This is a genomic window from Acidimicrobiia bacterium, assembly GCA_029210695.1.
Lineage (GTDB): Bacteria > Actinomycetota > Acidimicrobiia > Spongiisociales > JAHEDJ01 > JAHEDJ01.
In genome coordinates, this window is the sequence record JARGFH010000001.1 from 57,672 (window position 1) to 115,342 (window position 57,671).

The following is a 57,671-nucleotide window of genomic DNA, read 5'->3' on the forward strand; positions in this document are numbered from 1 at the left end:
AGGAGCGAAGGATCAGCCGAACGAACATCGTTCGGGTCGAAACTCGGATAGTTCACCATGGCGAGAACCTCACCGGTCGTAGGATCCAGGACCACGATCGTGCATCGCATGGCGTCCGTACGGGCGACGGTTTCCTGGCACGCCTGGGAGGCGGCGAACTGAATGTCGAGATCGATGGTCGAGACGAGGTCGGACCCGGGAACGGCCGGCACGACGTCGCTGGTAGCAAAGGGAATCGGAGTCCCCCCGATGGCGCGCTCCCACTCCGCATAGCCGGGAGTACCCGACAGGGCACTCTCGTAGTAGTACTCCAAACCCTCTAGACCTTCATTGTCCCATCCGACGAACCCGACAATAGAGGCGGTGAACTGGCCGGCCGGGTACACGCGCTTCGGTTCGTTGACGAAATACAGACCGGGAAGCTCCAACTCCTTGAGCCGATTGGCATCGACCGGTTCCAGCTGACGGAGCAGGGTCACCCAACCCGTTTCCTTTGATTCGAGGCGGGTCTTGAGTTCGTCTCTGTCGCCTCCCACGGCCGCCGCCACCAGGGATGCCGCAACCGTGACGTCGTCGATCTCCGCCAGATTGGCAGAAACCGTCACTCCGTCGATTGTGACCGCCAGTAGTTGTCCCTGGCGATCGAAGATCGTTCCACGTGCTGCAGCTAGATCCTGCCTGATCGTCCGCTGGGCGCGACTCCGCTCTTCATAGACGGTTCCGTTGACGACCTGAATCTGGAAGAGACGAACTCCCAGGCCGCTCCAGGCGATCAGCAGAACTACCCCGACCGCGACGAGCCGGAGGTCGGCGCGAACGAATCGCCTGCGGGCGCGTGTGCGCCCGCTCACGCCTATTCCTCCGGCCGAACCCGGCGGGCGACCTCAAACGGGTCACCAACAAGGTATCGGCACCCAGCGCCAGGTCCGACCGTCATGGTGATGCACTCAATATCGATTTGATCTCGGTCCACCGGTCATCATCTCGGCCTGCGACGACGACGCCGGGAGCCATCACGGTGCGAATGTCGGCCGGATCCGGATACACCAAGCCCAATTCCTCTGCCATCGGCTGAATCCGTTCTGGTGAACGCAGCCTGGCGACTTCGAGCCGGAGCTGGTCGAACCGGCCCTGCTCGGCCACAATCCCCTGCCGAAGCTCTTCGAGCTCGAAGGCCGAGCGGTCGAGAGCAGTGTTGGCAATGATCAGGCCGAAGAACACGGCAACCGCCAGGGTCGCCATCAACATCCACCCCCATGCTTTCGGACGGGCGAACCGCTTCCCCTGGATGATCCGAAGCCGGGCCGCTTGGGAAGTAACCCTGACAGGACGAGCGGTCATGCTGCCACCTTTTCTGCAGCTCGTACCCTGGCGCTGCGCGCCCGCGGGTTGATCGCGACTTCTTCCTCCGTCGGACGCAGCGGCTTGCGGGTGAGAAGCCGCAGCGTCGGGGTTCTCTCACATCGACACTCCGGGATTTCCGGCGGACAAACGCATCCCTGGGCACGCTCGCCGAATGTGCGCTTCACGATGCGGTCCTCGAGTGAGTGGTACGACATGACCACACAGCGACCGCCGGGGGCCAGTCGGTCGAGTGCGGCTGTCAGCGCCGTCTCGATCTCGGTGAGTTCGTCATTGGCTGCGATCCGAATCGCCTGGAAGGAGCGCCGGGCGGGATGCCCACCCGTGCGTCTCGTGGCCGCCGGGATGGCGTTGCGGACGATTTCTGCCAGTTGCGCGGTATCGGCGACGGGCCGGGCGGCGACGATGGCAGCTGCGATCCGGGCGGCGAACCGCTCCTCGCCGTACATCTGGATGATCCTGCGGAGATCCTCCCGAGACCATTCGTTGACGATCTCCGCGGCAGAGGCCGGGCTGTCCGGTCCCATTCGCATGTCGAGCGGACCAGCCTCCCGGTAGGAGAAACCTCTCACCGGCGTGTCCAGTTGATGACCGGAGACACCGAGGTCGAACAACACGCCGTCGACGGTTTCGATCGAGAGCTCATCGAGCAACACCGCGATCTCAGAAAATGCGCGCTGGTACACCCGCGCTCCGGCGGGCACAGGACGGGAGGTCGCAGCTTCATCACGATCGATTCCGATGATCTCGAGATCGGGATATGCGGCAAGCAGAGCGCGAGTATGGCCGCCACCACCGTAGGTGGCATCTACCAACAGCCCGCCGTCGATTTGCTCGAACAACTCCACGATCTCCCTCGTCATGACCGGTTGGTGGTACGTCCGTTTCGGGTCTTGATCCATGGCCAGCCCCCCGGGCGCTGGCACCAAAGGAAGCGGGCGGAGAAAGGGGCCTTCCGTTGGTAACCGGGGGGCTGGCGATGGACCAGACGGTCCGGCCGGCCGATCAAGCTCGTTGGTCGGGGAAGTCCTCCTCAATGTGGGCAAACATCTGATCGGCTTCTACCGAAACCTGGCGCCACCGCTCGGCATCCCAGATCTCGATCCGCTCGGCGACTCCGACAACGGCGAGATCCTTCTCGAGGGCGGCAAACGAACGAAAGTTCTGCGGAATGGTGATCCGGCCCTGAGCATCGAGACTCTGAGGCTCGGAACCGGTGAAGAACGACCTCTTGAAGGCTCGAGTACGGCTGTTGGTGTCGGGAAGTCGCTTCATGCGTTCCGCTTCTTCCTTCCAATCGCCCGTGGGCCAGATGAAGACACACTCGTCCTGACCCTTGGTGAGGACACAGCCGTCCTTTTCAAGCGCCTTGCGGAAGCGGGCGGGCAACACGACCCGGCCCTTTCCGTCCATTGTGTGCTGATACTCACCGACGAACACTCCACACTCGCCCTCGTAGTCACCGGCCTGGTTCTCCTGTTCGACCCACTTTGCCCCATTCCCCCCCACTTGTCAACCCTTTCGTGCCACTTTCTCACCAAATGCCCCCAAATGTGCCCTGGACACCCCACAAGGAGCCCGACCCGTCTGGCAGGCGCGGCGGGGATCAGCCCCAGGAACGGCGTTCTGCCGGTATGGTGGCGCCGACCGACAAAGGGAGCATTCGATGAAAGTTCTGATCGCCACCGACGGCACCCTCGATCCGATCGCGGCGGCGGAGGCGTCGGCGCGCCTCGCCGGCCAGGATGGCGAAGTCACCGTCTTTACAGTCGTTGAAATACCCAGGAGACTGCTGACCGATCTCCGCGAGGTCTATGGGGAGTCATCGACCCCGCCGCCGATCTTCGACCTGTCGATCGAGACGGCCGGTCACCCAACCCCCCGCCCCCACCTCAGCTCGGACTGGCCCGGCGACGACACCTTCATCCGCCGCTACGTCGATGACCAGAAGACCAGCCGGACGGAGCCTCTCGTGGCTGCGCTGGCCGACCGCGGTATCACTACACACCCGATCGCCGTTGAGAGCGAGGACCCGGTGGCTGAGATACTGAAGATGTCGGCCGACGGCAACTACGACGTCATCTGCGTTGGTTCCCGCGGTCAGGGTCGATTCGACGGGTTCCTGGGCTCGACTTCGACAAAGATCATCCGCAGAGCTCCGCGGGCGGTTTTGACCATCCGTTCCTGACTCGCAACACGACGCCACACTATGGCCGTCGTTTTATCCGAATAACTCTCTTGTAACTACACGTTTGTAGTTCAAAGAGTTTGGCGAGAAAACCCTCAATAGAGGTCAGAATGCTCCCGAAGTCTGAGTTAAGTACAAATGCTCAGCAAAAGGGAGACGCGACGCATGGTGCGGAAAGTTATGCTCTTGGCAGCAGTATTGCTGCTCATAATGACCGGAGTAGCGTCCGCGCGTCCCGGCGCAGTCAATCTGGCCGGTTTGCAGGATTCCGCCGCGGAAGACGAAGCCGGCACTGCCCTACCGGTCGAATCGCTGCTACTGGGGGAACGCTATTCCAACGGCCTCTTCGATCTGGAGGTTCAGGATGCGTTCGCCGTCGACTCACCTCTCTACCCCGGATACGACGAGGTTCGCCTCTCCGTGGCGTTCCGGCACAACACAGATGTATCGTGGCTGCCGTCCGCCTACGCGTTCACAGGCGAGTACGGATACCCGGTCCTCCAACTCGTGGACGGCGCCGGTGAGGTGCACGATATTCCGACCAACGTGTTGCCACTTCGGGTCGATGTTGTCGACGAGGAGTCAGACACCACGACGACGGTGCAGTTGGGCGAGTTCAGCTACCAGGTAGGCGGTTATGCATTGACGATGCAACCGCGCGGAGTCCCCGCTCGCTGGACGGTCGGCTTCCGTGTGCCTTCGGTGTCCGACTTCGACCTCATCGTCCAAGCGTCGTTCGGCGGACTGGTCGTAGCCGAGTGGGATCTCGAATCCAATGCAGTCCGGCCGACCGGCTGGGATCGACCGGAAGGATTCGACTTTGCCGAGCTCGGCGATGCCATCGTCTGGGGTGACTCACTTCTCGTCGAACCGAAAGCCGTTGCGACGGCCGTTTGCGCCGATCCCCGGTTCGGACATGTGACCGTCGATGCTTCGGTGCTGCTCGGTGTCTCCAGCATCGTCAACGAAGACACCCTCTGGCCCGCAGTCGAGTATCCAGAAATGGTGGCGATCGCCATCTGGGACGACGGCACCTCGGCCAGGTACTCGGACGGGTCGGCTGCGTTCTACGACGACGACAGCGACGACATGCTCTTTGACCGTTTCGTTCTTCCGTACGGCGAGCACGTTGTGATTCCCCCGCAAACGGACCACGATCGGTTCATGGAGTTCCTGGCACCGCGGGACTCACGGTTCTCCGATGTGACCGGGAACCCGGTCGCGCTCGTCCTCTACCCACCGGATGGCCCGGCGGTGTGGGTCGACCTCGTCACCGACCCGTCGGGAAGCATCAACGAGTTCGATTGCGCAGTTCCGAGCTTCCACCTGTTCTCGGTGGATAGGCAGGGCACCGCCCCCGAGCCTCCCCCGCCAACACTCGATCCGGACACGATCTTCGACGCATAGCCGGGGCTGGTCCGAGCGGTCGACCTCAGGCCGATACACCCAAGAACTGCAGCCAGTGCGGGTCCACCGAAGGGCCCGCACTTGCGTAGACCCATCCGAACCGCCACGGCGGTTTCGGCGACCGGGAGAGGTTGAGCCCGATCTCGTGAGGCAACCGATCCGCCTTGCGCAGATTGCAGCGCCGGCAACTTGCCACCACGTTCTCCCATTCATGCGCACCTCCCCGCGAGCGAGGCAACACATGGTCGATGCTCTCAGCAGGGGCGTCGCAGTACTGACACAGGTGCCCGTCGCGAGCGAGTATCGCTCGCCTGGTCGGTGGAACTCGCCGGTGATGCGGAACCTTCACGTACCGGATGAGCCGCACCACGGATGGGACCTCTATCGACCTCCGCTCCGAGCGCAGGCAATTCTCGCCGGACGCTACGACGGAGGCCTTGTTGTTCAAGACGAGCACAACGGCCCGCCGTGCACTGACAACAGAGACGGGTTCATAGGTACTGTTCAACACGAGTGCACTGGGCACCCGGACCTCCTGCAAAAGATGCATCAGAATACCAGCGAGGGAAGGCTGACCCGGAACCTCTTCTTTGAGTCCTTGACCTCACTGATTGTGAGAGCTTGACTACCGGTGAAACCCAGACCGGAGACCGCTTGAACGTTGTCGGATACATACGCGAGCCTTCGAACGCTGAATCGGGAGACACGATGTTTGCCCAGTCTGAGCGCGTTCGGCGATGGGTGGCGCGCAACGGGTACCACCTGGTGGCGCTCTTTCAGGACACCGCCGGCACCCGAAGGAACCTCGACGGTCTACGGGCGTTGATCGGCATCGCCTCGCGCGGGCAAGCTGATCTCGTGGTTCTTCCCGGCCTGGCCGCGCTGTCCCCGGACAAGGTCATCCAAGAACTGATGCTCCGGAAGCTTCGCTCCCACGGGCTGGCGGTGGCCTCAACGGAAGAACCGGATCACGCCGATCTCTCCGAACCGGCGGTCGATCCCGCCCGAATGCTGATCCGCGATGTATTGCAGCGCGCCGACGAGTTCAACGATCTCCTGACCTCGACCGAAGCTGCGCCGACCCTGAAGGTGGCCCGGCCCGTGCCCGTCCCCCGACCGGATCGTTCAGAGGCGGACGCCGACGTGCTCATCGAATTCGTAGAGATCATCAACGCGGCCAACGCCTCATAGATCGCAATCGGCAAGCTGCCACGTGCCCGTTGTCTAATCGGTGAGCGCAGCCCAGACTGCCCGGCCAAATGCGAACTCCCAGCCGACCGTCACAAAGGCTGCGCCGACTGCCAGGTCTCCGGCTCCCCTATCGAGCACGACGGTGATGATTTCCCGACTCCCCTCGGAGGCTCGATGGATTGCCACGACTGATGGCGCTACTCCCTCATCGTCAATGAGTTCGGAAACGGCCCCGACGATGGCATCGCGCAACGAACGCCTCGAAGTTTGCCCCACCGTCGAAACGGTGCGATCACGATCGTCGCGAGCAGTTACCTTGACACTCCGACGGTCCTCCTCAACGGCGAGCGCGACCAGGTGGCGAACCTGATTGGGCCGGTACTCCTGCCCGGCGTCAGGATCGGCCGGTGCGGCGCTGAGCCCATCCGACGGAGGTGCCGGGGCGACGACTGGTTCTGACTCTGTTCGCTCAGGCGCCAGTCGCGACTTGAGCCCGTGATTCGCCAGGATTTGTTGAACCGATTCCCCCACCCTGCGGCGATCTGCTCCCGGTTCGACCTGCAATCGAACCGATGGTGGGCCGTCCTCCACGATTTCCACATGTGCATCGGCGATGCCTTCTATCGCCACCAGTTCGTCGTGAAGGATTGTCACATCATCACCCGCCGCCATCGACGCCATCGTAGGTATGCAAGGAGGTCTTCGCCTTTCAGATGAGCATCGGTGTCGCCGTAGGCAGTTCCCATTCTCCATGACAGGTACTGCCGATCTGGAATCGGTAGAAATGGGAATTGCGCCCACCAGCGTCTCGGAGCGAGCGCGAACACGGAACGCGCCGCTTCCGGCCACAGACCGGGGTGGCGCATCAGCGCACGTATTGAGGAAAACAGTCGCCCCATCCCGCCGACAGTATATGGCATATCACCCGGCGCATCTCCCCTGTTTTCCAGGCTTTGATAACCTGTGTTGCCACAAGCTGGAGGAGAGGTCAACCCGTGACGACGATTGAGACAGTGGAACGGGAGCAGGTCGCCTGGTTCGCGCATCAGTTCGCCGAGATCGGTAGCAACATCGAGCGGGTCATCCAGGGCAAACGACCGGTGATCGACCTGGTGGTCACCTGTCTGATCGCCGAGGGGCACACCCTGATCGAGGATGTGCCGGGAGTCGGCAAGACCCTGCTGGCCAAATCCCTAGCCCGATCGATTGAGAGCGAGTTCCAGCGGATTCAATTCACGCCCGATCTCCTCCCCTCCGACATCACCGGGGTATCGGTGTGGAACCGCGGCTCGAGCGAGTTCGAGTTCAAGCCCGGCGCAATCTTCGCCAACATCGTCGTCGGTGACGAAATCAACCGGGCCAGCCCGAAGACCCAGGCTGCACTCCTCGAGGCGATGGAGGAGCGACAGGTGACGGTCGACGGCACCACCCGGCACCTCCCCCCACCATTCATGGTGGTCGCAACACAGAATCCGCTCGAGCACGAGGGGACCTACCCGCTTCCTGAAGCTCAACTCGATCGATTCATGATGCGCCTCACGATCGGGTATCCGAGCCGGGAAAAGGGCCTGGAAATGCTCGATGCCCACGGCATAATCTCGATGTTCGAGTCCATCACACCGGTGCTCAGCGCCGCCGACATCACCAAGATGATCGGCGTGGCGCGGCAGGTACACGTGGCGCCCGCCGTCAAGGGGTACATCATCGATGTGGTCGAGGCGACGAGACACCACGACGAAGTGCTCCTCGGAGCCTCCCCCCGCTCCGCGTTATTCCTTCAACGCGTCACTCGAGCCAAAGCGGCCAGTGAGGGGCGGGACTTCGTCAGTCCAGACGATGTCAAGGCCGTGGTCGAACCCGTCCTCGCCCACCGGATGGCTCTGCGGCCGGAGGCCCAAATGCGCGGGACGTCGATCCGAGAAGTGCTGACGACGGTTCTCCAAAAGCTCCCGGTCCCGGGAACCCGGACCAGCAGCTGATGTTGACGGATCGAGGCTGGGCCGCGCTTGGAGCGAGCCTGGCACTCGTCGTCTTGTGGATCGCGCTCGGTGAGATCGAACTCCTCGCCACCGGCCTGTTCCTGACCAGCGCAGCGGTGGCCGCCTGGCTGTTCACGCGGATGAGTGAACCATCGGTACGGGTCATCCGGCACCTGCGCCCGACGCTGGTCCGTGAGGGTGATCAGGCACTCGTGCGCACAGCAGTGACGAATACCGGACGCTGGTCGATCTTCAACCCGACCATCGAAGATGAGGTTCTGGAACTCGGATCTGCCCGCTTTGCGGCGGCCCGCATCAAACCCGGATCGACCGCCACCGGCACGTACCAGATCCTCTGCCGGCCCAGAGGGATCTATCAGGTCGGGCCTACCCGGATCACCCTCAGCGATCCCCTCCGATTCGCACAGCGGACGATTGAGACCGGCGAGGCCGACCGGCTCGTCGTCTACCCGACCATAGAGCCGCTCGATGATTTCCCAGTCGTACGGGGCCGCGACCCATCCATGCACGCGGTCCGACCCGAGTTCTCCCATCGCGGTGGCGAGGATTTCTTCACCCTGCGGGAATACCGCACCGGCGACGACCTCCGGCGGGTTCACTGGCCGAGTTCCGCCAAGCGCGACGAGCTCATGATTCGCCAACTCGAGACACCATGGCAGTCGCGGGCGCTGGTTGTGCTCGACGCACGAGAGGAGTGCTACGAGAGTCCTGCAGACTTCGAAAAGGCGGTTCGCGGCGCGGCATCGGTGGTTCGACATCTTTTCGCTTCCGGGTTCGACACCGATCTGTGGACGGGGACAACCCAGGCCTCGAGCCGGGACCCGGATCCGTTCCCCAGGGCGATGGAAGCGCTGGCCGCCGTCAAGCTTCAGCGCGGTCTTGATATCCGCACGGTGCTCGGCGCCCTCCGGCAGACAGGTGATGGTGGGGTCTTGATCTTTGTGGGAGGACGGCCGGACGCCGACTTCTACACGGCACAACAGATGCTGGCCAGAGATTACCCGGCCACGATTCTGCTATCCGTCAGTTCTGAACCATCCGCCAGCCTGATCGATTTCCAGCGCGCTGGTGTAGTCACCATCTCCGTTCCGGCCGACGGATCATGGTCGACTGCCTGGCTCGAGGCTACGAGGAATACATGGTCTACCGTCTCAGCGCGCTAGGGATCGCAGGCGCCGTAGTCCTCTGCTTGCTGAGGCTGCAACGCCTCCTCCGGCCGACCGAATCAGCAGCTTCATGGCAGATCATCCTGATCGCAGCAGTGATCCTCGGTGCCGTGATCACCTGGGTGGCCCGTTCATACCGGATTGGACGGCTCGGAACGATCGGCCTGAACGCAGGCGGCATGCTGCTCTCGGTCCTCCGCATCGGAGCCCCCGACACCCTCACCTTCGGCATCATCCCGACGAGCGCAACGATCAGCGAGCTGACTGAGGAGTTCTCGTTCGCGCTCCAGCTCCTGCGCTTCGGCAACGCTCCCGTGGTCCCCGTTGTGGGCTTGATCGTGATCCTGGCACTCGTGTTCTGGGCATTCGGCATGCTGGCCGTGTGGGGGCTCACGTCCGGGCACCCCTGGATCGGGGCGATTCCGCCGCTCATGTTCTACCTGCAGCTCTCCACGATCGACCGGGCTCCTTCGAGCCTCCCCTGGACACTCGCCTTCCTGGTGCTCATCGCCCTCACGATCGCCGGTGTGGCGGGCGAGGATCGGTTGAAGGGAGCAGGCCGGTTGCGGGGCGCAGACGGCCTGACCGTTCCACAGAGCGCCTGGGCCGTTCCCGTCGGGTTGCTCGTGGCGCTCGGAGCCGTCACGCTCTTCGGGACCGGCGCCGCGGCCGATCGGGTGCCCGAGAGTGGGGTACTGGAGTGGCGGAGTCGATCGGGCCTGGGCGATGGCATCTACGGAGGGGTTTCTTACAACCTCTACACGGGAATCGTCCAGGACTCATTGCTCTCCCTTTCGGACGAGCCGGTCTTCGTCGCCCGGGTCTCCGATTCAGGTGTGGACCGGCGCGATCGGTACTGGCGGCTCGTGACCCTCGACGCCTTCGACGGTGAGAACTGGTATCTGACCAATCGTGGAAGCCGGTCACCCGATAGCGGCGAAACATGGGAGGGCGATGGCTATGCGTTCCGCGGACCGACCGTCACCGTCGACCAGGTGATCCAGATTCGCTCGCTGAAGATGAACTACCTGCCCGCCATGTACGCCCCGAGTGGGCTCACGTCCGAAACTGCGATCGTCACACAAAGCCTCCGTGTTCGCAACGACGCCTCGATTCGCTTCGACGCGTTGACCTTCGAGGGACTCACCTATCGCGTCCGCTCAGAAGTACCGCAACCCGACCTCGACGTGCTGGCGACCACGGACGGACGGCTCTCCCCCATCTTCGACACGGCACGCTATGCGGGGGCTTTCTCCGGACAAGCTTCGACGCTGTCGGTCCAACCTGAACCCGAAGACCTCGAAGACTTCCTGGAACTCCCGACCGACCTCGACGTCCGGTTGCTGGCACTGGCCCGCGACGAGACTCTCGACGCAACGGGGGACTTCGAGAAGGCCCTATTCCTAGAGCAGTTCCTCCGCAACACCGGTCCGGGTGGCTTCACCTACTCCGTCGACATCGAACCGGGTCATTCTGCTGAGAATCTCGCCGACTGGTTGACCGATCCAGAGAGTCCCAGCTACCGCACGGGATACTGCGAGCAGTTCGCAACGTCGATGGGAGTGCTGGCCCGCGTCCTCGATATTCCCAGCCGGGTCGTTATTGGTTTCACACCGGGCGATGTGCAGGAGGACGGCCTGATCGTGGTCCGCCAGCGCAATGCGCACTCGTGGGTTGAGTTGTGGATGGAAGGGCAGGGTTGGGTTCGGTTCGATCCAACGCCGCGCGGGGCAGGAGACAATCCGTCGACGGTAGAGAGCCTGGTCCAGTTCGACCCGGCTCTCTACGTACCTGAGCCCGAGGCATTCACGGAGGACGTCGTCCTCGATGAGTTCGGCAATCCAATCCCGTTCGGGCCCGGCCGTGATGAACTCCTCGAGAACCCTGATGACATCCTCTCGCAGAACGCTCCGTTCGTCGGCTCGGGCGACGCTGCCCTTGCGGCAGGTGTCCCCTGGCCGCAGGTCATCCTGGCCGTCGCCGCATTCGTGCTCAGCCTGATTCCCGCTGCCAAATGGATCAGGAGGAAGCTGCGGCTTCGCAGACTTCGCACCGGCGACATCTCGGCGGCCTGGGATGAGATCGTCGACCGGTTGACCGATCTCCGGTACGACGTATCCGAGTGGAAGACCCCCGCCGAGATCGCCGCCACTACGGAGCCATCACTCACAGCTCTGGCGGCGGTCTACGGCGAGACGGTGTACGGACCCCCGCGCAAGCTGCGGAGACGGCAGATCGAAATTGGCACGGCGTCATTCGAGTCGACTGAGTCGGTGCTGCGCCACCGGCATTCGCGATGGCAGTTGACCCGGTCGTGGTTCACGCTGCAATCGCTGCGCAACAAACGCTGAGCATCCAGGGTCGGAGCTTTCAGGACATCCTGGTGTCTTCGATTGGTCCGGCTATTGCCCGGACGCCTCTGAGGCTACGTCCTCTTCGACCAGGCGAAGGATCTCGAGGAAGTGGTCCCGGTCGAGTTCGAAACGGCTGACATCCTCTTCGACCTCCCGCGTGATCAGGTCGATTGCCACGAAGAAGGCCATCTGTCCATCGCGCAACGCGTCGAGCAGTTCACCGTCATCCGAGGTGATCTTGAAGATCGACGTGCCGTCCGTGACGAGCTTGACCTCGGCCAGATGGGTTTCCATATCCGCATTGCGCCGCAGGTAGTCCCACGCACGCCGGACCCGTTGCACCGACATCCCGTTGTCGAGCAGACTCCGCACGACGCGCAACGCGACCAGGTCGCGGAACGAGTAGAGCCGTCGCACACCCGGCCGGCCGCCGGTCGCCTGGATTGAGGGCCGCACCAGATTGACGCGGTCCCAGTAGCGCAGTTGATGGGGCGTGCAGCCTGTCAGTTTCGAGGCCTGCTGCGCCGTATATCCCTCGTTCAATCCTCACTCCCCGAAAGCCCGTTGGCGGACGATGCCGCCGCGATTCAATCCTCAAACCGACGCAGATGCGCTTCCTCGACGGCCCACGCTCCCGGTGCGCCGGGGGCGTCACTCTAGCGACTCAGGACCGAGGTCGGAACCGTCCGTTGTTCCGGAATTTCGCAGTCCATGAGTTCCATCGCCCGGGCCCGTCCTCCACGCCGCCGGGATCGAGGTCACGGCGCCGATAACCACGCAGCACGGCTGTAGTCGAAATCACGATCAGCAGGAATCCGAACAGAGCAATGAACGTGTTGTAACGAAAGGTGGCCAGCAAGACGACAACACCCAGAACAACTCCGGCAATGGCCAGTCGGGACGACCAGCGGTTCAAGCCGCGACCCGAGATGTTCCGGACCGCGTGGGCGAGGTCCGGATCTTCCTCGTAAAACTGGCGTTCTATCTCCGCCAGTATCTGCTGCTCTCGATCGTCTAATGGCATATGGCTTCCGTTGGGTTCACACCCGTCGTGTGATCATTATACGTTGGAGCGTACCTAAGAGTCTCACCCTTCGTCGTGATCCGGGCGGGTCAATCTGGCGGGCTTCAGCGCCTCCGCCCCGAATCGATCGCGAACCTCGGAGACGGCCCCGGCCAGGTCGTCCCATTCCCCCGGCCGGTCTGTGGCGAGCTGATGCGGCGCACCACCCTCCTCGAGCATGGAAAGGCCGATGCCGATCAGCCGGACGGGACGCTCTCCAATTTCCGATCGTTCCAGGAGTTGGCCCGCCATCCGGTAGATGTCCCGCCCGACATTCGTCGGCCACGGGAGCGTGCGGCTGCGGGTGATCGTCGAGAAATCCGAGAAGCGAACCTTCAAGGTCACGGTTCGCCCGGCAAGTCCGGCACGCCGCAACCGCTCTGCAACCCGCTCAGCCTGTCTCAGTAACTCGGCCCCGATCAAATCCAGACCTTCGATGTCCGTGTCGTAAGTCTCCTCCACCGAAATCGACTTCGCTTCGCCTCCGCCGGCAACCGGTCGATCATCGATTCCACGGGCGAGTTGGTAAAGGTGCCGGCCGAGGGTTGCACCGATTCTGCGTTCGAGCGTGCCGACCGGGATTCCTGCCAGATCACCGATCGTCTTCACACCGAGACGCTCGAGCTGGGCATACGTGGCTTCCCCAACTCCCCACAGGCGCCTCACCGGCAGCGGGTGAAGGAACTCATCAATCGCATCGGCGGGCACCAGCCGCACGCCGTCGGGCTTTGCGTCCTGAGACGCCAGCTTGGCGAGCAGTTTGTTCACCGCGATACCGGCCGAAGATGGAAGATCCAGCTCGTTGCGGATAACCCGGCGAATCTTCCCGGCGACGGACGCGGCGTCGTCGAAGTGGCGTCGCAGTCCGGAAACATCGAGAAAGGCTTCGTCAATCGAGATACCTTCGACTTGCGGGGTGAAGCGGTGAATGATCTCGAAGACGAGTTCGCTCTGCTTTCGATACTCGGCATGATCTGGAGGGACGATGATGAGCCCCCGGCAGATTCGCTTGGCTCTGGCGACGGGCATTGCCGACCGCACGGAGAAGGCGCGCGCCTCGTATGAAGCTGAGGCAACGACGCCTCGCGGGCCGGTTCCGCCCACGACGACCGGCACACCCCGCAGAGACGGATCACGCAGGCGCTCCACCTCGACGAAAAAGGCGTCTATGTCGAGGTGAATGATCGGCTCTTGGAAACCGTCGTCGGAGGCCACACGGTGACGATAGAGAGGACGGTACGCCATGACGAGCCATCTCCAATCCTCGGGCATTTACACTCGTCGCCATGGCATCATTGGTCCACCTGGCACGCCACGGCGAAGTCGACAACCCGAAGCATCTGGTCTACGCGGATTTGCCGGGGTTTGGTCTGAGCGACCTCGGCAGACTGCAAGCAAAGCAGGCAGCCCGCTACCTATCGTCCCGCCCGATCGTGGCCGTATGGTCCTCACCGCTCGAGCGAGCGATCGAAACTGCCCAGTACATCGCGGCCCGCCACCAACTCCCGGTTCGTGTCGACGAGCAGTTGACCGAGTGGCACCTGTCCTCACGGTGGTCCGGCATCCGATGGGACGACCTCCCGACCAGGCTGCCGGGCGAACTCGAGGCATACCTCGATCATCCCTGGGATCTGGACTTCACACCAGAGACTCTGGCGGACCTGGCCGAACGAGTGGCTGAGGCGGCTCGTCGCCTCGCAGAACGCCACCGAGAGGGCGATGTCGTCGTGGTCGCCCATCAGGACCCGATCCAGGCCGGCCGCCTTCGCCTAACCGGGGCGGATCTTCGCAGGCAGCAAGACGCCAAGCCCGGCCATGCATCGGTCGTTTCTCTCCGGCCGGGAACTCCGTGGAGCGAACTCAGCGCATGGGAGCCCGAGGCAGCCTCCTCCTGGCCGCCGACTCCTGATCGAGCGTAGGTCGCTAAGTGCGGCCGCCGAGCGCGGAGAGAAGCGCCTGGTCGGTTTCGAACGCCAGCGGCGGAAGATCGTCCATGGCGAAGTAGCCAACCTCATCGGCATCATCGCCTGCCTGGAGTCGACCGCCGGTGATCGTTCCGGCAAACCAAATGCCGACGGTCAGCTTGGCCGGATCGTGGAAGTTCGATGCCACGAAGACCGGTTCACCGACGTCGACTACGAGCCCGGTTTCCTCCTCCATCTCGCGGCGCGCCGCCTGGCGGACGTCTTCGCCGTAGTCGACATATCCCGCAGGGATCGCCCAGAACCCGGACCGCGTTGAGCCGGGTGCTCGCCGGATAAGGAGTACCCGTCCCGCTCCGTCTCGAACCAGGACCGCGGCGCCGACGCCGGGGTTGCGCCAGTGGACGAATCCGCAATCGGGACAGACGCGGCGGTCGCGCCCCCCGAGGCTGCGAACGGTGAGCCGGGAGGCGCACATCGGGCAGAACGTGAACTCACCGGGCCAGTGGGTCGCCATGGGCGTCGATGGTAGGCATGGCAATCAACGAGTACGCGTCATAATGGACTGGTGGATCGACCCCCGACCTTCGCACCTGTCGCATTGCTGGCCGCCGCAGCAGCCTGGACATTGACGCTCGCCTTCGGGGAGCCGACGATCGGGAGTAGCGCGGCGGCGGTAGCAGCCATCGATCTGTTGTTGGTGACGGTGACGGCCATCGTCGGCATCGTCGTAGCCAGGGCCAGGTGGGCACGCCGGTATGCCCTGGTCATCATCTGTTTCATGGGAGCCATGGCATTGACCATGCAGATCTCGAACAACTGGATCGTTGCTCTGGCGCTGACCGGTCTGGCGGTCGTTGCCGTTACCGGCCCCTCACTCGACGGGTACCTACCGGAGCGCAGCGTCGCCGGTCCGCCGCCCAAGGCCGTTGCGCTCCCCCTCCTGCTCCTTCTGTTCCCCGGAGTGGCTGCGTTTGCCTCCGGCTCGCCTGTGTCGGTCGCCGCCTGGTTGGTGATCGGCGGGACCCCCGTAGTCGCCTGGGCGTACGGAAAGGCGTATGTTGCCGGACTCTGGGCGGCGCGAGTCGCAGTTCCCATCGCGGCGATGGCGATGATGTGGTCGCTCGACCCCTGGTCGATGGTGCTTCTGAGCGCCGCCGTAGCAGGCGAGTTCTGGCTGGCCTGGAGTGGCGAGGCGGCTCTGGCGATCGATGTTTCCGACCAGATCCGTCTGGCGCGCTCGATCCCGATTCCACCAGAACTGACGCCGCCGGAGGTCCTGGCCGCAGCCGGAGTAGACGAACATGGGATGCGGCTGCCGGATCCGGCATCGGAATCAAGCGAAGAAGAGGGTGGCGAGTAGATGCGTCGGTATCCCAATCCATGGGTGTTTGGACCCGCAACGGTCGGATTGATCATTGCCGCCTGGCTCGGCTACTTCATCGCCAAGTTGAGCGGCAGCGGCCCCAGCGCCGCCGTCGCCTTCGCAGCCGTGGCCGGACTGGTCGCAGCCGTCGGTGTGGCCGTTGTTGCGGTACTGGCCATCCGATCGTTCGACGAGTGGAAGACCGCCCAAGAACAAGGACTGCCGGCACCCGAAGTCGGTTGCGAGGTCCCGCCCACCGAGTGAGTTTTCTCCGCAATACTGTGGACCACCACGCACCATTGCATTGCGGAGAAAATCGTTCAGATGTTCTGCGCAATACTGTGGACCACCACGCACCATTGCATTGCGGAGAAAGTCCGTTTGTGGGGTCAGTCTCCGGGAGCCGAGAAGATGAGCGCCACGTTGTGACCTCCGAAGCCGAATGAGTTGCTCATCGCGTGGCGAATCGTCATTGGTCGTTCAACGTTCGGCACATAGTCCAGATCGCATTCGGGGTCCGGGTCATCCTGGTTGATCGTTGGCGGGGCGATACCGTCGCGGATCGCCAGGACGCTCACCATTGCTTCGAGGGCGCCGGCGCCTCCCAACAGGTGGCCGGTCATGGATTTGGTCGATGAGACGGCGACGCCGGCGGCCGCCTCCTCGCCGAGGGCGATCTTGATGGCGCTCGTTTCGGTGCGATCGTTGGCGGCCGTCGACGTGCCGTGCGCGTTGATGTAGTCGATATCCGATCCCTGCAGTCCGGCATCTTTGAGCGCCATCTCCATGGCCCTGGCTTGTCCGGCGCCGCCGGGTCGAGGCAGCGTCACGTGGTAGGCATCCGACGACATCCCGTAACCGGTCACCTCGGCGTAGATCGTGGCTCGGCGGGCGATGGCATGCTCACGTTCCTCGAGGATGAGGGTTGCCGCTCCCTCTCCCATCACGAAACCATCCCGTCCTGCGTCGAATGGTCGGCTGGCCCGGGCCGGTTCGTCGTTTCGAGTCGACAGAGCCTTAGAGGAGTTGAAGGCGGCCACTGCAAACTCGACAATCACAGCCTCAGAACCGCCGGCCACCATCACATCGACGATGCCCCTGCGGATCATCTCGGCTGCATCTCCGATCGCATTGGCCGAGGCCGCACAGGCGGTGACGGTGCAGTTCGTCGGCCCCTGGAGGTTGAAGGCGATCGAGGCGTACCCCGCCGCCATGTTGGGGATCAGCTTCGTGATCGTGAGCGGATTGACCCTCGCCGCTCCCCGTTCACGCAACGTATCGAGCCCCTCGATAAACGAGTGCATCCCTCCGAGTCCGGCACCCACGATGGCCCCAACCCCGGCGGCGGCCCGGTCGTCTCCCCGGTAGTCGAGGCCGGCGTCGTCGAGAGCCTGCGACGTCGCCGCCACGAAGAATTGCGTGTAACGATCGAGCCGACGCGCTTCCTTGTGCTCGAGGTACTCGAGCGGGTCGAAGTTTCCTACCTCAGCCGCGATCTTGGTGGCCGTGTCTGAGGCGTCGAAGGCAGTGATCCGATCCACTCCCGAGACTCCGGCGCGGGCGGCTGCCCACGACGAATCCACATCGAGGCCGAGCGGATTGACCGTACCCAGCCCCGTCACAACGACCCTGCGATCGTGCCGTTTCACGATCCCCCCTCAGCCGGCCAGCTTGGCCACCACGAGTTCAACAGCCTGGCGCACGGTGGCGAGGTTCTCTGCCTCTTCATCGGGAATCGTGACGTCGAACTCGTCCTCCAGCGCCATGAGCAGCTCAACGACTCCTAGCGAATCGACCTCGAGGTCTTCTTCGAATCTGGCGTCCGGGTTGATTTTTGCCTCGTCCAGTCCCAGCTCGCTCACGAGTAGTTGCGTGAACTTCGCCTCGATCTCTGCTCTCTCCATGGTTCCTCCTCTAGATCGTCAGGCCACCGTCGACGACGATGACTTGTCCTGTTATGAACCCCGCTTGTTCTCCGGCCAGGTACCCGACCGCGGCTGCCACGTCTTCGGGTCGCCCGAGCCTACCGACTGAGGTCGCCGATACGGCGGCTTCAAGAGCGGCCTCTCCGAGTGACGCCGTCATGTCGGACTCGATGAACCCGGGAGCGACAACGTTGGCGGTAATGCCACGTCCGCCCACCTCTTTGGCGACGGATTTGGTGAAACCGATGATGGCAGCCTTGCTCGCTGCGTAGTTGGCCTGGCCTGGGTTTCCCGCCAATCCGGAGACCGACCCGATGGAAATGATCCGGCCCCATCGATTCTTGAGCATCCCACGCATCGCGGCCTTCGTGCACAGGAACACAGACCGGAGGTTGACCTCCATGACCCGATCCCAGTCGTCGGATCCCATCCTGGCCAGCAGACCGTCGCGGGTGACCCCGGCGTTGTTGACGAGAACCTCGACGGGGCCCATCGCTGCACCGATCTTCTCGAAGAGGTCGGCAACGGCTTCTGTGTTCGAGACATCTGCCTGAACCGCGATCGCCTCTCCCCCTCCGGATCGGATCTCCTCTGCCACCGCCTCCGCCGATTCTCCGCTGGTCGAGTAATTGACCACCACCCGGCAGCCGTCGGCGGCCAGTCCGAGCGCGATGGCCCGGCCGATACCCCGCGACCCTCCGGTAACGAGCGCGACCCTGTTCACTTCGGCTCCAATCCGAAGAAATCGAAGTTCGCCTGCAGTAGCTCCAGTGTGGTCCGATCGGCCGGCGGGAAGTCAACGTCACTGGTGCCGAGAGGTTCGGTGCGCGCTCCCCACCGCAGCACAGCAGCCGCCCAGCTCAAGCCGCCCCCGAATGCGGCAAAGACGATATTCGCTCCTGGACGAATCCTGCCCTGCTCGAGTGCTTCGGTCAGCGCAATCGGAATCGTCGCTGCCGAGGTGTTGCCGTAGTCGCCGATGTTCATGAAAACCCGCTCCGGTGGGAGCTTGAGTTTGCGAGCAGTGGCATCGATGATCCGCTGGTTTGCCTGATGCGGGATGAGAATGTCGACGGCTTCGAAGGCGATTCCCGCTTTCTCAACAACCCGAACTGAGGCGCCTCCCATCATCGTGACTGCCCGCCTGAAGACTTCCGGCCCATCCATGCGAACGCCGACCTCGGAAGGCACGTCGGCCACCCGATCGCCTCTGGTTCCGTAGCCGGGTATGCAGAGGGACTCGGAGGCTTCTCCATCCATACCGAGCTCACTCGACAGCAGCCCTTCGTCACCATCGGTGGGCTCGAGCACTACCGCACCGGCACCATCACCGAAGAGCACCGAAGTGGTCCTGTCTGTGAAATCCATGTAGTAGTGGAGCTTCTCGGCCCCAATCACTAGAACCCGCTTATGTGTTCCTCCGCGGATCATGTTGGCTCCGAAGACGAGCGAGTAGATGAAGCCGGAGCAGGCGGCGTTGAGATCGACGGCTCCTGCGTTCTTTGCGCCGAGCTTCGCCTGCACGTACGCAGCCGCGCTGGGAATGAGCGTATCGGGGCTGCAGGTCGCCACGATGATGAGGTCGACATCGTCCGGCTCGAGTCCTGCCGCCGCCAGCGCACGGTGAGCGGCGATGGTCGCCATGTCAGAGGTCTCCACGTGGCTGATTCGACGTTCCTTGATCCCGGTGCGTGAAGTGATCCACTCATCGGAAGTATCCATGAAGGATTCGAGGTCTTCATTGGAAAGCACTGATGGGGGTAGCGCCTTGCCCCATCCGGTAATTGTGGCGTTTGTCATGGGCCTTCCTCCTCGTCCCCCTCGAGTTTCCCGATCGCTTCTTCGATGCTGATCAGATCGTTCACAACCAGGACGTCGGCGCCGGGAACCGTGCGCCGGGCCATGCCGGCGGTCACATCACCGGGTCCAACGTGTACGAACGTCCGGATCCCCTGTTCGGCGATCCCGTCGAGCGTATCCGAGAACCGTACAGGAGCAACTACTTGACGGGCGAGTAGCTCGGGAATTTCAGCGACCGCCACGGGAGCAGCATCGACGTTCGACCAGACGGGGAACTCCGGCCGTTCCGGCACCACGGTCGCAAGTCCGGCGGCAAGTTCAGCCTGGGCTGAGGCCATGAACGGCGAGTGAAACGCCCCGGCCACCTTGAGGGGCACCACCCGACGCAGTCCGAGTGTCCGGCCTTCATTCTGAAGCCATTCGATATCGGCGGCGCCGCCGGCAACCACCACCTGGCCCGGTGCGTTGAGATTGGCTACCCACAGCCGCCCCCCTGCTTGCCGCCTCGAGGAAGCCACTTCCCCGGCCAGCTCGGCTGTTGCCCCGATGAGGGCCGCCATGGAGGAAGGTTCAGCATCGGCCGCCGACGCCATCGCCGTTCCGCGCAAGGCGACGATCCGCAGGGCGGTGGCGAAGTCGAAGGCTCCGGCTGCAGCAAGGGCCGTATATTCGCCCAGTGAATGCCCGGCGGCGGCGGCGGGCCGGGTTCTGAGCCGGCGGGCCAACTCGTCCCACAGAGCGAAGGCAATCGCAAAAAGGGCAGGCTGGGCGCGCTCGGTCCGGGTCAGTTCCTCCTCGGGTCCGTCGAGGCACATGTCGCGGAGACTCCAGCCGAGAGTTTCATCGGCCTGGTCGATAAGGAGATCGGGTCGAGCATCGAACAGATCGGCACCCATGCCGACGAACTGACTGCCCTGCCCGGGGAAAAGAACCGCGTACGACATTGCGGTTTTCGACTGTAGGCGTGCCGGGAACGTTACGGACGGCGCCGATGGGTAGTTTCTTCAGCCCTAGAGGCTCCCCAACACGTCCAGCACCCGCCCTACGTCTCGCGAATCCACGTCCCGGTGCGTCACGAAGCGGAGCGAGTTCTTTGAGATCGAACCGACCAACACCCCGGCCTCTGCCAGGCGCGTCTGGAGCTCTCCGGCCCCGACCGGCAGGCCCTCGCCGTGGACCACCACCATGTTGGTTTGAACCTGCTCCGGCGAAACCGCTTCCGGGAAACGGGCGCCGACCCCCTCCCCCAGCTGCTGCGCCAGGAGATGATCATCACCAAGCCGGCCGCGCGATTCGAGAGCCAGGGCTGCCGCGGCCGCGATCACGCCCACCTGTCTCATCCCTCCACCCAGGCGCTTCCGGAGGAAGCGGGCTTCGAGGATCACATCGGCTGGACCGCACAGGATGGAGCCGATCGGCGCCCCAAGCCCCTTGCTGAAACAGAACTGAACGGTGTCGGCCTGGGCCGCATACTCATGAGCACCGATCCCGGTCGCCGCCACCGCATTCCAGAGACGCGCCCCATCGAGATGTATCCGCAACCCGGCAGCCCGTGCCACGGCAGAGGTTTCTCTCATCAGGTCGAACGGAACCACCGTTCCGCCCGACCAGTTGTGGGTGTTCTCCCAGGCCAGCATCGCGATCCGGGGAAAGTGGTAGCCGCTCTGTTCGATGGCGGCCGCGACATCAGAGGGCTTGATTTCTCCCGAGCCGTTTGCCACCGTTCGGAATTGAAGGCCGCCGATGGCGGCCGCCGCCCCCATTTCGTAGTTGCGTACGTGGGCGGTCTCGACGCAGAGCACCTCATCGCCGGGACGGGCCTGGGTCACCAGGCCGAGCAGGTTCCCCATCGACCCGGAAGGCACGAATACGGCGGCGTCCTTGCCGACGAGTGCGGCAGCCTCCTCCTCCAACGCGTTGCCGGTTGGATCCTCGCCGTACACATCATCACCGACGTCGGCCGCCGCCATCGCTTGCCGCATCGCGGCGGTCGGACGTGTCACGGTGTCCGAACGGAAGTCGGCAATGCCATCGGGAAATGCCACGTGAACGCTCCTTCATCTGGTTCCCTCACAGCGTAGATCCTTGGGGTCGGGCCGCGAACGGTCCACAATGGCGGCGTGCGGCGTCATCTCCTCATTGCTTTCAGCCTTCTCATTGCTGCCCTCGGCCCGGCCGCCCTCGGATCGACCGCGGTCGATCGAGCGCTTGACCTAGCCGAACTGCGTCTCGAGCGCCCGGCGCTCGAAGCTTTGGTAGAGAGCGCCCGCGCCGATTTCGAGGTACACAGCGCTGGCTTCGAGTTGAGTCGCGAGGAGCTCGACGCCGTGCTCGCCGAACAGATCGTTGCACTCGACCAGCTCGAGGAGGTGGAAGGCGATCTGCGCGCCGCTCGCTCCAGGTTCGATGATGGCATCGAGCAGTTGTACATTCGCGGCGGGACGGCGGCATTGACCGTCGTGATGTTCTTCGACGATCCGACTGAGGCCGGCATCGCCACCCACTACCTCGAAGCTCTCAATGACTCCGAAACCGATTCATTGGGCGACATCGAGGAACTGCTCCCCGTCATGGATGAGCTCAAGTACACCGCCTTCGACGCGGTCGAGCTGGCCGAAGCCGATTATGCCGAGCGGGAGAGAGCGTTTCTTCTGGCGGCCGGACACCTCGCTGAGCTCGAATCGGAGCTGGCACGGCTCGACGTGCGTGTTGATCGTCTTACGACGGAGTGGCGCGAATATCGCTTGGGACTAGTTGAGGACGTCCTCCAGGCCACCGGCGCCACCGGCGTTCTGGCCGAGGTCACGGCCGAGCAGGGAGCGCTACGCGCGTCGTTGCCACTCGGACCGACAGTCGGCATCCCGCCGGGCCTCGAATCCACCGGCCGAGTCCTCTCCGGAGTTGCCTCGTGGTACGGGCCGGGTTTCCACGGACGGCGGGCCTCGAGCGGAGCCATCTTCGATGAACGCGACTTCACCGTCGCCCACAAGACGCTCGCACACGGGACGTTGCTCCTGGTCACCTTCGGCGACAAGCAGGCCGTCGTCATGGTCAACGATCGGGGGCCGTTCATCGAGGGCCGCTCGTTCGACCTGTCGAAGGCCGCCGCCCAGTACCTGGGTGTCGGCCTCAACCGGATCAAGGCGGAGGTCCTCGTAGCTGCTCCCTAATCCCGGCAGCAGCGGGGCGACGCTAACCTGCGCACACTTCCTTTTCCCTACCCGTGAGTTTTTCATGATCAAAATCCCTATTCTGACGTCCGACGAACTACGCATCCCCGAGCGCTATTCACTGCTCTACGAGCTCGCCTTCAACCTCTGGTGGACATGGGATCCGGTTGGTCAGGATCTCTGGCGAACCGTCCATCCGGGTTTGTGGACGGAATACCACAATCCGATCGATTTGCTGCGTGCCCTGGACCCCGATATCTGGGCGGCGCTCGACGAATCTGAGACCTTCCACGACCTGTACACCGAGGCAACGCGCCGCTTCGAGGAGTACATGAACGACCAGGACACCTGGTGGACCAGGGAGCATGAGAAGGCGCTGCCGTCGGGGCCGATCGCCTATCTGTGCGCCGAATACGGTATCCACCAATCGCTTCCGATCTATTCCGGCGGGCTCGGCGTCCTGGCCGGCGATCACACGAAGGCGGCATCAGATCTGGGTCTTCCGTTCGTCGGCACGGGTTTGCTCTATCGCCGCGGGTACTTCCGTCAGGAAATCGATGCCACCGGAGATCAGCAGCACATGCATCCTCACCTCGACGTCCGCCAGCTGCCGGTTCGCCAGGTCGCAGGGCCGACCGGCGGCCAGCTCAAGGTCGCAGTCGATTTCCCCGGCCGCCAAGTCCAGGCGGTCGTCTGGCTGCTCCAGGTCGGGGTGGTACCGATCCTGCTGCTCGATACCGACATCCCCGAGAACGACCCGGCGGACCGGCCGATCACCCACACCCTCTACGTGCGTGGTCGGGAGATGCGCTTCTGCCAGGAGATGGTCCTCGGCATCGGGTCGGTCAAGGCGCTGGCCTCGCTCGGGATCGAACCGTCGGCCTGGCACGTCAATGAGGGCCATGCGGCCATGTCGATTCTCGAGCGGCTAAAGGACACGGTTGCGGAAGGTCACAGCCTCGCGGAAGCCGAGGAACTCGTGCGCTCGAACACGGCTTTCACGCTGCACACTCCGGTGCCGGCCGGGAACGAAGTCTTCGATTTCTCGCTCGTCGAGCGGTATTTCGGCTACTGGCCGGGCCTGGTCGGTTGCGACCTCGGCTATCTGGCCAGGCTCGGTGCCTCTCAGGAAGGAGAGGATGGACGTTTCGACCTCGGTGCCATGGCCATCAAGATGGCCTCGACGGTGAACGGCGTCAGCCAGCGCCACGCGGGCATCGTCAACGACGGCTGGGGCCACCTGTTGCGTACCCCTGCCATCGGCGTTACCAACGGCGTGCATACCCCGGGCTGGATCAGCCGGGACCTCGACCGGCTCCTCACTCGCCATATCAGCGTCAACTGGCGGCACAAGCTGGTCGACGACCCGGGGGCGTTCGACGCTATTCGCAAGATCGACGACGCAGAACTCTGGGCAGCCCACCTCAGCCAGAAGCGGCTGTTGACCCGTTTTGCCCGCGGTCGGATTCGCGGGCAGTTCGCCCGGCATGGAGCGTCACCGAACGAACTGCGCTCGATCGAGACCATGTTTCCCAGCGATCGACTCACGATCGGCTTTGCCCGCCGCTTCGCCGGTTACAAACGGTCCACCCTCATGTTCCACAACAAGCCGTGGCTCCAGGCCATCCTGACCAATCCGGACCGCCCGGTGCAGATCGTGTTTGCCGGCAAGGCACATCCTGCGGACCAATGGGGAAGCGGACTTCTACAGGAAGTTCACGAGCTGGCCAACACTCCCGAGTTCAAAGGCCACCTCTATGTCCTCGAGGACTACAGCCTCCGGATGGCCCAGTTCCTCGTTCAGGGTGTCGACGTGTGGTTGAACAACCCGCGCCCGCCGGAGGAGGCGAGCGGCACGTCCGGCATGAAGGCCGCCCTCAACGGTGCCATCAACGTGTCAACGCCGGACGGCTGGTGGATCGAAGGCCACAACGGCTCGAACGGCTGGGTCTTCGGAAGCGAGCACGGAAACGGCGACCACGCCGCCCAGGACGGCGAAGACGCCGTGGCGCTCTATCACACCCTCCAGGATCAGGTGATACCCACGTTCTTCGACCGTGACGACAAGGGCGTCCCCCACGCCTGGGTGGCGATGATGAAGGAATCGATCATCTCCGTGATCAACGACTTCTCCACTGCGCGAATGGTGTCCGAGTATGCAGAAAGGGTGTATTTGCCGCTGGTGGGTCACTAGTCGCAGGTCAATAGTCGCGGGTTGCTAGTGGTCCGTCGCGGATTTGGTGACTTGGTCTCCTGCCGGACGATCCCCGCTGTGGCAGGGTTCGTGGCACTGCCTACCCCGGTCATCAAATAGCAGACAGACCACTAGTTGCGAGTCGCTTGTTTCCTGCGCCAGCACGTCGGCAGTGGTGGCACCCGGGAGGGCGAATACGGGGCCGGTCAAATCGCCCGCCTGATCGCTGATCCAGCGAAAGACGGCCCCCGGTAGATCCACCTGCTCAGAGACGGTCGAGCGCTTTCCGGAGCCCGCGAACTGCCTGAGCGATCCGGTGTTCGTTTTCGACGAGGGCGAACCGGACGTACCCCTCCCCCGATGCTCCGAACCCAACGCCGGGGCTGACCGCCACCTTGGCACGTTGCAGAAGGTCGATTGCAAAGTCGACCGAGCCCAGCTCACGGTAGGGGTCGGGAATCGGGGCCCAAACGAACATGGTTCCCTTCGGTGCTTCGGCTTTCCATCCGGCGCGATTGAGTCCATCGATGAGGACGTCGCGCCTGCGCTTGTAGATCGCGTTCACCTCGGAGACAAAACCGTCACCTTCATTGAGGGCAATGATCGAGGCGATCTGGATGGGCTGGAACGTGCCGTAGTCGAGGTAGGACTTGAGCTTCGCCAGAGCCGCCACCATCTCGGCGTTCCCAACGACGAAACCGACCCGCCACCCTGCCATCGAATGACCTTTGGTCATTGTGTAGAGTTCGACGCCGACGTCCTTGCCGCCCGGGACCTGAAGCAGACTCGGTGGCGAATAGCCGTCGAAAGCCACATCGGCGTATGCGAAATCGTTGACGACGAATACGCCGTATTCCTTGGCAAAGGCGACGAGTCTGACGAAAAAGTCCTCGTCGACGCACATGGTGGTGGGGTTATGAGGGAACGAGACGAGGATCACCCGCGGCCGCGGCCAGGAGTCGTGAAAGGTCGCCTCCATCCGATCGAAGAAATCCTCATCGGCGGAGACCGGCACTTTACGGACCTCGGCCCCGGCCAGAAGCGGGGCGTAGATGTGGATCGGGTAGCTCGGCTCCGGTACGAGTGCAACATCACCCGGCTGCACGAGCGCCCACATGAGGTGCGATAGGCCCTCTTTGGCGCCGATCGTGTTGATGACTTCCGTCTCGGGATCGAGTTCGATGCCGAACCGTCGCTGGTAGCGGTCTGCAACGGCTTTGCGGAGATTCGGTATGCCCCTCGACTGCGAATAGCGGTGGTTGCGAGGATTCTGGGCGGCTTCGATCAGTTTCTGGACCACCACCGGGTTCGTCGGAATATCGGGATTGCCGAATCCGAGGTCAATGATGTCCTCACCCGCCCGTCGTGCCTCACGTTTGAGGCCGTCAACCTTGGCGAAGACGTACGGCGGCAGGCTGTGTATGCGGCGAAATTCCACTAGTAGTCCCTCCTGACCGCAGCGTACCAACGGTTCGGTGCGATGTCGGGATTCCCATCCTGGTCAGGCATGAGCGAGCCGTTCGAGCGCTACGTCGATCGGCACGGTCGTCATGCCGATCTCGTCGCTCATGCGGCGTGCCTCTTCGATGAGTGCCCGACGCTCAGGATGATCTGCGGGTAGGAGCAGGGCACCTGCAACGAGCAGGACAACTGCGTTCGGCGGCGAGCTCCAGTGTTCGGACCAACGGCGCCCTTGTTCTCGCAAAGGCTCTAGTTCACCCGCTTCCAGGCGATCGAGAGCGTCGAACTCCTCTCGGAATGCTCGCACCCAGGTGTCGGCAGGCAGTTCAGACAACCTATCCCGATACTCGGCGATCAGCTCCGGGTCACCGGAAGTCAGCGCGCAGTTGCGGGCGTAGTAGATGATGATGCCGTGCGCGTAGGGGAACCCACGCGACAACTCGAGTGCCTCGTCGAGACCGTCGCGGAACCGGCCTTCTGCCCAGGCGATTGTCATCGATGCCCTCTGGATGGCCTGGAGAAGCTGCGGATCGTCCAGGTCGCCGATCAGTTCCCTCGCCTTGGCCAACTCTTCTTTCGCGAGAGCAACGTCGCCTTGGTTGGCCGAGGCCGATGACCGATACACGTAGTGGTGTGACCACCAGTCGGCGGGGGCATCCGCGAAGACGGGGTCTTCGGTGATGGTCGCCGGTGCGTTGAAGTCGCCCATGTAGATCCGGTAGGACGCCCAGTTTCCCGCGAAGAATTGGAGGTGGGACTTGTCTCCGAGACGCCGCGCTTCCTGGTAGCCGGCCTCAGTGGCTGCGATGCTCTCTTGCGGGTCCGGTGATCCATATCCGATGTTGGCGAGTGCGCGGAGTTTCGTGCCGACGAGACCGTTTACCTCGGCGATCTTGAGTGCCTCGCGGAGCAGCGCCATGGACTCGCGCGGTCGCCCTTGGTTCGAGAGGGCAGTTCCCCTCGTGATCATCGATTGTGCGGCAACCTCGTCGAGATCGAGCAGGTCGGCAGCCCGCATGGCCACCAGAGCCGTCGCCGCCGCGTCGCCTTCGCCGGCCAGCATCTGTCCCCGCGCCAGGGCCATGTAGGCCCTGGTCAGTCCCTCGTCGCCTTCAGGGTCCGGGTGGTCGGCCAGGTAGGGCGCCAGGACTTCAACCGCGCGTTTGGAACGGTTACTCACGTTGTAGGCCGTACCGAGCAGGCTCATTGCTCGCGCCTCCGTGCTTTGGTCGCCGAGTTCCTGGGCGGCTTCGATGGAGCGCCGCGCATAGGCCTCGCACTCCTCGTACCGAGCGAGATGCTCGGCTGCAGCTGCGGCTCGCTCGAGGAACGGCAGTAGATCGCCAGGTCCGGTGAAGAACTCTTCCGCCTGCTTCGCCAGGCCGAGGCACTGGTCCCAGGCGTTGAGATCATCAGCTCTGTCGATTGCGTCGAGTAGGGCAGCCTTCGCTCGATCACCAAGTCTCTCAGCATCTTTCGAGTCGGGAGTAGCCCGGAGGGTCTCAACGAGATGGAACGCCACCAGCCCTGCCAGCTCATCATCCTCCAGAGAGGCGAAGAAGTCGGCGACCTTGAGGTGACGTGCACGACGGACTTCTCGTGAAATGCGGGCGTGGGCAACCTCCCGGATGAGGCCCTGCACGAACCGATACTGACCGCGCTCAGGTGAACGGGGGTCGCGGACAATTTCCAGCAACTCGTGTCGGACCAGAGGTTCGAGTCCGGACTCGAGGTCCTCTTTGGTCTGATCGGTTAGGAACGCCAGGCCTTCCAGACTGAATGAATGACCCATTACGGCTGCGTCCTGCAGCAGGAACCGATGAGCTTCGGCTAGTCGATCGAGGCGAGCTCCGATCACCGCACTCACAGACTCGGGCACAGCGAGGTCGGTGAGATCGCTGGTGATCTCGAACGTACCGTCGCTTTGCTGGGAGATGACGCCTTGTCCGAGCAGCATGCGGACGAATTCAACTGCGTACATGGGAACGCCGCCCGACCGTTCGACCACCCCGACGAGTGTCTCCTCTGGGATGCCGGGAACGAGCCCGGAGACGAGCGCCCCCATATCATCATCGCTGAGTGGGCTGAGATTGAGGGAAATGAAACCCCGCTTGCCGGCGCCCCAGGTCGGCCGTCGATCGAGCAGATCTGCTCGCGCCAACGTGATCACGAAGATGGGATGGTCTCGAGACCAATCGGTCATCTCTTCAACGAAGTCCAGCAGAGCCGGGTCGGCCCAGTGGAGATCCTCGAATACGAGAACCGTCGTTCCCTTGGCGGCAATCCGTTCGAATAGGAGCCGGTAGGCGGCTGCCTGCTCGCTGCCTTCACCGACGTTGCCATCGCGCAGGCCTAGCAAGGCTTCAATGTGGGGCTCGACCCACCGCTGCTCATCCGGGTCGGGGATGTAGGCGTCGACCATCTCCCGGAGTCGGGTGCGCGATGTGGCGGGATCGTCAGATTCTGCGATGCGGGCGCGGTGCCGGACCATCTCACCCACGGCCCAGAAGGCGAGGTTGTCCCCGTAGGCGGGCGAACGACCCTGGTGCCAGTAGATATCGTGGATGAGACCGTCGATGTACTTCTGGAACTCCCAAACGAGGCGGCTCTTGCCGATCCCCGCCTGGCCGATCACCGAGATGAGGCGGGCCCGCTGCTCGCGCTCGGCGGCATGGAGCTGGTCTTTGAGCATGCGCAACTCGGGATCGCGGCCTGTAAATGGCGGCTCCAGGCCGTCGTTTCGGAGTGCACCACCGACTTGGGCGACGATCCGCAAAGCTTTCCAGGCGGGAACCGGCAGCTCTTTGCCCTTCATGTCGAGCGAACCGATGTCTGCGAACTGAATCGAGTCGCCTGCTGCCCGGTACGTGGTCTCCCCTACGTACACCGTGCCGGGCTCGGCCGATCCTTGCAGCCGGGCGGCTGTGTTGACGAGGTCGCCAATCACCATGCCTTCGGAATTCGTGTCCGACCGCACCGAAGCTTCGCCGGTCAGCACCCCCGCCCTGGCCGCCATTTCGGGAACGCCGGCGTCGGCTCCGAGCTTGGCCACCATGTCGACCAGCTCCATGCCGGCACGAACGGCCCGTTCGGCATCATCCTCGTTGGTGGCGACGGCGCCCCAGGCGGCCATGACGGCATCACCGATGAACTTCTCGACCACCCCGCCGAAACGTTCGATGATCTCTCTGCTCCGGTCGAAGTAGTCGGAAAGGAATGAACGGACGTCCTCGGCGTCCCGGCCCTCGGAGAACGTTGTGTAATTGACCAGGTCGACGAAGAGGACCGAGACGATCCGGCGCTCGAGATTGGTATCGGGCCCGGCGGAGGGGGTCGCGGCCGGAGCCGGTGAACCACCTGCCAGCACCGTGCCGCATTCACCGCAGAACCGATTGCCGGGCGGGTTCTCGGCGCCACAGTTCGAGCAAGCTGCCGCCAGGCTGTTGCCACAATTGCCGCAGAACTTCTGACGGGCCGGGTTCTCGTGTCCGCAAGTGGGGCAATGCATGGTCAGGCCCTCATCATCCCCTCAGTCACGCAATTTCTCCCCTCGAGTGTTCCACAAGATACGCGACGCGCCGGCGTTATGCACCGACCACGCCCGGAACCCGGCTCGCTGGAGTCGGCCCCGACGATGGATCGCGTGTCCATCGGGCAGGGTTCAGGACTTGATTCTGCGTGGTAGCCCGATGCGCACAGGTACTCCGGATGCGTAGTGCACCGGGGCGCACGACGATTCGGCTGGCTGGTGCAGGAACGTGGCATCGTCCCACCGCTGCAGCATGACGGCCCGCCGCACGGGACTGGAAGTGGTGAGGGGATAGTCGTTGGCCGTGATCATCTCTCAATATTCGGAATCGTGACCGCAGCTTCAGTTCAGGCGGCCTGAGGCCGCACGTCGCGTAACCTAGCCAGCATCCGGGCGGTTTCGGCCACCGTGGCGAACTGAGCCTGAGTTATCGTGCCAACCGGAGTTGACCCTTCCCAGACCACGACAAGCGGCGCAGTCCCTATCTTGTGCAGCAGTCCCGCCGCCGGCTCGTCAGCCTGAACTGCCGGGTACTCGTCCACCAGTCGGGCAACCGAGCGCACAGACGTCGTCCAACGATCACCGGCCTCCACTGCAGCCAGGGCATCGACCGTCACCACCCCGCCGACCGATCCGTCCGGGTCGCCGACCAGATAGAACGGGCGGATCTGCCAGGTCGCATATCTGTCGATGAACGCACCTACGGAGAGCCAATCTCCTTCTACCGGTTCGGCCGCCGTCATGATGTCACGTGCGGTGACGGCTCCCAGGTCCTTGTTCAGCGACGCGAACTGGATTTCGGCCGTCGCCGCGTTTCTCAGGAACCAGCCGATCAACGCTGTCCACAACCCGCCGAATCCGCCGAATACGAGTTGGACCAGGCCCAGTGCGATTAGCGCGGACCCGAAGGTGCGACCCACCTTGCCGGCGGTTTGCGTTGCCCGTCCCCTATCCCCATGGCGCTTCCACAGCCAGGCGTGCAGGAGACGACCCCCGTCGAGGGGCGCGCCGGGAGTCAAGTTGAAGACCGCCAATACGATATTGATGAGACCTGCCCATCCAACGATGGCCGCGGGAAGTCCGGTCAGCACGGTGGCGATGCCGTAGAGGCCGGCGCCGAGCAGCACACTGATGCCCGGACCAACCCCGGCGATCTCTGCTTCGGCACGGGGGGTTTCAGCCTCGCCCTCGAGCTGGGCGACTCCGCCGAAAGCCCACAGGCTGATGCGTTCGACTTCGACTCCGTGACGGCGAGCCACGACGGCATGGCCGAGCTCGTGGAGCAATACGCTGCCGAGCAGAGCAGCGGCCGCGATCACCCCTCCCACCAGATAGACGGCATCACTCCGGCCGGGAACTGCGGCAGGCAAGAAGCCTCCTGAAGCGGAGAGCGTGATGAGGAAGGCGATCACCAGCACGCTCCAGTTGATTTCGATTCTGACACCGGCCAGGCGGCCGAGACTGAGATTGTTTCTCATGGGATGACTCCTTTCGGGGTCGGGCGACCGGGCAGTCGCCGGGAGGTGTTGTGAAATCAGGCGGTAGTAGGACAGGGCTCGAGGAAATCGGACAAAGCCTCTTCCTTGGCCGGGTCGAGAGGTCCACTGGATCGCCAGAGGATGCCGCCCGCTCGATCGATGAGCAACGTATGAATCGTCGAATCGTCTTCGATACCAAGTGACGCAAGGAACTCGATCTTGTCGATGTAGAGCGTGATCGTGTGTTCACGGATGGTCCGGTCGGGAATTCCGGAGCGCATTCCGCTGTCGATGAACCACTGCGAAAGCCGGCCCCTGGATTCGATGACCGGCAACTCGTAGGCAACCAGATTGGAGTGACGGGCCTGAAGCCGTCTTGCCAAAGGCATCCAGGTATCGACCAACGTCTGATGGTCTCGCCGGAAAGCCAGTATGACGAGGTTCTTCTCGCCTTCTAGTGGTCCGTCGCGGATTTGGTGACTTGGTCTCCTGCCGGACGATCCCCGCTGTGGCAGGGTTCGTGGCACTGCCTACCCCGGTCATCAAATAGCAGACAGACCACTAGGCCCCCCGGAAGGGTGACAGACCTGCGTTCGAGATTCGATCCGGCAACAGTCGGGAAGTGCATAACTCCTCCATGAGACTCTTCAACTTGTCTACGGAGCCCGCCACCGGTTCGGATGAATGAGTCTCTCGGCCGACTCAGAACCCGACCAAGCGAACGGTCCGGCGAATGGTGTCTGCACTGCCGGGTCGTCAACGAGCAAATCGAATCTCAGATGTGGGACGGAGGCGGTCATCCCCTGTTTCAGCATTCGGCTCAGCGCCGTTTCGAGGTCCGCATCGGAGAACTCGAATCCGTCATCCACCAGGCGTTCGGGCAAGACCCTGGTGCTGGAAAGGCCGATGGCCTCGGCCTTCTCGGCGCCAAGCGCGAGCCGCATCGCGAGTTTCGGTACCGGGAGAACGGCGGGTCGGTGAACTGCACGGACCAGGTGCTCCGCGAACTGCTTCTGACGCACGGGAGAAGTACCAACGAGGTTGACGGGTCCTTCGAGATCGGATCCGATCAAATGGTCAAAGGCGCGAATGACGTCGGAGAGGGTGATCCAGCTCCACCACTGCCGTTCATCGCCGATAGGTCCGCCGAGTCCAATTTTGAACAACGGCACGAGCCGCTCCATCAACTGAGCACGCCGCGACAGAACGAGACCGGTGCGTGGATAGACAACGCGGATGCCCGCTTCGGCTGCCGGTGCCGCGGCCATCTCCCAATCGAAAGTCAACGAAGCGAGATAGTCGTCGGTCGGACCGCGCGAAGAGGACTCCGTGAGGATTTCGTCACCCCGATCGCCGTATATGCCGATCGCCGACTGGGATCGACCTGCGAAGTGGGTGACTTTTATGCACAGCACTTCGGTTGTTCTACGTGGCCGCGGACAACCGGGATGATGTTCTTTGAACCTTCTCCGAGAGCGACCGGCTCAGGCGCAAGGCCCAATGAGAACGATGTATTCGGCATAGCCGTGGGTCGAGACCCGGGAGTTCAGGGCGATCGCCCTCTGGTCGTGTACCGGTGACCGAGCGGACTGGTCCACTCGTGGTCGCCGGCTTCGGTGCGCCGGTAGCTCCAGCCCGCACCGTGTCGTACGCAGTGGTCGTGCCGGCAGAGTGGGGCAAGGTTGCACCAGCACGTCGGTCCGCCGTCAATCCAGGGCGTGATGTGGTCGAGATCGCACCGCGTCGACGAGACACGGCATCCCGGGAACGCACAAGTCGGGTAGGCAGTCTCGATCGTGCGCCGATCTGCTGCTGTGGGGCGGCGGCGAGTGCTCCCGGAACATATCGGTTGGTGCTCGGCGTCGGTAACAACGAATCGCCACTCGTCCCTGCGCGAGGTTTGGGCCACCTGGCGTGCGATATCCGAAATCACCGGGCCGTAGCCCCCAAGATCACCGGGAGACTCCGCAAGCTCTGCAAGCGTGGCCAGGTCAACCGTCATCACAAGTGATCCTCGCCTTACCTTGCGCCCAGGGTGTGAAACGGTGGGATCGAGCAAGTCGAGGGCGACATCCGCTCGGAGTTGATCCATCGTGCGCGTCTCTCCTGAGGTCCGTAGGTCGCGAGCAGCCGAATCGATGCGATCACGGATCCGGGCGGCTCGATCGGGCGGCAGGTCCATCAGGTACAGGTGTGTTGTGCCGTCAGAGCTGGGCTCGAGAACGACTCGGCGCTCATCGACAGCGTTCTCATAGCGGTGCTTGGCATCTTCGGGATCGGCCTCGACGCTGAGCTTTCGCAGCAGCGCGGTCAGCTGCCCGGTCGTGAGCTCGGAAGCCCGCTCCAACGCGAGGTGGGCAATTTTCTGCGCCTGAGTGGCCGGCAGATGATCGGTGCGATGAAGGATGAGATTGGCACGGCGCCTGTCGACACGCCCGGCAACAAACTCCTGCCAGACAGTCGGCAGCCGCGTCTGGAAGTCTCGAGCTATGGAGAGTTCGTTGTCCGCTGCCCTCCGGGTGAGCCGGAGCGCTGCCCGGATCTCGGATGAACAGGCTTTCTCCACTAACTCGAAATCGGTCTCGCCATCCCGGTTCAACTCGTCGGTGACTGCATCGGCCACTGAGACCATTGAGGCATACAACCGTGCCTGGTAGTGCGATGCCATCCGCTGATGGGCCGCCATCACGATGACGCGATCGTGGCCCGACAGATCCTCAACGTCGATATCCGACAGCAGAGCAGACAGCACGATCCCGGGTTCCATCCCGGCCAACTCGGGCGGAATAGATGGCGCGGAAGGAGTTGCTGAATTCGCCTCCTCGATCGCCAGAGCCAGCTCCAAATCAGCTTTGTCGGCTTGGTCAAGCCAGCCCTGGATCTCTGTATCCAATGTCAGCGTATCGAACATATGTTCGATCATACCCGGCGCGGGAGACAGAAAACAGCGCCTTGAATTCTTGCCCATCGAGGCATAAACCCCTCGCTTCTGAAGCGAGGGGTTCCAACCATCCCATCACAATGGTCGAAGCAACTAACGAGCGACCAACAAGATGAGTCCAAACAGGGCCGGTGCCCACCCGCTCAGTCGGTGGACCCGAGGCCGATTCCCGTGATCGCCCAGTTGCCGGTGGCGTCCTTCTCCATCTGTAGCTGGAGGGCCCGGAACCAATCGGTGAATACGTAGCAGCCCTGTGGTTGGCCACAGTCGTCGATCCCAGCCTCAAAAAGCACGGTCCCGTCCTCCATCATCGCAGTGAGCATGTCGGTGACGCCGGCATCGGGTTGGGCTTCGGCGAGGAGTTCCTCCACTCCAGGAGCAGGCCCATTGCCGGATCTGAGCCGGTTGATGCTGCGAGGGCAACCGTGTCGATGAGAACCGTCAACGATTCGAATTCAGCTGCCGCGTCGATGAGACGCCGGGTCCGACCGACGATCCCTGCGTCCGTCCTTGTTCGTAAGCACCCAAATTCAACCGCCCAGAGCCGAGACGGACGACCTCCGGGTCGGAGCAAGCAGTCGCACCGTCGATGCGAGAGCGCATTGTATCGGTCGTTGCTCAGGCAGCGGACAGGCGGCGCAGCAGGCTCTGGATCGGCTTCGGCAACAAGGTAGCGGCGAAGCCGGTGATCGATTCGACGAGTTCAAGAACGTCTTGACTGCCATCCCAGTGTTCCAGAACGATGTCCGTTCCGGCTGCTTCGATGATGTGGCGAACCGCATAGGAGAGCAAGAGAACTTCATCTGCCTGGCCGAACACCGGGATGAAGTCGGGAACGACATCGATTGGCACGACCAGGTATCCGAGGATGGCACCGAGAATTATCTTGCTCTTGCGCGGAATCCGCGGATCTCTCATCAACCGGTAGACCAGCTTGACGAGGTTGGGAAGAGCCAGCGCCGCTTCCTTCATCCACATCCCGCGTAGCGCGATCGGGTGACCGGTTGGGTCGTAGACGGCATCGGGCCGCAGCGGATCACCCATCAATCATCTCCAAAGCTCGAAGTCCTGCACCGATCACAACTCCATTCTGACCGAACCGGGAGGCAACCATCGGCAACTGCTGCCGGACGTTGCCACCATAGATTGTCAGAGCCAGAGCCGTTCTGGCCGGTCCGAGGAGGAGGTCACCCGCCCGCGACGGCGCTCCTCCGACCACCACGATGCCGGGGTCGAGGATCGCAGCCAACTGGGCAACCCCGCGCCCGAGCCATGTGCCGGCCGCAGACCATGCTTCCAAGGCGCCGGGATCGCCGGCCTGCGCAGCCACCATCAGATGTTGTCCGGCCGGCGGTAGACCGGCTGCGGCGGACGCCACCGCTCCTTTCGAATCAGCCGCGGCAAGTTGCACGGCCGCCGCATCGAGCACCGATCCAGATACGAGTGTTTCCCAGCAACCATCTCGACCGCACGCGCACCGCGGTCCGTCCGGATCAATGGTGAGATGACCTATCTCACCTGCGAACCCGCTCCCCCGGTAGATCTCGCCATCGACCACGATCCCACCGCCGATCCCCGTGCCCAGCATCACCATCAGGACATTGTCGAATCCCTTGGCCGCTCCGAGGCGAACTTCCGCAAACGCGGCTACGTCGGCGTCGTTGTCGAGGATCACCGACAACCCGGTGGCGGCCTCAACCGCCGGACCAATCGGTGCAGGACCGGCCACATGTGGCCCCCACACGTGAACCCGGTTGGCGGAATCGACCAATCCGGCCGACCCCACTCCAACCCCCACGACGTCACTTGACACGAGTTCCGAAGCCATGTTTGCGCAGCGGTCGGCAATTCCTCGCCCCGTCTGAGGCGTCGGGTGCTGTATGAGTCCTTCAACACTCCCCCGGTGATCGACCAAGGCTGCCTTGATCGACGACCCTCCGATATCGATGCCGATCGCGGTTCGTGTCATCAGCCGACGAACGTCACCCGGAGCACGCCTCCCGACAGTTTGGCTCCGGCGATACGACGGCGCAGCAAAGAATCGGGAAGCACGAAGGAGCGACGGTAGGGGCCAACCGTGATGTACAACTCGGCTCCCCTGCGCAGAACGTCGAGTTCCTCCTCATCGGCAAACGGGACGGCCAGCTCGATGATGACTTCTTCGCCATCCTCGGTGAGCGTGAACGGCGAAACGCCTTTGAATCCCGTTATCGGATCGGTATCTCCGTAGAGCTCGGCCGCCAACTCTCTCAGCCGGTCGACGCCAACCATTTCCTGCCCGAACAGGCGCAACGGCAAGATCGAGACCTCACGGAACGATTCCTCGATCTCAGCTAGGTGCCTGGCCTGCACTTCGCGCCACGCATCGAAATAGCTGTCGGAGACGCTGGCCGGCAGCACCCGGTTCACGACGACGGCGTCGACGCCGTACCCGAACAACCCCAGGTAGGTGTAGGTACGCCGAGCCTCATTTACAACCATCTTCTCCGGGTTGACCACCAGCCGCGCCGACGTAATCTCCGAATCGGAGAGAAGGGCCTTGACCCCTTCGACGGCCAGGAACACGCCTTCGGCGGCATCAAAGACATCCTCGCCCGGCACCGGCAGATTCGTCATCCGGGTCAATACCGGGCGAGCCGCCTTCATCAGCCGCCGTTCGGTAGGCAGAACCCTGTCGAAATACCAGGAGAGCACCTCCGGCAGGCTGAGCAGGCGAAGCGTCTCGGCGGTAGGCGCACAATCGACGATGATCGTGTCGTAGCTTCCCGAGTCGACATGATCCTTCACTTGTAGGAGCGAAAACAGCTCATCCATGCCGGGAAAGACGAGAAACTCCTCGGCTTCGATGCCCTTTACGCCACCCCAATCGAATACCCGCTTGAGTTGCTGATGGAGTTCCCCCCAGTGTTTGGCGAGCTGTAGCTGGGCGTCGATCTGCTGGACGTCGAGGTTCTCAAACAGCGTGCTCGGAACGTCGCCCAACGGCACATCGAAGGCATCAGCGAGGCTGTGGGCCGGATCGGTTGAGGTGACGAGCGTCCGGTGACCCAACTCCGCGGCTCGGAGGCCTGTGGCGGCGGCGACGGTGGTCTTGCCGACTCCCCCCTTGCCGGTCACCAGAACAACGCGCATCAGGCGGTTTGGACTTCCTCAACCCGCTTCTTGAGGCCGCGCAGTGCCGTCCCGACCAGTTGCTTCTCGGCCTGGCGGCGCAGGAATCCCGGAAGCGGGAAGGAGTAGTCGACCTTCAGTGCGTAGACGACCTCAGTGCCGCCGTCTTCGAGTTCCGTCAGGTCGTACGAGCCCTCCATCTCAGTGATGTCGTTCCCCGGGAGGGCCGTCCACATAATGCGGTGAGGAACCTCGTATTCGTACTCGAGCTCGTATGAGATGACCTTGACCATGGCGTCGACCTCGAAAAGGGCACGCTCCGCCAGCCCGTCATCCCGTTCGGCGGTGACGGTGACGGACCGCATGGCGGTGATCCACTCAGGGTAGGTTGGGAGATCGGCGAGTACCGAAAACACGTCCGCAGGAGCAGCAGATATCTCGATGCTTTGAACGGCGCCTTCAGCCATGAACCTTCTTTCTCGAACTGACAACAGGGTAGTCGGACGGTGACTAGCCGGGCACCCAGGCCGAGATCGACACGAACTCGAGGCCTGCGACGACCGGCTCCGCTCCATCCGGATGCGCGGACCGGAAGACCTTGACCCCCTCCTCGAGTTCATCGTCCTCGATCAGCTGGAGGGTGCTGACGAATCGGGCTCTAAACGCCTCCTCCCATTCAGCCACGGTCCGCTCGACCCGTTCGACGATCCCTCCGAGCGCCACCCGCTCCATTCCTGAGGAGGCGAAATGGTCCGCCACCACTGCCACATCGGGAAAACGGCGCACATCGTGTTCGCGAACAGAGGGAAACCACCTCCCGGTGAAGGAGGTTTCCAGGTAGTTCCTGGTGAACGTCCAGATCCACACCTTTCCGCCGGGCCGGACGACCCGGACGGCTTCGGTCACTGCATCGAGCCAGTCGCCGTAGTGCAGAGATAGATGGAAGTAGGCCATGTCGAATGAGTGATCGGAAAACGGCAATCGCTGGGAGACGCCCCCGACGACCTGCAGGCGGCGCCCGTGCGCCTTCGCCCTTTGCGCTGCCGATGGATCAACGAGCACCGGCACAAAACCCTCGGTCCTCATGACCTCCGAGTGAGCCCCTGTTCCCCCTCCGATGTCCAGCACCCGGGCTCCATGGGCCAGCCCGGCGAGCGCCGTCCTGACGCGGTCCGCTCCTTCGACTCGCAGGGGGCGGAACCGGTACGTCTCGGAGAGGTGGTCGAGATCAACGTCAGGCGTGACGAACCGCCCGCGCCGTTGCCCTGAAATAGCCGACGTTGACGCACCGGGTGCGCCCGACCCGCCACTGTGATGCTTGTGGTTGGTGGATGTCCCCGAAGTAGTGCACGAGGGGTTGGTGCCGATAAAGGTACTCGGCGACCGCTTCCGAACCGCCCTCGAGCCGGCCCGTGATCACATCGAACCGCAGCGGATCGATCGAAGGGGGCACATGTGTCCCGAGCACGTCAACAGGCCCCATATCTTCGAGCAACCGCGCCATTTCCTCTTCGCTGATCTCCCCGGCGGCGTTGAGGCCGGTCTTGGAACCACCACCGACAATTCCCATTCGTAGCCCTTCGAACTCAACTACTTCACCGTTCACGTACTGGAAGCCGTCCGGAAGGTGGGATTGGAGCAGAGCCGGAACGTCGACGTTGCCATGGGTAACGAAGCCGGAACCTCCGGCCAGGGCCGACCGCATCGCCGCGTACTGAGCCGCGATAGCGCCGCCAACCTGGGCGCGGACCTCCTCCTCCCGGCCGGCCGACCGCTCCCTCCACAGGCGGCGCGAGGCAGCGAAGTCACCCTGCCTCCGATACCGGGCCGCCGCCTGCGCGAACTCCACGCCGAAGACTTCCGCGGCAATCCCCTCGCCCGTTCGGTAGTCCACGAAATTGATGAGATCGCCGAGGACGACCACCCGTTCACCGGTCGCGATGACCCGGGCGAGATCGTCGAACGCCCCATGGACATCTGCCACCAGCAGCATTCAGTCAGCATCCCGTTCGGAGCCCGGATCGTACCGGTAGGCGTAGGCGGCGAATACCAGCGCGGCGACGAGCGCCGCCGCTATCGCGGCTGCCGTCGGCCATCCCCCGTAGGATGCCGACAGTCCGCCGATTCCGAAGGCGGTCAACCCTCCCACGACGCCTCGCCCGGTTGCTCCAAAGCGTTCATCGGGATGCACAGGCCGGGCACTATTCGACTCTGAGAGTCCACCAATGAGAATCCAGGCGACCAGCGCGACCAGGCCGATTACGAGGCTCAGGCCGTACACCCCGTTCACGGTGCCGTCCCTTCGCCCGTAATGGAGACGGCCGCCACGATCACGAGCATGAATACCAACCCCATGGCCGAGGTCACCACCCGGGGTCGGAGCAGTGTGGCACCCTCGTTGCCCGCCGCCAGGCGGGTGGCGTCGTAGATGGAGATCGCCCAGGCGACAACGGTGAAAACCAGCAGGACGATTCCGACGGGGCGTCGATTGCCTCCGATCATGAGGATGCCAAATGCCAGGCTGGCAATGAGCAAGCCCGCCACTGCCAGACCGAGAGCAGATTCGCCGACCTTGAAGTGCCCGCCGCCGGGCAGGAGGCCCCACAGGGCGGCCTTGGAGGCTTCGATTTCGGGTCGATCTTCCTCACCGGCTCCGAAAGCCTCGTAGATGGAGGTCTGGCACGATCGACAGCTGTCAACGGACACCAGATTGACCGTCCCGCAGACCCTGCAGGTCCAGCCATCGGTGACGATGCCGCCGGCCGTAGCGGGCTGTGGTAGGGACACGCCGGGCGGCCGATCATGGCGGGTGGGCGGGGCCGGTGGGCCGCCCGGACCCCTCGGCCCACCGACTGGCGGAGCCGGCCTTGCCCGATCCGGTTGAGGTTGCACCGGTTGGCTGGGGGGAGGAGATTCGGGCATGGCCGGGGAGGACGCCGCCGCAAAACTCGCATAACACTGTCCGCACCACTCGGCTCCGACTGGATTGGCAGCCCCGCAGGCGGGACACGTGACGATGTCTGGCATGACGCCGTCAGGGTACCGCGCTCAGCACAGACGGCCAGATCATCAAGCTGTGACGGCACCGTCCTCTGCAGAACCGACCAGGCGTGCGTACTTGGCCAGAGCGCCCGTCGTGTACCGGGGTTCCGGGGGTTTCCATCCTGCCCGGCGGGTGGCCAGGGTCACCTCATCGACGAGAAGGTCCAATCGTCGAGCGGGGAGGTCAACGCGGATCCGATCCCCCTCCTCAACGAGGGCCAGGGCGCCGCCGTTTGCTGCTTCCGGGGCCACGTGCCCGATGCAGAGACCCGTCGTACCGCCGGAGAATCGTCCGTCGGTGATCAGCAATACATCCTTGCCGAGGCCGGCACCCTTGATGGCCGCCGTGATCTGCAACATCTCCCGCATGCCTGGCCCACCCTTCGGACCCTCATAGCGGATGACGACCACGTCGCCCGGGGCCAGATCGTGCCTGAACAGGGCCTCCAGCGCCCCTTGCTCGTCGTCGAAGACCCGGGCGGAGCCCTCGAAGGTGTTCAGTTCAATGCCTGCGATCTTCACAACGGCGCCTTCGAGCGCCAGCGAACCGCGCAGCACGGCGATGCCTCCCTCGGGCGCCAGCGGATTGTCACTGGATCTGATCACATCCTGATCGCCGGGAAAGGTGACCCCTGTGAGATTCTCAGCGACCGTCTTGCCGGTAACGGTTGGGATGTCGCCGTTGATGAGGCCCTCATCGAACAGTGCTCGCATCACGACCGGCACCCCCCCGATGTGATCGAGGTCGACCATGTGATAGGCGCCGAACGGCTTGAGGTCGCCGATGTGCGGCGTACGGCGGCTGATGATGTCGAAATCCTCCAGGGTCAATTCCACTCCAGCCTCATGGGCGATCGCCAGAAGATGTAACACCGCGTTCGTCGACCCTCCCAGGGCCATGACCGTCGTGATGGCGTTCTCGAAGGCAGGACGGGTCATGATCTGCCGTGGCCGCAGGTTGGCATCGAGGAGTCGCATCACGGCTACTCCAGACTGCACCGCATAGTCCTCAAGGCGCGGGTCGGGGGCCGGGACGGTCGCGCTTCCGGGCAACGACATTCCGATCGCTTCACCGACCGATGCCATCGTGTTGGCCGTGAACATTCCCGCGCACGAACCCTCCCCGGGACAGGCGGACTGCTCGATCCCGAGTAATTCCTCCTTGGTGATGGTCCCTTCACTGAAGGCCCCGATCCCTTCGAACACGTCGACGATCGAGATGTCCTTCCCGCGCCAGCGACCGGGCAGACTCGAACCCCCGTACAGGAACACGCTCGGGAGGTTGGTGCGGGCTGCGGCCATCAGCATGCCGGGGAGGGACTTGTCGCAGCCGGCAATCGTGACCATGGCGTCGAAACGTTCGGCATGCATCACCAGTTCGACCGAGTCGGCGATCACCTCTCTGCTGACGAGCGACGCCCGCATCCCTTCGTGCCCCATCGCGATCCCGTCGGACACGGCAATGGTGGCGAAGGTGAGCCCGATGCCGCCTTCCGCCCGGACACCCTCTTTCGCCCGTGCCGCCAGTCGAGGGCCGGAGAGGTTGCAGGGGGTAACCTCGTTGCCTGCCGAAACAAGGCCGACTTGCGGCTTGGCGAAGTCCTCCTCTTCGAGGCCGACGGCCCGGAGCATTGCTCGCGCTCCTGCCTTGGCCGGTCCTTCCGTCACATCCTGGGAGTGGATCTTGCGCGTCATGTGAGCATGGTACGCAGCGCGGGTGAGTCAGGAGGCATCAATCGAGATTGCCGAGCGCGGCGTCGATCTCGCCCAGCACAGCCGGATCGTGCTCCACTGCTCTGCGTGCGGCCAAGGCGGGCCTGGCCTCTTCACCCATCTCTCCGAGGGCCCAGGCCGCATGGCACCGAAGCGTTGCACGGCGATGGCCGAGGTACCGTGCCAGGATCGGGAGGTGTTCTGGTAGACCCGAGTTACCGAGCGCGATGAGAGCGTTCCGCCGGATGTAGTCCGGGTCGCGCTTGGGGATGAACCAGTGTCCGGCGAAATCGAGCAACGCCTCATCATCGGCCGACAGAAGCTCGGTAAGGTCGATCCGCTCACTCTCCACCGTCTGTTCCAGAGAGTTGTGCCCGGGCGGGCAGGCGTCGAGGCAGTCATCGCAGCCGTAGATGCGATCTCCCCACGGCCTGCGCAACGAAACCGGGATGACACCGGCAGTCTGAGCCCAGTAGGCAATGCATCGTGTCGCATCGAGGACCCCGGGTGCGATCAAGGCTCCCGTGGGACACGCCGGAATACAAGCGTCGCATTTGCCGCAGTCGCGTCGCATCGCTTCGCTCACGGGGAGATCGGCGTCGGTGACGATCGAACCCAACAGCAACCACGGTCCGTGCTTCGGTGATATCACCATCGTGCTCTTACCCCACCAGGCGACCCCGGCCCTGACCGCGGCGGCACGATCCACCAGCCGGCCGTCATCGACCAGAGCTTCCACCCGGAACCCCGACGCCGCCAGCAGCTCTGTCAGCATTCCGAGACCGGCACGGAGCGGGGCGTAGTGATCCCGGGTCGCGAACCGGGCTATTCGCCCACCTGCGCCGTCGGGCGGACCGGGCGAGCCGGCCATGGGAACATACGTGCTCGCCGCAACGACGAGTGACTTCGCCCACGGGAACGACCGGCGAACATCTGTAGCGAGATCCGGATCGCGATAGGTGAATCCAAGCCGGCCCGACAAGCCGCCGGCCTTTCGCTCGTGCATAGTCCGCCCCACCGCCTCAAACGGCTCAGCTGAGGCGATCCCGAAACCATCGAGTCCGGCGTGATCAGCGGCAGCCCGCAAGCGCACAACAAGTTGTTCCACCCGCACAGGCTACGGCGTCTGCGTCATCCATTTGCAGCTGTTGGTTCTTCCCTGCGTGGAATCAGCCGGAGCCGGGGAACAAGCCCCACTTCGGCCAGGTTTCCCAACGCCTCGGTCTCCGTGTCGTTCAGTTCCACCGGCCCGGCCGCGAGCAGGTACGTAACCACGCAATCCGTGCACGCATCCGTGTTGCGCATCGCGCAGACGTCACAATCGATTCGCATGGCTTCCTTCCTGTTCGTGATTCCTCGCTCACCGTATCGTGAGGGTGGGACAGAAAAGGAGCCGCGGGTTCCGGGTCGCGGGTCGCGGGTCGCGGGTCGCTACACGGCGCCAAGCAGACCCAGCACCTCGTCGTGGACCAGGCCGTTGCTCGATATCGCCGTGCCCCCTTCGTATGTCGTCCGACCACGGAAGTCGGTGAACCGTCCGCCGGCTTCCTCAACGATGATTTGGAGGGCGGCAAGATCCCACGGGTTGACGATCGGCTCTGCGGCGATATCCACTGCGCCCTCCGCTACGAGCATGTGCGACCAGAAATCCCCGAATCCCCTCGTACGCCAGCAGCGCCTGGAGAGCGACCGACCCTCTTCTCCAAGGCCGTGGTCATCGAAGTCGAGGAGACTACTGATCGACAGCTGTGCGTCTTCCAAAGCGGCGATACTGGAAACGCTGATCGGTTCACCGTTGAGAAATGCACCGTGGCCGTTTGCCGCCCACCATCGGCGGCCGAGGGCGGGAGCGGTGACGACACCGACCTCTGCATGCCCGGCTCGTGTCAGGGCGATCAGGGTGGCGAACACAGGGATACCGCGCACGTAGTTCATGGTGGCGTCGATTGGATCGATGATCCACGTCCACTCACCCGACCCAGACGTGCCGTACTCCTCCCCCAGGACCGCGTGATTCACCCGCTGCTCGGTAATTCGCTCACGAAGGAGTTGTTCAACTCGTCGGTCGGCTTCTGAAACGGGTGTCATGTCCGGCTTCGTGTCTACGACCAGATCCAGCGCCTTGAAGCCGGCCAGAGTTACGCGATCGGCGAGGTCGGCTAGACCTAGCGCAAACTCGAGTTCGATGGGGAGGTCCATCACCTGCCTCGCATCCATCCAACGAACGATTCGCTCCATAGGGCGATGGCGCCGTTGTACTCTGCACGTTCTCGCACTTCTCGATCCGTGGATACCACGATCACGTCGCCGGGGAGGACTGCTGCCAGTCGAACGACCTCGTCGTCTGCGCTGCGCACGAACCTGGTTTCGATCGGACCGGGGATTGTTGCTTCCTCCTCAGTCGAATCGAACACGAGGACGATCGGCAATGGACCTTTTGCCAAACGTCGGAGGCGGATCAGGCCCTCCCTGACCTGTTCACGCAACTCCGGTGTAGAAAACCTGCTCTCGTCGAGTTGGAACGAAACGTTGTAGCCGTCGACGACGAGGGTTATGGGTCGCTCCTGCTGCAGCATCCAACGGATTGCGTCGACCTGATCCGGCCGGATACCGTCTGGAACGACGAGCGCGGGAGGCTTCCCGCCCTTGATGTCTGCATCGGTCGAGCGGGGGCGCATCGCCAACATGAGCTCATCGAGCATCTTCGCCATCTCGAGGGGATCACCGGTCCGCCAGATCCGAGGGCTTCCGTCGTCTTCGCCGGTGCGCTCGGCCCGCCGTTCTTTGAGCAGCATGTGCTTGAGCGACTCGATCCGGCCATCAGCCTCGACCAGGTCTGTCCGTAACCGACCGACCTCGGCCCGCGCCTTTCGCAAATCCTTCTCGAGATCTGCCGAAGGTGCGGCCGCCGCAGTGCGGGCGGCCTCGGCGGCGATTCTCGCTTCCTTGACCTTCTTATCCGCCGTCCGCCGGGCGTCCGCAAGAGCGGCCCGAGCAGAGCGTTCCTTCTCTTTGGACGCCTCGAGGGCCGACTTCATCCGCTCCATCGTCTGTTGGAGTGCCACGACCTCTGTACCCATCTGCGCCTGCTCACGATCAGCACTCAGCGCCAAGAGGCTTTGCTCCCAGTCCTCCGGGCGGTGCAGAAAGAGACCCGCCGCCGCCAGGTCTGGTTCGCCGGACTCCGGGTCGGCCTCCACCATCGCATCGGTGACCTTGTCGCGCAGCCACGTGTTCTCATCGATTTCGTAGAGCAGGCTCCGGGCGTAGGGCGGAGTGAGCCGCCGACCGGAATTCTTGGCCACTTTCCGCAGAGAGGCCGGGACCTCTTCGGGTTCCAGGTCCCGCAAAACGCCGCGAGCGGCTTCAAGGACCGGGTCGAGCAGCTTCAAGAGCGTGTTGGAACACTTCACGTCGGCCAGGGTACAAACCTCATGGACTTTTCTGCGCAATGCAATGGACCGTCACGCGCCAATGTATTGCGGAGAAACTCAGGGTCGGGCGGCGCCGGAGCTGCAAAGGACGCACATGGCCGTGGACGGAATCGCCTCCATGCGTTCGAGCGGGATCCGTTGGCCGCAGCCGTCGCATATGCCGTATGTTCCCTGTTCGAGCTTGCTGAGAGCTCGATCGATGTCGGCAATAGAGCGAAAAATCGACCGCGCCGTTGCGGTTGTACTGATCCGCTCGACGGCTTCAGTGGTTCCGTCCCCAACGCGTTTGCCGAAAGACACATTGGCTCCGGACTCGGGCGGTGCCGTCAACCGGGCGAGCTCGGCGCTCAAGTCATGCCTTCGCTGTCTCAGGCTGCTGTTCAGTTCTTCGAAGCTCAAATCGACATCCTCAGGAGAACGCGGGCCGCATCTCGGTGTGCAGAACGTTACTGATCGCCTCATGCCGATCCGCTCAAATCCGGGAGATTGACATCGGCCCGGCTTTGGCCCATACTGCCGCTCCACATGTTCTCAACAGAGATCCTCGTACTTCAATAGGCACATACGTCACAACCAGGACGTGTGTGCCCTCCGATGCCCTCCGAGCCGGAGGGTTTTTTGTATCCCGACCGAAGGAACACGATGAACACAATCAGCGGAGCCCAGGCAGTCATCAAGGCACTGGAACGCGAGGGCGTCGACATCGTATTCGGCGTGCCGGGAGGAGCGATCCTCCCGGCCTACGATCCGCTGTACGACTCCCCCATTCGACACGTGCTGGCGCGCCATGAACAAGGCGCCGGCCATATGGCAGAGGGGTACGCCTGGGCGACGGGCAAGGTCGGGGTCTGCATCGTCACCTCCGGTCCGGCTGCCACCAACCTGGTAACGCCGCTGGCGAACGCGCTGATGGATTCCATACCGATCGTCGCCATCACCGGACAGGTCGCAACCACTTCGGTCGGTAACGATGCATTCCAGGAGGCCTACACCACCGGGATCACGATGAATGCCACGAAGCACAACTACTTCGTGACCAACCCCGATGACATTCCCGACGTCATTCACGAGGCGTTTCACATTGCCGCGACGGGACGACCGGGACCGGTGCTGGTCGATCTACCCAAGGACATCCTCAACGCGCACCTCAAGTGGCACAAGCCACCGAAGCTGGATCTGCCCGGATACAAACCGACGGTCGAGGGCCACCCGCGCCGGATACTGGAAGCAATCAAACTGATCGAATCCGCCCACCGACCCGTCATCTACGCGGGTGGCGGAATCATCAAGGCGAACGCGGCGGACCAGCTCCGCATGTTCGCAGAGCAAACGAACGCTCCCGTCGTCACAACCCTCATGGGTCTCGGTGGGTTCCCCGGTGACCACGACCTCTTCCTCGGAATGCCGGGCATGCACGGAACGTACGCAGCCACCACGGCAATCCAGAAGGCCGACCTCCTCATTGCGCTCGGAGTCCGTTTCGACGACCGGGTTACCGGCAACCCGGACTTCTTCGCCCCGCACGCCAGCGTGATCCACGTCGACGTCGACCCTGCGGAAATCGGCAAAGTCCGCCAGGCAGAAATCCCGATCGTCGGGGATGTCGGCCGGATTTTGGAACAGATGCTCGAGGCATGGGCAAAACGGCCGGCACCCGACCACAAAGAATGGTTGGAGAAGGTGAATAGCTGGCGCACCGACAACCCGGTTCGCTTCGACCAGCAGCCCGACGGGCCGCTGAAACCGCAGTACGTGATCGAGGAGCTCTACCGGCGGACGGGTGGCGACGCCATCGTCGTGTCGGGAGTCGGTCAGCACCAGATGTGGACGGCACTCCACTGGAAGTTCTCCAGACCACGCGAATGGATCAACTCCGGCGGGCTCGGCACCATGGGCTTCGGCGTTCCCGCCGCCATCGGCGCCAAAGCCGGAGCGCCCGAGCGAACGGTCTATCTGATCGACGGCGACGGGTCGTTCCAAATGACGCATCAAGAACTGGCCACCGCCTCGGCGGAGGGTTTCCCGATCAAGATTGCCCTCATCAACAACGGTGTGCACGGCATGGTTCGCCAGTGGCAGACACTCTTCTACGGGAGCCGCTATTCGGGGAGTGAGCTGGGGCGGGACACGGTCAACTTCCCGATGCTCGCCGAAGCAATGGGTTGCGTCGGTATGCGGGTCGAAACACCAGGAGAGGTCGGCCCGGCAATCGAGAAATCGCTCTCGATCAACGACCGGCCGGTCCTGATCGAGTTCGTGGTCGATCCGGACGAGATGGTGTTCCCGATGGTGCCGGCAGGTGGTTCGAATGATCAAATCATCCTTGGACCGGAGGACTTGGAATGAGCGCCGTGAGCTATCGGCCACCAACTGAGGTCCGCCTACGACCCTGGAGTGCTTCATGAACCAGCACACGCTGTCCGTCCTCGTCGAGAACAAAGCCGGCGTTCTGGCCAGGGTTTCATCGCTTCTGGCCCGACGTGGGTTCAACATCCATTCCCTAGCAGTTGGACCGACTGCCGACGAGGGGATCTCCCGGATGACGATCGTGGTGGATGCCCCGGAACTCGAGCAGGTGAAAAAGCAACTCCACAAGCTCATCAATGTCGTCAAGATCACAGAGTTGGATAGGGCGACAGCCGTCGAGCGTGAGATCTCCCTCATACGTGTCTCCACGGACGGCCAGAAACGAAGCGACGTGCTGGAGGTGGCCACCCTCTTCGACGCCGTCGCCGTTGACGTTGGTGTCTCGACCATCATGTTCCTGGTGACCGGGTCACCAGAAAAAGTCAACGATTTCGTCGAACTGGTACGGCCGTATGGTATCGCCGACCTCGTCAAATCGGGGCGAGTCGCTTTGGCACGGGACCAAAAGAGCCGTAAGTTGCGAGCGAGCTAGAAACGAGGATTCATGGCAACGATTCACTACGACGAGGACGCCGACCCTTCGATTATCAAAGGCCGCAAAGTCGCGATCATCGGGTACGGCAGCCAGGGACATGCCCACGCCCTCAACCTCAAGGAGTCAGGCGTCGACGTTGTCGTTGGATTGCGTGAACGTTCTGCCCGCCGTTCCGAGGCGGAAGCGGAGGGACTCCGCGTCGCGACGCCCGCAGAAGCGGCCGCCGAAGCCGACTTCATCATGATGCTCACACCCGACCAGAACATGGCCGCCCTCTACGAACACGAGATTGAACCTCATCTCGAAGAAGGCGATGCATTGTTCTTCGCCCATGGATTCAATATCCATTTCGGGGCCATCATCCCCCCGGAGCATGTCGATGTCGCGATGGTTGCACCCAAGGGCCCCGGCCATCTCGTTCGCCGCACCTACACCGAAGGTTCCGGGGTGCCGTGCTTGCTCGCCGTGCACCAGGACCACACCGGCCTGGCGCACGACCTCGCACTCTCCTACGCATGGGCCATCGGCGGTGGGAGGGCCGGAGTCCTGGAGACGACCTTCAAGGAAGAGACGGAGACGGACCTCTTCGGCGAGCAGGTCATCCTCTGTGGTGGCGTCTCCTCGCTTATCAAGGCGTCGTTCGAAACGCTCGTCGAGGCCGGATATCAGCCTGAGTCGGCTTATTTCGAGACACTGCATGAGCTCAAACTGATCGTGGATCTCCTCTACGAAGGGGGCCTGTCCTATATGCGCTTCTCGGTGTCCGACACCGCCGAGTACGGCGACTACACCCGCGGCCAGCGCATCGTCACCGACGACACGAAAGCCGCCATGAAGGACATACTCACCGAAATCCAATCGGGCGCGTTTGCGCACGAGTGGTTGGCGCAGGCCAAGGAAGGCGCACCGTTCCTACTCGAGCAGCGCGCCAAAGGGCGTGACCACCAGATCGAACAGGTCGGTGCAGACCTGCGACGCTTGATGCCGTTCCTGGACCAGAAGGTGGCGGACGACGCATGAGAGAGCGGATCGACTCGCGCGGATGGTGGCTGGCGCTTCGCCGGCCGGGCGGCCACTAGGTCGGCCCGGCCGCAAGGAGCAATAGGCTATAGGCGATAGGCCGTAGGCAGTGCCCTACGGCTCACAGCTCGATGCCAATCGTCCGCATCCACCGTTCACAACAGGAGATCCTCACACTATGTCTGACAAGCTGATCATTTTCGACACCACCCTGCGCGACGGAGAACAGGCACCCGGTATCGCCCTCAACTCCGACGAGAAACTGGCTATCGCCTTTCAACTGGCCAAGTTGCGTGTCGATGTAATCGAGGCGGGTTTCGCCGCCTCCTCAGACGGCGATTTTGAAGCGGTTTCGCGTATCGCCAAGGAAGTGAAGGGACCGGTGATCGCCAGCCTGGCCCGCTGCGTACCGAACGATATCGACCGCGCTTGGGACGCGGTGCGCCACGCCGACCGGAATCGAATTCACGTCTTTCAATCCACTTCACCGATCCACATGGAACGAATGCTCCGGATGACCCCAGAAGAGGTGATGCAGTCGGTCAAGGAGGGCGTGGCGCGCGCCCGCAGCTACACCGACAACGTCGAGTTCTCACCCCAGGACGCCACACGCTCCGACCCCGAATTCATGCTGGCCGTGTGCCGGGCAGCCGTCGAGGCCGGGGCGACCACTCTCAACATCCCGGACACTGTGGGCTACGCCACCCCGAGCGAGTACGTCGAGTTACTCACCCGGGTGTATGCGGAAGCTCGCGGCGACAACGAAGACGTCATTATCTCGACCCACTGCCACAACGACCTCGGCCTGGCCGTGGCTAATTCGCTCGCGGCGATCTCGGCCGGCGCCAGGCAGATCGAAGGCGCCATCAACGGCATTGGTGAACGAGCGGGCAACACGTCCACCGAAGAGATCATCATGGCCATCAGGACCCGTGAGGATCAGTTCGGGGTCGAGATCGGCGCAGACACCACCGAGATCGTCGAGACCTCCAGACTCGTGTCCAGGCTCACCGGGTATCCGGTGCAGTTCAACAAGGCAGTCGTCGGACGAAACGCCTTTGCCCACGAGTCCGGCATCCACCAACACGGCATGCTGCGCGACCGGGAGACCTACGAAATCATGGATCCGGCTGCAGTCGGACACATAAGCCAGATCATTCTCGGCAAACACTCGGGCAGGGCCGGGTTCGCCGACGCACTTCGCAAGATGGAGATCGTTCTGGAGGACGAGGACTTTGAACGAGCATTCGAGCGCTTCAAGGAACTCGCCGACCGCAAGGGGGAGATCAGCGAGGAAGACGTGCGGGCGATCGTCGACTACACCTCGTCCAAGGAAGCCGAGCTGATCCACCTGTTCAGCATGCACGTCGCCGGCGGCAACGAGGTCACCCCACAGGCCAGTGTGAAGGTCGAGACGCGCGGCCTGACGCTCGAATATGAGGCCGAAGGCGACGGCATGGTGCACGCCACGTTCGCAGCTCTGAAGAAGGCGTTCGGTATCGATGCCCGACTCGTCGACTACCGGGTCGTTCCCGTGACCCGCGGCGCCGACGCAATGGCTGAGATCAACGTCGTCGTGCAGATGGGCGGTCGCGCTTATGCCGGTCGATCGGTCGACACGGATGTCGTGGGTGGGTCGGCACGCGCCTTCGTCAACGCACTGAACAAGGCGGCCCAGCAGGTCATCGCCGAGACCGTCGGCGAGGTTCAGGTATGAGTCGATACCGGCTGGCCGCCATCCCCGGCGACGGCATCGGGGTCGAGGTAACCGCCGAGGCGGTCAAAGCGGTGAAGGCTGCGGCCGATCGATTCGACTTCTCCGTCGAGATCACGGAATACGACCTCGGCGGCGACCGCTACCTGCGCACCGGTGAGGTGCTGCCGGACACGGTCGAAACCGAACTGGCCGGCCATGACGCCATCCTCCTGGGCGCCGTTGGGACACCGGACGTGCCGCCCGGCGTGCTCGAGCGAGGATTGTTGCTGCGGCTTCGATTCTCGTTCGATCAGTACGTGAATGTGAGACCGGTCAAGCTCTACGAGGGTGCTCCCACCCCGATTGCCGGGCTCACTCCCGATCGATGTGACATGGTCATCTTTCGAGAGAACACTGAAGGACCCTATGTGGGAGTCGGCGGCTTCGTTCGCCGGGGCACACCGCAGGAGATCGCCACCCAGGAGTCGGTCAACACACGCTACGGAGTCGAGCGAATCATCCGGCGCGCCTTCGATCGAGCCAGACGCTCCCGTCGCCACCTCACGCTCGCCCACAAGACCAATGTGCTCAACTACGCCGGCGACCTCTGGCAACGAACGTTCGATGATGTTGCCGACGAGTATCCGGAAGTGGGCACCGATTACGTCCACGTTGACGCCATGTGCCTGTACATGGTCACACATCCGGAACGATTCGATGTAGTGGTAACCGACAACCTGTTCGGCGACATCATCACCGACCTCGGAGCTGCGGTCCAGGGCGGCATGGGTCTGGCTGCCAGCGGCAACGTCAACCCTGAGCGGGACTTCCCGTCGATGTTCGAGCCGGTTCACGGATCCGCACCCGATATCGCAGGTCGCGGGTGGGCCAATCCGGTGGCAGCCGTCCTTTGTGCGGCCATGTGCCTCGACCACCTCGGGGAACAGGACGCGGCGAGCGCGGTAGAGCGCGCGGCCGCCTCAGTCCTGCCGGGCCTACGAACGATGGGTGGACCCGACATGGGATCAACCACCGCGGAGATCGGTGATCGCATCGGAACCGCGATCGCCGCGAGCTAATCGGCAGGCAACTACTCCAGCGGTAGCTCGAGTTGACTGCGGCCGTCCCCCGATTCGGAGGATTCGGCACCGTCCGGGGTGACCCAGTCCGGGAGCTCGATCGGCGCCGGAGAGCGGCGCCGGGGCTTCTTGACGGCGACGGGTCCGGGCCGTGGCCGCCCACCCGCCCGGAGGCTCATCCAGCGCGCCACCCGCCATCCCCCGGCGGCCACCAGCGGCTGGCGGATCACTTCTGGTGCATGGGCGAGAAGTTCGGGAGCCTGACGCATCAGATCGGGGGCAGATTGCAGCCACCTGGATCCGACCAGTGCGAGGTACATGAGGGTGCCCGTCAACGACGCAATCCCGATGGCGGCGAAGACGACAATGGCACGGGGAAGGTCGAGCCCGTAGAACTCCCTGAGAGATCCCCACAACAACGTAATGCCGAACAGGCCGGCCATGCTCCAAATCAACCACTTGCGGCTCGTAGTGAGCGGCCTGCACACCACGGTCAGCGCGAAGAGACCGACGGCAACGAGCACGAGGGTCGCCATGGTCCGGGATTCCACCAGCCCAACATCCTCGATCTGGGCCAGACCGTAGGCGGCAAACGTCGACAGGGCCGCCACCGCACCAACCGGAACCGCGAACCGCATCACGCGACCCACGAAACCTCGTTGAGCCCGCCGAGCAGTGGGTTCGAGGGCGAGGAAGAAACCGGGTATGCCAATGGTGATCGACCCGACCAGGGTCAGGTGCCGCGGTAGGAACGGAAACGGCAACAACGCGATGGCAACGGCCACAGAGAGCAGCACCGCGTAGATCGTCTTCGTGACGAAGAGGTTGGCGACTCGTTCGATATTGGCTATTACCCGTCTCCCCTCAGCAACGACCTCGGGCAGCGACGAGAACGCGGAATCGAGAAGTACTACCTGCGCAACGGCCCGTGAGGCACCCGACCCGTTGCCCATCGCCACCCCGATATCCGCCACTTTGAGGGCGAGCACATCATTCACTCCGTCGCCCGTCATGGCCACCGTATGGCCCCGCCGCTGGAGGGCCTTGATCATGGCTCGTTTCTGATGGGGATGCACCCGTCCAAATACTGTTCCGCGCTCCATGACGTCCGCCAGCCGATCCGGATCCGCCGGGAGCTCGCGTCCGTCTACGACGTTGCCCGGGCTGGGCACGCCGACCCTGGCTGCAATCGCGGCAACCGTGGCGGGGTGGTCGCCTGAGATCACCTTGACCGCCACGTTCTGCCTGGCGAAGAAGTCGAGCGTTTCAACAGCATCCGGGCGGATGCGGTCTCCCAGCACCACCAGCGCTACCGGTCGCATGTTCGCCGGCAGCACATCGCCGGCAAGCGCATCGTCGGTGCCGACCAGCGCCAGGACTCGGTTGCCGTCGGAAGCGTACCGGTCGGCCGCGCGCAGGATCTCCATATCGGTGGCCGCCACCACCTCCGGCGCCCCGAGGATCCAGGTTCCCCGACCGGTAAAAGCAGCAGCACTCCACTTTCGATCCGAAGAGAACGGCACCGTCTTGAGCACCGGCCAGTCGGGCCGCTCCGAAAATTGCGTGCCGATAGCCTGGATTGTGGCGTTCGGAGTGCTGTCGGCTGCTGCCGTGGCGGCCAGCACCAATCCAACGTCGACTGCCTTGTCGTAAACCTTGACGTCGAGCACCCGCAAATGCCCCTCCGTCAGCGTGCCGGTCTTGTCGAGACAGACGACATCGACCCGGGCGAGACCTTCGACGGCCGGCAGTTCCTGGACGAGGACGTTCCGGCGGCCGAGTCGCACGACGGCCACCGCGAAGGCCATCGAAGTCAGCAGAACCAGGCCCTGCGGAACCATCGCCACGAGCCCGGCCACCGTCCCTTGCGCAGCCCTGCGGAAGCCCACATCGATCGACATCTGGCTCCACACCAGCAACGCTCCGGTGGGAATGAGTGCCCAACTGACCGCCAGCAGGATCCAATCGATTCCGTCGCGCAGCTCGGAGCTGGTGATGGTGAACAGCTTCGCCTCAGAGGCCAACTTCGCTGCGTAAGACTCGCTCCCCACCCTGGTCGCCTGCATGCGACCGGACCCGGCAACGACGAAGCTGCCCGACCGACAGGAATCGCCCATGTGCTTGCTCACCGGATCGGACTCCCCGGTCAGGAGCGATTCGTTGATCTCGAGTCCCCGCGACTCGAGGACCTCGCCGTCGACCACGACCTGGTCACCCGGGGCCAACATGAGGACATCATCGAGCACGATGTCCGCAATGCTGATTTCAACCGGACGACCGTCGCGGACTGCGATCGTTCCTGGTGTGCTGAGCAACGCCAGCCGGTCGAGAGTTCGTTTGGCTCTCAGCTCCTGGATGATGCCGATGGCGGCGTTGATCACCATGACTGCTCCGAACAGAGCGTCCTGTATGGGAGCAACGAACAAGATTATGACCAGCAGGACTGACAGAATGAGATTGAAGCGGGTGAAGATGTTGTCCCGGAAGATCGCCTTCGTGGTCCGGCTCGGACCCTCGGGGATCACGTTGAGCCTGCCTGCCTCGACCCGATCGGCTACTTCGCGGCCGGTGAGACCGCTCAGTGGGTCGCGCAACGACGCCTCAACTTCCATCACCTGAGGCTACCGGCTTCCCGGGACGGAATCGCGCCGGCGTCCGCAGCCCGTCGCTGGTATCCGCGACTCGCTACTCGCGACTCAAGACAACCTCGGTGGCGTCTTCTTCGGCCGGTCACCGAAGGCGGGCGGCGAAGGAGGGACCTCGTCGATGATGCGGATCAATTCGGCGATGCCGCGCTCGAGCTGAGGATCCCGCCCGGCGGCATGGTCCTGGGGCGTGATCGTGACGCTGATGTCGGGGTCGGTCCCGTAGTTCTCAACGTCCCACCCAACGTCCGCGAACCAGTTCGAGAACTCAGGCTGGGTAGTGATCGTGCCGTCCACGAGTGATTGCTGCGGCCAGATGCCGATGACTCCACCCCAGGTGCGGGTTCCGATGAGCGGCCCGAGGCCATGCATCTTGAACGCATGTGAAAAAATGTCTCCGTCGGACCCGGCGTACTCATTCGTGAGTGCCACCATCGGACCGGCCGGCGCATCAGCGGGGATAGCGTACGGCTCGGTCCACCTGGTCACCCGATACCCGATGCGGCGCCGCAGCAACTTCTCCAGAAGGAGGTGCGAGACATTCCCACCGCGGTTGAATCGCACGTCGATCACCAAGCCGTCGTGATCGACCTGGGACAACCACGATCGATGGAATTCGGCGAACCCGCTCGGTCCCATATCCGGAAGATGGATGTATCCGGCCCGCCCTTCCGATGCCTCGGCAACCCGCCGGCGATTGGCCTCAACCCAATCCCGATACCGCAGGGGCGTCTCGGACTCGAGCGCTCGAACCGTGATAGACCTTGGCCGGCGGCGGCCCCGGCGAACCACGACGCGAACAGCTCTCCCCGCCCGGTCGACCAGCGCCTCCTCCGGTGCTCGATCTGCACCGAGATCCTTCCCGTCAATAGAGAGGATCTGGTCTCCTACCACGACGTCTAGTCCGGGCGCCTGCAACGGCGACCAGGCTCGCTCGTCCCAGGAGTCCCCGTGCGGAATCGCCCCGATCCGCCAGGTGCCCCGGGCGGTTCGTTCGAAATCCGCCCCGAGACTGCCGAGGAGGTACTTCGGCTCCGGCCGGTAGTCCCCGCCTAGTTCGTAGGCGTGCGAGGTGCCCAATTCCCCCTGCATCTCCCACATGAGATCGGAGAATTCGGCGCGGCTGGCAACCCGTTCGACGAGAGGACGGTACCGGTGGTAGATCTGTTCCCAATCGACCGCCGACATGTCCTGGGTCCAGAAGTGCTCGCGCTGGAGACGCCATGCTTCTCGAAACATCTGGACCCATTCGCTCCCCGGATCGACCTCGAGCCGGACCCTGCCCAGATCGAGCCACCCGGAGTCCCTGCCCGGTTTGTCGTTCTTGGACGGGTCATCCTTGAAGGCGGCCGGAACCACCCGGATCCGGTTCCCGGCGCGGATCGCCATGACCTTGCCGTCCATCGAGACCGAAACGCTCGAGACATCGTCGGCGATCGTTTCGAGCTTGTGCTGCTGAAAGTCGTAGGCCTCGAGCCGCCCTGCCGGACCGGCCGAAACCATTGGCTGAGGCGCCAGCCGACCCTGGATCGGCACAGAAAGCAGAATGGATCGGCCCCTGGCGCCGAAGACCGCCCGGTAGGAACCCTCCGGGACCGGATACGCCACCACCCGATCTTCGATGCCGTCTAGATCGACCTGGACCGGAGCGGGGGCGTCGCCTTCCATACCGTTCCCAGCCTGCTGGGGTCCCGGCGGTGTGCCGGGTGGCCGAGGTTGCCGCTGGGCCGGGCTGAACGGCGAAGGGGTGTCCGCAGCCAGCGGGATGAGATAGGGCCGGGTCCCCTTCGGGAAGGCGTAGTCGTGGAAAAAGGCGTCAGGAACGGGATCGAAGACCCGGTGACCGATGAAGTGGAGAAACCGGCCCTCAGCGTCGAATGATGGGCGTACATCGGCGAAGTCGGGTCGCGTGATCCGGTGCGTTCTTTTCGTGGAAGTGTCGTAGAGGTGAAGGGCGACTGTGTTGCGGCTGACCGCAGCCGAGAATGCAATCCACCGTCCGTCGGGTGACCAGTCGGTGCCTTGAATCCAGGAATGCGGGCTGTGGTGGACCACCGTGGACTCTCCGGAGTCCAGATCGACCACAACGACCTCGAACCGGTGATTGGTGAGTGCCACACGGTCGGATCCTGCTGGTGCAGGATCCAGCGAGCGGGGCCGTCCGATATCACCACCGACCCGTGTCCCTGTCTTCCCGGCGCCGGAATCGAACACAACGAGCTCTTCTTCGCCGGACTCGTCGGTGACGGCGACGAAGCGCCGTCCGTCCGGGAGCCAGGCTGCCAAGCGGTAGCGGGATGAGGACAAATCGCCGTGACGGAGTGGTGCTCCCTCCCACAGATCCATGGTTACCGCTCCCCCCCGGGCAACGATGGCCACTGCCTGGCCTTTCGGATCGAGATCGAGCGACTCCACGAAACGGCCCGGACTCATGAAGCGGCGGTTTCTCTGCGGCCGGGCGCTTGGAACCCGGACATCGATCTTCGTTCGAGTCACGCCTTCGAGGAGATAG

56 protein-coding genes (2 of these 56 cut by a window edge) are annotated in these 57,671 nt (G+C 63.4%); 16 read left to right on the plus strand and 40 right to left on the minus strand.

Annotated features, from left to right (window positions below):
* The 4 genes from P1T08_00275 to mraZ form a co-directional block, all read right to left on the minus strand.
* Positions 1 to 851, minus strand: partial view of a penicillin-binding protein 2 gene (locus P1T08_00275; protein ID MDF1594516.1) — the start only. Its footprint begins 889 nt before the window's first position; 851 of the gene's 1,740 nt are visible here — the first part of the coding sequence; it begins with the start codon at positions 849 to 851; its stop codon lies beyond the left edge, outside the window.
* 82 nt (positions 852 to 933) lie between these two features.
* The gene (locus tag P1T08_00280) at positions 934 to 1,341 is read right to left on the minus strand and encodes a hypothetical protein (protein ID MDF1594517.1); all 408 of its coding nucleotides are present in this window, start codon (positions 1,339 to 1,341) and stop codon (positions 934 to 936) included.
* Entirely contained in the window at positions 1,338 to 2,264 is a 927-nt protein-coding gene (gene rsmH, locus P1T08_00285) for a 16S rRNA (cytosine(1402)-N(4))-methyltransferase RsmH (protein MDF1594518.1), read from the minus strand. Before rsmH ends, P1T08_00280 begins: the two co-directional genes overlap by 4 nt.
* Positions 2,265 to 2,367: 103 nt before the next feature.
* On the minus strand, positions 2,368 to 2,871 hold the full coding sequence (gene mraZ, locus P1T08_00290) for a division/cell wall cluster transcriptional repressor MraZ (GenBank protein MDF1594519.1): 504 nt from the start codon (positions 2,869 to 2,871) through the stop codon (positions 2,368 to 2,370).
* A gap of 157 nt (positions 2,872 to 3,028) precedes the next feature.
* Between mraZ and P1T08_00295 the strand changes: the two genes are divergently transcribed.
* Entirely contained in the window at positions 3,029 to 3,550 is a 522-nt protein-coding gene (locus P1T08_00295) for a universal stress protein (GenBank protein ID MDF1594520.1), read from the plus strand.
* A 165-nt stretch (positions 3,551 to 3,715) separates the two neighbouring features.
* Positions 3,716 to 4,957, plus strand: a complete 1,242-nt coding sequence (locus tag P1T08_00300; GenBank protein MDF1594521.1) for a hypothetical protein — start codon at positions 3,716 to 3,718, stop codon at positions 4,955 to 4,957.
* A gap of 25 nt (positions 4,958 to 4,982) precedes the next feature.
* Here the strand turns inward: P1T08_00300 and P1T08_00305 are convergent, their stop codons facing one another.
* Complete coding sequence (locus P1T08_00305) at positions 4,983 to 5,483, minus strand: HNH endonuclease (GenBank protein ID MDF1594522.1); 501 nt, start codon at positions 5,481 to 5,483, stop codon at positions 4,983 to 4,985.
* Positions 5,484 to 5,611: 128 nt separating this feature from the next.
* Between P1T08_00305 and P1T08_00310 the strand changes: the two genes are divergently transcribed.
* Complete coding sequence (locus P1T08_00310) at positions 5,612 to 6,148, plus strand: recombinase family protein (protein ID MDF1594523.1); 537 nt, start codon at positions 5,612 to 5,614, stop codon at positions 6,146 to 6,148.
* A 33-nt stretch (positions 6,149 to 6,181) separates the two neighbouring features.
* Here the strand turns inward: P1T08_00310 and P1T08_00315 are convergent, their stop codons facing one another.
* A complete protein-coding gene (locus P1T08_00315) occupies positions 6,182 to 6,820 on the minus strand; it encodes a hypothetical protein (GenBank protein MDF1594524.1) in 639 nt (212 codons plus the stop codon).
* On the minus strand, positions 6,799 to 7,068 hold the full coding sequence (locus P1T08_00320; protein MDF1594525.1) for a hypothetical protein: 270 nt from the start codon (positions 7,066 to 7,068) through the stop codon (positions 6,799 to 6,801). The genes P1T08_00315 and P1T08_00320 overlap by 22 nt, the downstream gene beginning before the upstream one ends.
* Positions 7,069 to 7,161: 93 nt before the next feature.
* On the opposite strand from P1T08_00320, the gene P1T08_00325 reads away from it, so the two are divergent.
* Genes P1T08_00325 through P1T08_00335 form a run of 3 tightly spaced genes read left to right on the plus strand, consistent with a single transcriptional unit; the run spans position 7,162 to position 11,665 of the window.
* Positions 7,162 to 8,127 carry a MoxR family ATPase gene (locus P1T08_00325; GenBank protein MDF1594526.1) on the plus strand — a complete coding sequence of 322 codons (966 nt, stop codon included), beginning with the start codon at positions 7,162 to 7,164 and terminating at the stop codon, positions 8,125 to 8,127.
* Positions 8,127 to 9,311 (plus strand): DUF58 domain-containing protein, encoded by a 1,185-nt coding sequence (locus P1T08_00330; GenBank protein MDF1594527.1) that lies wholly within the window; start codon positions 8,127 to 8,129, stop codon positions 9,309 to 9,311. The genes P1T08_00325 and P1T08_00330 overlap by 1 nt, the downstream gene beginning before the upstream one ends.
* A complete protein-coding gene (locus P1T08_00335) occupies positions 9,287 to 11,665 on the plus strand; it encodes a DUF3488 and transglutaminase-like domain-containing protein (GenBank protein MDF1594528.1) in 2,379 nt (792 codons plus the stop codon). The genes P1T08_00330 and P1T08_00335 overlap by 25 nt, the downstream gene beginning before the upstream one ends.
* A gap of 51 nt (positions 11,666 to 11,716) precedes the next feature.
* Here the strand turns inward: P1T08_00335 and P1T08_00340 are convergent, their stop codons facing one another.
* The 3 genes from P1T08_00340 to P1T08_00350 all read right to left on the minus strand — a co-directional run bounded on the left by P1T08_00340 (position 11,717) and on the right by P1T08_00350 (position 13,946).
* Positions 11,717 to 12,211, minus strand: a complete 495-nt coding sequence (locus P1T08_00340) for a MerR family transcriptional regulator (GenBank protein MDF1594529.1) — start codon at positions 12,209 to 12,211, stop codon at positions 11,717 to 11,719.
* A 121-nt stretch (positions 12,212 to 12,332) separates the two neighbouring features.
* On the minus strand, positions 12,333 to 12,692 hold the full coding sequence (locus P1T08_00345) for a DUF3040 domain-containing protein (GenBank protein MDF1594530.1): 360 nt from the start codon (positions 12,690 to 12,692) through the stop codon (positions 12,333 to 12,335).
* Positions 12,693 to 12,755: 63 nt separating this feature from the next.
* Complete coding sequence (locus tag P1T08_00350) at positions 12,756 to 13,946, minus strand: DNA polymerase IV (protein ID MDF1594531.1); 1,191 nt, start codon at positions 13,944 to 13,946, stop codon at positions 12,756 to 12,758.
* Positions 13,947 to 14,017: 71 nt separating this feature from the next.
* Here P1T08_00350 and P1T08_00355 point away from each other — a divergent pair, with 71 nt between their 5' ends.
* Positions 14,018 to 14,650 (plus strand): histidine phosphatase family protein, encoded by a 633-nt coding sequence (locus tag P1T08_00355; GenBank protein MDF1594532.1) that lies wholly within the window; start codon positions 14,018 to 14,020, stop codon positions 14,648 to 14,650.
* A gap of 4 nt (positions 14,651 to 14,654) precedes the next feature.
* Here P1T08_00355 and P1T08_00360 read toward each other — a convergent pair whose 3' ends face one another.
* On the minus strand, positions 14,655 to 15,170 hold the full coding sequence (locus P1T08_00360) for an NUDIX hydrolase (GenBank protein ID MDF1594533.1): 516 nt from the start codon (positions 15,168 to 15,170) through the stop codon (positions 14,655 to 14,657).
* A gap of 51 nt (positions 15,171 to 15,221) precedes the next feature.
* Here P1T08_00360 and P1T08_00365 point away from each other — a divergent pair, with 51 nt between their 5' ends.
* Positions 15,222 to 16,016 carry a hypothetical protein gene (locus tag P1T08_00365; protein MDF1594534.1) on the plus strand — a complete coding sequence of 265 codons (795 nt, stop codon included), beginning with the start codon at positions 15,222 to 15,224 and terminating at the stop codon, positions 16,014 to 16,016.
* Entirely contained in the window at positions 16,017 to 16,283 is a 267-nt protein-coding gene (locus P1T08_00370) for a hypothetical protein (GenBank protein MDF1594535.1), read from the plus strand.
* Positions 16,284 to 16,408: 125 nt separating this feature from the next.
* Here P1T08_00370 and fabF read toward each other — a convergent pair whose 3' ends face one another.
* The 6 genes from fabF to P1T08_00400 form a co-directional block, all read right to left on the minus strand.
* Positions 16,409 to 17,668 carry a beta-ketoacyl-ACP synthase II gene (gene fabF, locus P1T08_00375; protein MDF1594536.1) on the minus strand — a complete coding sequence of 420 codons (1,260 nt, stop codon included), beginning with the start codon at positions 17,666 to 17,668 and terminating at the stop codon, positions 16,409 to 16,411.
* Positions 17,669 to 17,677: 9 nt separating this feature from the next.
* Positions 17,678 to 17,923, minus strand: coding sequence for an acyl carrier protein (acpP, locus tag P1T08_00380; protein ID MDF1594537.1), 246 nt, complete (start codon positions 17,921 to 17,923; stop codon positions 17,678 to 17,680).
* A gap of 10 nt (positions 17,924 to 17,933) precedes the next feature.
* The gene (fabG, locus tag P1T08_00385; GenBank protein MDF1594538.1) at positions 17,934 to 18,668 is read right to left on the minus strand and encodes a 3-oxoacyl-[acyl-carrier-protein] reductase; all 735 of its coding nucleotides are present in this window, start codon (positions 18,666 to 18,668) and stop codon (positions 17,934 to 17,936) included.
* Complete coding sequence (locus P1T08_00390) at positions 18,665 to 19,744, minus strand: ketoacyl-ACP synthase III (GenBank protein ID MDF1594539.1); 1,080 nt, start codon at positions 19,742 to 19,744, stop codon at positions 18,665 to 18,667. The genes fabG and P1T08_00390 overlap by 4 nt, the downstream gene beginning before the upstream one ends.
* Entirely contained in the window at positions 19,741 to 20,688 is a 948-nt protein-coding gene (fabD, locus tag P1T08_00395; protein MDF1594540.1) for an ACP S-malonyltransferase, read from the minus strand. Before fabD ends, P1T08_00390 begins: the two co-directional genes overlap by 4 nt.
* Positions 20,689 to 20,754: 66 nt before the next feature.
* Positions 20,755 to 21,789: a GntG family PLP-dependent aldolase gene (locus tag P1T08_00400; GenBank protein ID MDF1594541.1), complete on the minus strand. Its 1,035-nt coding sequence runs from the start codon at positions 21,787 to 21,789 to the stop codon at positions 20,755 to 20,757.
* A 75-nt stretch (positions 21,790 to 21,864) separates the two neighbouring features.
* Here P1T08_00400 and P1T08_00405 point away from each other — a divergent pair, with 75 nt between their 5' ends.
* Positions 21,865 to 22,914, plus strand: a complete 1,050-nt coding sequence (locus P1T08_00405) for a septal ring lytic transglycosylase RlpA family protein (GenBank protein ID MDF1594542.1) — start codon at positions 21,865 to 21,867, stop codon at positions 22,912 to 22,914.
* 64 nt (positions 22,915 to 22,978) lie between these two features.
* Complete coding sequence (gene glgP / locus P1T08_00410) at positions 22,979 to 25,108, plus strand: alpha-glucan family phosphorylase (GenBank protein ID MDF1594543.1); 2,130 nt, start codon at positions 22,979 to 22,981, stop codon at positions 25,106 to 25,108.
* A 265-nt stretch (positions 25,109 to 25,373) separates the two neighbouring features.
* Here glgP and P1T08_00415 read toward each other — a convergent pair whose 3' ends face one another.
* The 21 genes from P1T08_00415 to P1T08_00515 all read right to left on the minus strand — a co-directional run bounded on the left by P1T08_00415 (position 25,374) and on the right by P1T08_00515 (position 46,216).
* Entirely contained in the window at positions 25,374 to 26,546 is a 1,173-nt protein-coding gene (locus P1T08_00415; GenBank protein ID MDF1594544.1) for an aminotransferase class I/II-fold pyridoxal phosphate-dependent enzyme, read from the minus strand.
* Positions 26,547 to 26,609: 63 nt separating this feature from the next.
* Positions 26,610 to 30,077, minus strand: coding sequence for an adenylate/guanylate cyclase domain-containing protein (locus P1T08_00420; protein ID MDF1594545.1), 3,468 nt, complete (start codon positions 30,075 to 30,077; stop codon positions 26,610 to 26,612).
* Between the two features lie 368 nt (positions 30,078 to 30,445).
* Positions 30,446 to 31,576 (minus strand): site-2 protease family protein, encoded by a 1,131-nt coding sequence (locus tag P1T08_00425; protein ID MDF1594546.1) that lies wholly within the window; start codon positions 31,574 to 31,576, stop codon positions 30,446 to 30,448.
* Positions 31,577 to 31,632: 56 nt separating this feature from the next.
* Positions 31,633 to 31,980 carry a hypothetical protein gene (locus P1T08_00430; GenBank protein MDF1594547.1) on the minus strand — a complete coding sequence of 116 codons (348 nt, stop codon included), beginning with the start codon at positions 31,978 to 31,980 and terminating at the stop codon, positions 31,633 to 31,635.
* Between the two features lie 252 nt (positions 31,981 to 32,232).
* Positions 32,233 to 32,991 (minus strand): DUF1731 domain-containing protein, encoded by a 759-nt coding sequence (locus P1T08_00435; GenBank protein MDF1594548.1) that lies wholly within the window; start codon positions 32,989 to 32,991, stop codon positions 32,233 to 32,235.
* Positions 32,992 to 33,122: 131 nt separating this feature from the next.
* A complete protein-coding gene (locus P1T08_00440; GenBank protein MDF1594549.1) occupies positions 33,123 to 34,487 on the minus strand; it encodes a DUF222 domain-containing protein in 1,365 nt (454 codons plus the stop codon).
* 173 nt (positions 34,488 to 34,660) lie between these two features.
* A complete protein-coding gene (locus tag P1T08_00445) occupies positions 34,661 to 34,888 on the minus strand; it encodes a hypothetical protein (GenBank protein ID MDF1594550.1) in 228 nt (75 codons plus the stop codon).
* A gap of 247 nt (positions 34,889 to 35,135) precedes the next feature.
* Positions 35,136 to 35,561 carry a YkvA family protein gene (locus tag P1T08_00450; GenBank protein ID MDF1594551.1) on the minus strand — a complete coding sequence of 142 codons (426 nt, stop codon included), beginning with the start codon at positions 35,559 to 35,561 and terminating at the stop codon, positions 35,136 to 35,138.
* Entirely contained in the window at positions 35,554 to 36,486 is a 933-nt protein-coding gene (locus tag P1T08_00455) for an ROK family protein (GenBank protein MDF1594552.1), read from the minus strand. The genes P1T08_00450 and P1T08_00455 overlap by 8 nt, the downstream gene beginning before the upstream one ends.
* Positions 36,486 to 37,649, minus strand: a complete 1,164-nt coding sequence (locus P1T08_00460; protein MDF1594553.1) for an ArsA family ATPase — start codon at positions 37,647 to 37,649, stop codon at positions 36,486 to 36,488. The genes P1T08_00455 and P1T08_00460 overlap by 1 nt, the downstream gene beginning before the upstream one ends.
* Complete coding sequence (locus P1T08_00465) at positions 37,649 to 38,095, minus strand: SRPBCC family protein (GenBank protein MDF1594554.1); 447 nt, start codon at positions 38,093 to 38,095, stop codon at positions 37,649 to 37,651. Before P1T08_00465 ends, P1T08_00460 begins: the two co-directional genes overlap by 1 nt.
* Positions 38,096 to 38,138: 43 nt before the next feature.
* A complete protein-coding gene (locus P1T08_00470; GenBank protein ID MDF1594555.1) occupies positions 38,139 to 38,819 on the minus strand; it encodes a class I SAM-dependent methyltransferase in 681 nt (226 codons plus the stop codon).
* 43 nt (positions 38,820 to 38,862) lie between these two features.
* Positions 38,863 to 39,621, minus strand: coding sequence for a metallophosphoesterase (locus tag P1T08_00475; protein MDF1594556.1), 759 nt, complete (start codon positions 39,619 to 39,621; stop codon positions 38,863 to 38,865).
* Positions 39,622 to 39,918 carry a hypothetical protein gene (locus P1T08_00480; GenBank protein MDF1594557.1) on the minus strand — a complete coding sequence of 99 codons (297 nt, stop codon included), beginning with the start codon at positions 39,916 to 39,918 and terminating at the stop codon, positions 39,622 to 39,624.
* Positions 39,915 to 40,334 (minus strand): hypothetical protein, encoded by a 420-nt coding sequence (locus P1T08_00485; protein ID MDF1594558.1) that lies wholly within the window; start codon positions 40,332 to 40,334, stop codon positions 39,915 to 39,917. Before P1T08_00485 ends, P1T08_00480 begins: the two co-directional genes overlap by 4 nt.
* 363 nt (positions 40,335 to 40,697) lie before the next feature.
* Positions 40,698 to 42,365 carry a dihydroxy-acid dehydratase gene (gene ilvD / locus P1T08_00490; protein MDF1594559.1) on the minus strand — a complete coding sequence of 556 codons (1,668 nt, stop codon included), beginning with the start codon at positions 42,363 to 42,365 and terminating at the stop codon, positions 40,698 to 40,700.
* Positions 42,366 to 42,402: 37 nt separating this feature from the next.
* Positions 42,403 to 43,491: a tRNA epoxyqueuosine(34) reductase QueG gene (queG, locus tag P1T08_00495; GenBank protein MDF1594560.1), complete on the minus strand. Its 1,089-nt coding sequence runs from the start codon at positions 43,489 to 43,491 to the stop codon at positions 42,403 to 42,405.
* Positions 43,492 to 43,514: 23 nt separating this feature from the next.
* Complete coding sequence (locus tag P1T08_00500; GenBank protein MDF1594561.1) at positions 43,515 to 43,715, minus strand: hypothetical protein; 201 nt, start codon at positions 43,713 to 43,715, stop codon at positions 43,515 to 43,517.
* Positions 43,716 to 43,814: 99 nt separating this feature from the next.
* Positions 43,815 to 44,600, minus strand: a complete 786-nt coding sequence (hisN, locus tag P1T08_00505; protein MDF1594562.1) for a histidinol-phosphatase — start codon at positions 44,598 to 44,600, stop codon at positions 43,815 to 43,817.
* The gene (locus P1T08_00510; GenBank protein ID MDF1594563.1) at positions 44,582 to 45,796 is read right to left on the minus strand and encodes an NYN domain-containing protein; all 1,215 of its coding nucleotides are present in this window, start codon (positions 45,794 to 45,796) and stop codon (positions 44,582 to 44,584) included. Before P1T08_00510 ends, hisN begins: the two co-directional genes overlap by 19 nt.
* Before the next feature lie 78 nt (positions 45,797 to 45,874).
* Positions 45,875 to 46,216, minus strand: coding sequence for a TraR/DksA C4-type zinc finger protein (locus tag P1T08_00515; protein ID MDF1594564.1), 342 nt, complete (start codon positions 46,214 to 46,216; stop codon positions 45,875 to 45,877).
* A 243-nt stretch (positions 46,217 to 46,459) separates the two neighbouring features.
* On the opposite strand from P1T08_00515, the gene ilvB reads away from it, so the two are divergent.
* The 5 genes from ilvB to P1T08_00540 all read left to right on the plus strand — a co-directional run bounded on the left by ilvB (position 46,460) and on the right by P1T08_00540 (position 52,514).
* On the plus strand, positions 46,460 to 48,163 hold the full coding sequence (gene ilvB, locus P1T08_00520) for a biosynthetic-type acetolactate synthase large subunit (protein MDF1594565.1): 1,704 nt from the start codon (positions 46,460 to 46,462) through the stop codon (positions 48,161 to 48,163).
* Positions 48,164 to 48,218: 55 nt separating this feature from the next.
* On the plus strand, positions 48,219 to 48,716 hold the full coding sequence (gene ilvN / locus P1T08_00525; GenBank protein ID MDF1594566.1) for an acetolactate synthase small subunit: 498 nt from the start codon (positions 48,219 to 48,221) through the stop codon (positions 48,714 to 48,716).
* Positions 48,717 to 48,728: 12 nt separating this feature from the next.
* Positions 48,729 to 49,739, plus strand: a complete 1,011-nt coding sequence (gene ilvC / locus P1T08_00530) for a ketol-acid reductoisomerase (GenBank protein ID MDF1594567.1) — start codon at positions 48,729 to 48,731, stop codon at positions 49,737 to 49,739.
* Positions 49,740 to 49,917: 178 nt separating this feature from the next.
* A complete protein-coding gene (locus tag P1T08_00535) occupies positions 49,918 to 51,456 on the plus strand; it encodes a 2-isopropylmalate synthase (protein ID MDF1594568.1) in 1,539 nt (512 codons plus the stop codon).
* Positions 51,453 to 52,514, plus strand: a complete 1,062-nt coding sequence (locus P1T08_00540; protein ID MDF1594569.1) for a 3-isopropylmalate dehydrogenase — start codon at positions 51,453 to 51,455, stop codon at positions 52,512 to 52,514. The genes P1T08_00535 and P1T08_00540 overlap by 4 nt, the downstream gene beginning before the upstream one ends.
* A gap of 11 nt (positions 52,515 to 52,525) precedes the next feature.
* Here P1T08_00540 and P1T08_00545 read toward each other — a convergent pair whose 3' ends face one another.
* A complete protein-coding gene (locus P1T08_00545) occupies positions 52,526 to 55,126 on the minus strand; it encodes an HAD-IC family P-type ATPase (protein MDF1594570.1) in 2,601 nt (866 codons plus the stop codon).
* A gap of 84 nt (positions 55,127 to 55,210) precedes the next feature.
* Positions 55,211 to 57,671 carry the 3' portion of a PDZ domain-containing protein gene (locus tag P1T08_00550; protein MDF1594571.1) on the minus strand. 752 nt of this gene lie beyond the right edge of the window, so only the last 2,461 of its 3,213 coding nucleotides appear in the window; the start codon falls outside the window, past its right edge; it ends in the stop codon at positions 55,211 to 55,213.

Excerpts from the sequence above, each read along its gene's own strand:
- fabD (MDF1594540.1), bottom strand. The coding sequence starts at position 20,688 with ATGTCGTACGCGGTTCTTTTCCCCGGGCAGGGCAGTCAGTTCGTCGGC.
- ilvD (MDF1594559.1), bottom strand. The coding sequence starts at position 42,365 with ATGACGCGCAAGATCCACTCCCAGGATGTGACGGAAGGACCGGCCAAG.
- ilvN (MDF1594566.1), top strand. The coding sequence starts at position 48,219 with ATGAACCAGCACACGCTGTCCGTCCTCGTCGAGAACAAAGCCGGCGTT.
- P1T08_00320 (MDF1594525.1), bottom strand. The coding sequence starts at position 7,068 with ATGCCATATACTGTCGGCGGGATGGGGCGACTGTTTTCCTCAATACGT.
- glgP (MDF1594543.1), top strand. The coding sequence starts at position 22,979 with ATGATCAAAATCCCTATTCTGACGTCCGACGAACTACGCATCCCCGAG.
- P1T08_00300 (MDF1594521.1), top strand. The coding sequence starts at position 3,716 with ATGGTGCGGAAAGTTATGCTCTTGGCAGCAGTATTGCTGCTCATAATG.
- P1T08_00345 (MDF1594530.1), bottom strand. The coding sequence starts at position 12,692 with ATGCCATTAGACGATCGAGAGCAGCAGATACTGGCGGAGATAGAACGC.
- acpP (MDF1594537.1), bottom strand. The coding sequence starts at position 17,923 with ATGGAGAGAGCAGAGATCGAGGCGAAGTTCACGCAACTACTCGTGAGC.
- P1T08_00455 (MDF1594552.1), bottom strand. The coding sequence starts at position 36,486 with ATGACACGAACCGCGATCGGCATCGATATCGGAGGGTCGTCGATCAAG.
- P1T08_00335 (MDF1594528.1), top strand. The coding sequence starts at position 9,287 with ATGGTCTACCGTCTCAGCGCGCTAGGGATCGCAGGCGCCGTAGTCCTC.
- P1T08_00465 (MDF1594554.1), bottom strand. The coding sequence starts at position 38,095 with ATGGCTGAAGGCGCCGTTCAAAGCATCGAGATATCTGCTGCTCCTGCG.
- P1T08_00295 (MDF1594520.1), top strand. The coding sequence starts at position 3,029 with ATGAAAGTTCTGATCGCCACCGACGGCACCCTCGATCCGATCGCGGCG.
- P1T08_00370 (MDF1594535.1), top strand. The coding sequence starts at position 16,017 with ATGCGTCGGTATCCCAATCCATGGGTGTTTGGACCCGCAACGGTCGGA.
- P1T08_00425 (MDF1594546.1), bottom strand. The coding sequence starts at position 31,576 with ATGAGAAACAATCTCAGTCTCGGCCGCCTGGCCGGTGTCAGAATCGAA.
- P1T08_00440 (MDF1594549.1), bottom strand. The coding sequence starts at position 34,487 with ATGTTCGATACGCTGACATTGGATACAGAGATCCAGGGCTGGCTTGAC.
- P1T08_00330 (MDF1594527.1), top strand. The coding sequence starts at position 8,127 with ATGTTGACGGATCGAGGCTGGGCCGCGCTTGGAGCGAGCCTGGCACTC.
- ilvC (MDF1594567.1), top strand. The coding sequence starts at position 48,729 with ATGGCAACGATTCACTACGACGAGGACGCCGACCCTTCGATTATCAAA.
- P1T08_00535 (MDF1594568.1), top strand. The coding sequence starts at position 49,918 with ATGTCTGACAAGCTGATCATTTTCGACACCACCCTGCGCGACGGAGAA.
- P1T08_00360 (MDF1594533.1), bottom strand. The coding sequence starts at position 15,170 with ATGGCGACCCACTGGCCCGGTGAGTTCACGTTCTGCCCGATGTGCGCC.
- P1T08_00420 (MDF1594545.1), bottom strand. The coding sequence starts at position 30,077 with ATGCATTGCCCCACTTGCGGACACGAGAACCCGGCCCGTCAGAAGTTC.
- P1T08_00545 (MDF1594570.1), bottom strand. The coding sequence starts at position 55,126 with ATGGAAGTTGAGGCGTCGTTGCGCGACCCACTGAGCGGTCTCACCGGC.
- P1T08_00355 (MDF1594532.1), top strand. The coding sequence starts at position 14,018 with ATGGCATCATTGGTCCACCTGGCACGCCACGGCGAAGTCGACAACCCG.
- P1T08_00315 (MDF1594524.1), bottom strand. The coding sequence starts at position 6,820 with ATGGCGGCGGGTGATGATGTGACAATCCTTCACGACGAACTGGTGGCG.
- rsmH (MDF1594518.1), bottom strand. The coding sequence starts at position 2,264 with ATGGATCAAGACCCGAAACGGACGTACCACCAACCGGTCATGACGAGG.
- P1T08_00475 (MDF1594556.1), bottom strand. The coding sequence starts at position 39,621 with ATGCTGCTGGTGGCAGATGTCCATGGGGCGTTCGACGATCTCGCCCGG.
- ilvB (MDF1594565.1), top strand. The coding sequence starts at position 46,460 with ATGAACACAATCAGCGGAGCCCAGGCAGTCATCAAGGCACTGGAACGC.
- P1T08_00280 (MDF1594517.1), bottom strand. The coding sequence starts at position 1,341 with ATGACCGCTCGTCCTGTCAGGGTTACTTCCCAAGCGGCCCGGCTTCGG.
- P1T08_00390 (MDF1594539.1), bottom strand. The coding sequence starts at position 19,744 with ATGACAAACGCCACAATTACCGGATGGGGCAAGGCGCTACCCCCATCA.
- P1T08_00540 (MDF1594569.1), top strand. The coding sequence starts at position 51,453 with ATGAGTCGATACCGGCTGGCCGCCATCCCCGGCGACGGCATCGGGGTC.
- P1T08_00500 (MDF1594561.1), bottom strand. The coding sequence starts at position 43,715 with ATGCGAATCGATTGTGACGTCTGCGCGATGCGCAACACGGATGCGTGC.
- hisN (MDF1594562.1), bottom strand. The coding sequence starts at position 44,600 with ATGGATGCGAGGCAGGTGATGGACCTCCCCATCGAACTCGAGTTTGCG.
- P1T08_00460 (MDF1594553.1), bottom strand. The coding sequence starts at position 37,649 with ATGCGCGTTGTTCTGGTGACCGGCAAGGGGGGAGTCGGCAAGACCACC.
- P1T08_00450 (MDF1594551.1), bottom strand. The coding sequence starts at position 35,561 with ATGGGTGATCCGCTGCGGCCCGATGCCGTCTACGACCCAACCGGTCAC.